The 57,671-nt window shown below is 34.8% G+C and carries 53 protein-coding genes (2 of these 53 running past the window's edge); 31 read left to right on the forward strand and 22 right to left on the reverse strand.

Going from position 1 to position 57,671, the window contains the following annotated elements; genetic code table 11:
• Positions 1-971, reverse strand: partial view of a papain-like cysteine protease family protein gene (locus J7604_RS16555; RefSeq protein ID WP_293897753.1) — the 5' portion only. Its footprint begins 5,686 nt before the window's first position; 971 of the gene's 6,657 nt are visible here — the first part of the coding sequence; it begins with the start codon at positions 969-971; its stop codon lies off the left edge, out of view.
• A gap of 372 nt (positions 972-1,343) precedes the next feature.
• On the opposite strand from J7604_RS16555, the gene rlmF reads away from it, so the two are divergent.
• Positions 1,344-2,300: a 23S rRNA (adenine(1618)-N(6))-methyltransferase RlmF gene (rlmF, locus tag J7604_RS16560; protein WP_293897756.1), complete on the forward strand. Its 957-nt coding sequence runs from the start codon at positions 1,344-1,346 to the stop codon at positions 2,298-2,300.
• Positions 2,301-2,384: 84 nt separating this feature from the next.
• On the opposite strand, the gene J7604_RS16565 is transcribed toward rlmF, so the two are convergent.
• Positions 2,385-2,834: an SRPBCC family protein gene (locus J7604_RS16565; protein WP_293897759.1), complete on the reverse strand. Its 450-nt coding sequence runs from the start codon at positions 2,832-2,834 to the stop codon at positions 2,385-2,387.
• A 339-nt stretch (positions 2,835-3,173) separates the two neighbouring features.
• Positions 3,174-4,529 carry an ATP-binding protein gene (locus J7604_RS16570; RefSeq protein ID WP_293897762.1) on the reverse strand — a complete coding sequence of 452 codons (1,356 nt, stop codon included), beginning with the start codon at positions 4,527-4,529 and terminating at the stop codon, positions 3,174-3,176.
• Positions 4,530-4,618: 89 nt separating this feature from the next.
• Here J7604_RS16570 and J7604_RS16575 point away from each other — a divergent pair, with 89 nt between their 5' ends.
• The 3 genes from J7604_RS16575 to J7604_RS16585 all read left to right on the forward strand — a co-directional run bounded on the left by J7604_RS16575 (position 4,619) and on the right by J7604_RS16585 (position 7,614).
• Positions 4,619-6,169 (forward strand): DUF4157 domain-containing protein, encoded by a 1,551-nt coding sequence (locus J7604_RS16575; RefSeq protein WP_293897765.1) that lies wholly within the window; start codon positions 4,619-4,621, stop codon positions 6,167-6,169.
• A gap of 62 nt (positions 6,170-6,231) precedes the next feature.
• Positions 6,232-6,579 carry a hypothetical protein gene (locus J7604_RS16580; protein WP_293897768.1) on the forward strand — a complete coding sequence of 116 codons (348 nt, stop codon included), beginning with the start codon at positions 6,232-6,234 and terminating at the stop codon, positions 6,577-6,579.
• Between the two features lie 78 nt (positions 6,580-6,657).
• On the forward strand, positions 6,658-7,614 hold the full coding sequence (locus J7604_RS16585; protein ID WP_293897771.1) for a CorA family divalent cation transporter: 957 nt from the start codon (positions 6,658-6,660) through the stop codon (positions 7,612-7,614).
• Between the two features lie 480 nt (positions 7,615-8,094).
• Here J7604_RS16585 and J7604_RS16590 read toward each other — a convergent pair whose 3' ends face one another.
• Together J7604_RS16590 and J7604_RS16595 are read right to left on the reverse strand one after the other, a co-directional pair.
• Entirely contained in the window at positions 8,095-12,177 is a 4,083-nt protein-coding gene (locus J7604_RS16590) for a T9SS type A sorting domain-containing protein (protein WP_293897774.1), read from the reverse strand.
• A 31-nt stretch (positions 12,178-12,208) separates the two neighbouring features.
• Entirely contained in the window at positions 12,209-12,595 is a 387-nt protein-coding gene (locus tag J7604_RS16595; RefSeq protein WP_293897777.1) for a hypothetical protein, read from the reverse strand.
• A 641-nt stretch (positions 12,596-13,236) separates the two neighbouring features.
• Here J7604_RS16595 and J7604_RS16600 point away from each other — a divergent pair.
• The 3 genes from J7604_RS16600 (at position 13,237) to J7604_RS16610 (ending at position 17,733) form a co-directional block, all read left to right on the forward strand.
• On the forward strand, positions 13,237-13,872 hold the full coding sequence (locus tag J7604_RS16600) for a Crp/Fnr family transcriptional regulator (protein ID WP_293897780.1): 636 nt from the start codon (positions 13,237-13,239) through the stop codon (positions 13,870-13,872).
• Positions 13,873-13,947: 75 nt separating this feature from the next.
• Entirely contained in the window at positions 13,948-14,370 is a 423-nt protein-coding gene (locus J7604_RS16605) for an ester cyclase (protein ID WP_293897783.1), read from the forward strand.
• Between the two features lie 360 nt (positions 14,371-14,730).
• Complete coding sequence (locus tag J7604_RS16610) at positions 14,731-17,733, forward strand: PAS domain-containing protein (RefSeq protein WP_293897786.1); 3,003 nt, start codon at positions 14,731-14,733, stop codon at positions 17,731-17,733.
• A 182-nt stretch (positions 17,734-17,915) separates the two neighbouring features.
• Here the strand turns inward: J7604_RS16610 and J7604_RS16615 are convergent, their stop codons facing one another.
• The 5 genes from J7604_RS16615 to J7604_RS16635 form a co-directional block, all read right to left on the reverse strand.
• Complete coding sequence (locus J7604_RS16615; protein ID WP_293897789.1) at positions 17,916-18,494, reverse strand: porin family protein; 579 nt, start codon at positions 18,492-18,494, stop codon at positions 17,916-17,918.
• Positions 18,495-19,033: 539 nt separating this feature from the next.
• Positions 19,034-19,603 (reverse strand): hypothetical protein, encoded by a 570-nt coding sequence (locus tag J7604_RS16620; RefSeq protein WP_293897792.1) that lies wholly within the window; start codon positions 19,601-19,603, stop codon positions 19,034-19,036.
• 170 nt (positions 19,604-19,773) lie between these two features.
• On the reverse strand, positions 19,774-20,892 hold the full coding sequence (locus J7604_RS16625) for a serine hydrolase (RefSeq protein WP_293897795.1): 1,119 nt from the start codon (positions 20,890-20,892) through the stop codon (positions 19,774-19,776).
• A 1-nt stretch (position 20,893) separates the two neighbouring features.
• On the reverse strand, positions 20,894-21,601 hold the full coding sequence (locus J7604_RS16630) for a hypothetical protein (protein WP_293897798.1): 708 nt from the start codon (positions 21,599-21,601) through the stop codon (positions 20,894-20,896).
• Entirely contained in the window at positions 21,591-22,136 is a 546-nt protein-coding gene (locus J7604_RS16635; protein WP_293897801.1) for an RNA polymerase sigma factor, read from the reverse strand. Before J7604_RS16635 ends, J7604_RS16630 begins: the two co-directional genes overlap by 11 nt.
• 885 nt (positions 22,137-23,021) lie before the next feature.
• Here J7604_RS16635 and J7604_RS16640 point away from each other — a divergent pair.
• Positions 23,022-23,642: an AraC family transcriptional regulator gene (locus tag J7604_RS16640; protein ID WP_293897804.1), complete on the forward strand. Its 621-nt coding sequence runs from the start codon at positions 23,022-23,024 to the stop codon at positions 23,640-23,642.
• 65 nt (positions 23,643-23,707) lie between these two features.
• A complete protein-coding gene (locus tag J7604_RS16645; RefSeq protein ID WP_293897807.1) occupies positions 23,708-24,310 on the forward strand; it encodes a short chain dehydrogenase in 603 nt (200 codons plus the stop codon).
• A gap of 152 nt (positions 24,311-24,462) precedes the next feature.
• On the opposite strand, the gene J7604_RS16650 is transcribed toward J7604_RS16645, so the two are convergent.
• Positions 24,463-24,813, reverse strand: a complete 351-nt coding sequence (locus J7604_RS16650; RefSeq protein WP_293897810.1) for a helix-turn-helix domain-containing protein — start codon at positions 24,811-24,813, stop codon at positions 24,463-24,465.
• Between the two features lie 80 nt (positions 24,814-24,893).
• Between J7604_RS16650 and J7604_RS16655 the strand changes: the two genes are divergently transcribed.
• Positions 24,894-25,397 carry a dihydrofolate reductase family protein gene (locus J7604_RS16655; protein ID WP_293897813.1) on the forward strand — a complete coding sequence of 168 codons (504 nt, stop codon included), beginning with the start codon at positions 24,894-24,896 and terminating at the stop codon, positions 25,395-25,397.
• Between the two features lie 178 nt (positions 25,398-25,575).
• Here J7604_RS16655 and J7604_RS16660 read toward each other — a convergent pair whose 3' ends face one another.
• The 4 genes from J7604_RS16660 to J7604_RS16675 form a co-directional block, all read right to left on the reverse strand.
• Positions 25,576-25,986, reverse strand: coding sequence for a VOC family protein (locus J7604_RS16660; RefSeq protein ID WP_293897816.1), 411 nt, complete (start codon positions 25,984-25,986; stop codon positions 25,576-25,578).
• 371 nt (positions 25,987-26,357) lie between these two features.
• Positions 26,358-26,855 (reverse strand): SUMF1/EgtB/PvdO family nonheme iron enzyme, encoded by a 498-nt coding sequence (locus J7604_RS16665; RefSeq protein WP_293897819.1) that lies wholly within the window; start codon positions 26,853-26,855, stop codon positions 26,358-26,360.
• A 17-nt stretch (positions 26,856-26,872) separates the two neighbouring features.
• Positions 26,873-27,262, reverse strand: a complete 390-nt coding sequence (locus tag J7604_RS16670; RefSeq protein ID WP_293897822.1) for a hypothetical protein — start codon at positions 27,260-27,262, stop codon at positions 26,873-26,875.
• Positions 27,263-27,437: 175 nt separating this feature from the next.
• Positions 27,438-28,709: a HAMP domain-containing sensor histidine kinase gene (locus J7604_RS16675; RefSeq protein ID WP_293897825.1), complete on the reverse strand. Its 1,272-nt coding sequence runs from the start codon at positions 28,707-28,709 to the stop codon at positions 27,438-27,440.
• 557 nt (positions 28,710-29,266) lie between these two features.
• Between J7604_RS16675 and J7604_RS16680 the strand changes: the two genes are divergently transcribed.
• From J7604_RS16680 to J7604_RS16715, 8 genes are all read left to right on the forward strand, one after another.
• Positions 29,267-30,127, forward strand: coding sequence for an STAS domain-containing protein (locus J7604_RS16680; protein WP_293897828.1), 861 nt, complete (start codon positions 29,267-29,269; stop codon positions 30,125-30,127).
• A gap of 9 nt (positions 30,128-30,136) precedes the next feature.
• Complete coding sequence (locus J7604_RS16685; protein ID WP_293897831.1) at positions 30,137-30,544, forward strand: STAS domain-containing protein; 408 nt, start codon at positions 30,137-30,139, stop codon at positions 30,542-30,544.
• Positions 30,528-30,941 (forward strand): anti-sigma regulatory factor, encoded by a 414-nt coding sequence (locus J7604_RS16690; protein ID WP_293897834.1) that lies wholly within the window; start codon positions 30,528-30,530, stop codon positions 30,939-30,941. The genes J7604_RS16685 and J7604_RS16690 overlap by 17 nt, the downstream gene beginning before the upstream one ends.
• Complete coding sequence (locus J7604_RS16695) at positions 30,931-31,962, forward strand: ATP-binding protein (protein WP_293897837.1); 1,032 nt, start codon at positions 30,931-30,933, stop codon at positions 31,960-31,962. Before J7604_RS16690 ends, J7604_RS16695 begins: the two co-directional genes overlap by 11 nt.
• Before the next feature lie 3 nt (positions 31,963-31,965).
• Positions 31,966-33,318: a sensor histidine kinase gene (locus J7604_RS16700; protein ID WP_293897840.1), complete on the forward strand. Its 1,353-nt coding sequence runs from the start codon at positions 31,966-31,968 to the stop codon at positions 33,316-33,318.
• Positions 33,319-33,872: 554 nt separating this feature from the next.
• Entirely contained in the window at positions 33,873-35,084 is a 1,212-nt protein-coding gene (locus tag J7604_RS16705; RefSeq protein WP_293897843.1) for a hybrid sensor histidine kinase/response regulator, read from the forward strand.
• A gap of 254 nt (positions 35,085-35,338) precedes the next feature.
• Entirely contained in the window at positions 35,339-36,463 is a 1,125-nt protein-coding gene (locus J7604_RS16710; protein ID WP_293897846.1) for an AraC family transcriptional regulator, read from the forward strand.
• A gap of 174 nt (positions 36,464-36,637) precedes the next feature.
• Positions 36,638-38,590 (forward strand): T9SS type A sorting domain-containing protein, encoded by a 1,953-nt coding sequence (locus tag J7604_RS16715; protein WP_293897849.1) that lies wholly within the window; start codon positions 36,638-36,640, stop codon positions 38,588-38,590.
• A gap of 357 nt (positions 38,591-38,947) precedes the next feature.
• On the opposite strand, the gene J7604_RS16720 is transcribed toward J7604_RS16715, so the two are convergent.
• The 3 genes from J7604_RS16720 to J7604_RS16730 form a co-directional block, all read right to left on the reverse strand.
• Positions 38,948-39,784, reverse strand: coding sequence for an SDR family NAD(P)-dependent oxidoreductase (locus J7604_RS16720; protein ID WP_293897852.1), 837 nt, complete (start codon positions 39,782-39,784; stop codon positions 38,948-38,950).
• A gap of 65 nt (positions 39,785-39,849) precedes the next feature.
• Complete coding sequence (locus J7604_RS16725) at positions 39,850-40,266, reverse strand: AraC family transcriptional regulator (protein ID WP_293897854.1); 417 nt, start codon at positions 40,264-40,266, stop codon at positions 39,850-39,852.
• A 595-nt stretch (positions 40,267-40,861) separates the two neighbouring features.
• Positions 40,862-41,497, reverse strand: a complete 636-nt coding sequence (locus J7604_RS16730) for a fibronectin type III domain-containing protein (protein ID WP_293897857.1) — start codon at positions 41,495-41,497, stop codon at positions 40,862-40,864.
• 755 nt (positions 41,498-42,252) lie between these two features.
• On the opposite strand from J7604_RS16730, the gene J7604_RS16735 reads away from it, so the two are divergent.
• Entirely contained in the window at positions 42,253-42,681 is a 429-nt protein-coding gene (locus tag J7604_RS16735) for an NUDIX domain-containing protein (protein WP_293897859.1), read from the forward strand.
• A gap of 106 nt (positions 42,682-42,787) precedes the next feature.
• Here J7604_RS16735 and J7604_RS16740 read toward each other — a convergent pair whose 3' ends face one another.
• Entirely contained in the window at positions 42,788-43,243 is a 456-nt protein-coding gene (locus tag J7604_RS16740; RefSeq protein WP_293897861.1) for a hypothetical protein, read from the reverse strand.
• 572 nt (positions 43,244-43,815) lie between these two features.
• Between J7604_RS16740 and J7604_RS16745 the strand changes: the two genes are divergently transcribed.
• On the forward strand, positions 43,816-44,622 hold the full coding sequence (locus J7604_RS16745) for a hypothetical protein (RefSeq protein ID WP_293897864.1): 807 nt from the start codon (positions 43,816-43,818) through the stop codon (positions 44,620-44,622).
• A 449-nt stretch (positions 44,623-45,071) separates the two neighbouring features.
• Positions 45,072-45,617 carry a DUF5565 family protein gene (locus tag J7604_RS16750; protein ID WP_293897867.1) on the forward strand — a complete coding sequence of 182 codons (546 nt, stop codon included), beginning with the start codon at positions 45,072-45,074 and terminating at the stop codon, positions 45,615-45,617.
• A 188-nt stretch (positions 45,618-45,805) separates the two neighbouring features.
• Here J7604_RS16750 and J7604_RS16755 read toward each other — a convergent pair whose 3' ends face one another.
• From J7604_RS16755 to J7604_RS16765, 3 genes are all read right to left on the reverse strand, one after another.
• Positions 45,806-47,011 carry a T9SS type A sorting domain-containing protein gene (locus J7604_RS16755; RefSeq protein ID WP_293897870.1) on the reverse strand — a complete coding sequence of 402 codons (1,206 nt, stop codon included), beginning with the start codon at positions 47,009-47,011 and terminating at the stop codon, positions 45,806-45,808.
• A gap of 233 nt (positions 47,012-47,244) precedes the next feature.
• Positions 47,245-47,853 carry a hypothetical protein gene (locus J7604_RS16760; RefSeq protein WP_293897873.1) on the reverse strand — a complete coding sequence of 203 codons (609 nt, stop codon included), beginning with the start codon at positions 47,851-47,853 and terminating at the stop codon, positions 47,245-47,247.
• Positions 47,841-48,602, reverse strand: a complete 762-nt coding sequence (locus J7604_RS16765) for a leucine-rich repeat domain-containing protein (RefSeq protein WP_293897876.1) — start codon at positions 48,600-48,602, stop codon at positions 47,841-47,843. The genes J7604_RS16760 and J7604_RS16765 overlap by 13 nt, the downstream gene beginning before the upstream one ends.
• 68 nt (positions 48,603-48,670) lie before the next feature.
• Between J7604_RS16765 and J7604_RS16770 the strand changes: the two genes are divergently transcribed.
• The 10 genes from J7604_RS16770 to J7604_RS16815 all read left to right on the forward strand — a co-directional run.
• On the forward strand, positions 48,671-48,853 hold the full coding sequence (locus tag J7604_RS16770; protein ID WP_293897879.1) for a hypothetical protein: 183 nt from the start codon (positions 48,671-48,673) through the stop codon (positions 48,851-48,853).
• Positions 48,854-49,185: 332 nt separating this feature from the next.
• The gene (locus J7604_RS16775) at positions 49,186-49,971 is read left to right on the forward strand and encodes a phytanoyl-CoA dioxygenase family protein (RefSeq protein ID WP_293897882.1); all 786 of its coding nucleotides are present in this window, start codon (positions 49,186-49,188) and stop codon (positions 49,969-49,971) included.
• 688 nt (positions 49,972-50,659) lie between these two features.
• Positions 50,660-51,028, forward strand: a complete 369-nt coding sequence (locus J7604_RS16780) for a hypothetical protein (protein ID WP_293897885.1) — start codon at positions 50,660-50,662, stop codon at positions 51,026-51,028.
• 351 nt (positions 51,029-51,379) lie between these two features.
• On the forward strand, positions 51,380-52,156 hold the full coding sequence (locus J7604_RS16785) for an MbnP family protein (protein ID WP_293897888.1): 777 nt from the start codon (positions 51,380-51,382) through the stop codon (positions 52,154-52,156).
• A complete protein-coding gene (locus tag J7604_RS16790; RefSeq protein ID WP_293897891.1) occupies positions 52,153-53,193 on the forward strand; it encodes a cytochrome c peroxidase in 1,041 nt (346 codons plus the stop codon). Before J7604_RS16785 ends, J7604_RS16790 begins: the two co-directional genes overlap by 4 nt.
• Before the next feature lie 237 nt (positions 53,194-53,430).
• Positions 53,431-53,886: a hypothetical protein gene (locus J7604_RS16795; protein ID WP_293897894.1), complete on the forward strand. Its 456-nt coding sequence runs from the start codon at positions 53,431-53,433 to the stop codon at positions 53,884-53,886.
• 1 nt (position 53,887) lies between these two features.
• Positions 53,888-54,526, forward strand: coding sequence for an SCO family protein (locus J7604_RS16800; protein ID WP_293897897.1), 639 nt, complete (start codon positions 53,888-53,890; stop codon positions 54,524-54,526).
• Positions 54,513-54,902 (forward strand): cytochrome c, encoded by a 390-nt coding sequence (locus J7604_RS16805; RefSeq protein ID WP_293897900.1) that lies wholly within the window; start codon positions 54,513-54,515, stop codon positions 54,900-54,902. The genes J7604_RS16800 and J7604_RS16805 overlap by 14 nt, the downstream gene beginning before the upstream one ends.
• 129 nt (positions 54,903-55,031) lie before the next feature.
• Positions 55,032-55,418, forward strand: a complete 387-nt coding sequence (locus tag J7604_RS16810) for a hypothetical protein (RefSeq protein ID WP_293897903.1) — start codon at positions 55,032-55,034, stop codon at positions 55,416-55,418.
• A gap of 272 nt (positions 55,419-55,690) precedes the next feature.
• On the forward strand, positions 55,691-57,671 hold the 5' end (the start) of the coding sequence (locus tag J7604_RS16815) for a gliding motility-associated C-terminal domain-containing protein (RefSeq protein WP_293897906.1). 3,401 nt of this gene lie beyond the right edge of the window; the window shows 1,981 of its 5,382 coding nt (coding positions 1-1,981); it begins with the start codon at positions 55,691-55,693; the stop codon falls past the right edge of the window.

Below are 57,671 nucleotides of genomic sequence, written 5' to 3' on the forward strand. Positions count from 1 at the left end.
TCATTGTTCGTGTTCGGTTGAGCGCTTGTCCAATCAAAACTGATTGAATGAGGATAAGCATTGAGAGCTGTGTCCTGTATAACATACTCAAGGGATAAATTAAAAAAGTTAAAATCCTTGGCTGAGACAAGTGAACCGTCAGAAGTATTAATCTTGAATGTTCCTTTGATTTCTGCAGTGGTTATTTCGGGAACAGTAACAGGAAAATCAAATAGGTCATCTGTAATAATATCTTTAAGGGTATTGATGGATTCATTTCTGCCTATCCCAAAATTCGTTTTTAGAAAGGGGATAAGTTCATCTAGGTTAATTTTGATTTTTGGTTTGCCTGATGATACATCTGTTACGTGTGAAATGATAAAAAGTAAAGCGTATTCATTAAATCTAGGTTCTGCTGATCTAAACTGAATTGCTGCTTTTGAAAAAGAATCTTTATTTATAACAAAGACATTCTTTCGTATATAGTCGATCAAGTCCAATTCTAATCTTTCTGCGGCACCTTCATTGACAACAACTCCTGAATTAAGTGCCGCTTTTCGATCCATGATTTCCCTATATTTCTCTGAAGCGGTGGATAGACTATAAAGAGAACGCATCTGAGTTTGCCCAAATAGATTTCCTTTATTGTCTTTAATTTCAACTTCGATCTCTGCCGATAAAGCATCCAGAAGATGGAGATCATTGTTTGTGAAACCAATCGTACCAAGGTATTCATAGAAGAGTTTCACTGAATTTGAGTTAGAGCCAACGAACAATTCGTTAGGGAAGGAAATTTCATAACTCTCATCCTTTAGTTTTTTATTTATAATCTTTACTTCCTTACCAATAGCATTTCTTTGAGGAAAAGGCCTCCCATCTCTTAAAAATGTATCGAATTCAAAAGTGGGAATTTTGAAGTTGAGATTAACTTCGCTTAAAACTGTAGCTGATGAATCACCAGCATACTTGAATGTTCTTTGTAGAGTTGCCATGATTTATATATTATGAGAATACACATGCATGATCGTCGCAGCCCTAAATATTCATCTGGGAAATTAGGCCACAAGCTGTATTGAAAACTTTAATAGCTATTTGCTATAACTGACTGTAAGAATCACAATATCAGAATATTTCATATATATTAATAAATATTTTAAAATATTTATTAATCAATTTATTTTTTATAAGGTGTTCGTCTTGTGTGAAACTTATTGAGGAGTATATCAGCAACAGTTTGAGCAATAGTAAGGGTGTTTCTGAATTCTTTGGTTGCACTTGTTCAAATGGTTACTCCTTTCTGGCTCGGAGGCAGTATTATCTCCATTTCATTTTTTACACCTATCTTTGTAATCTGAATACAAGAAATGAAATCTAGACCGATTGTTGAAAAAAACAATTTACATCCCAGAAATCAACATCGATTGGGGTATAATTTTGAAGAGTTAATAGCTGTTTATCCTGAGCTTCAAAACTTTGTAATGATCAATGAACATGCTATTGAAACCATTGATTTTAGTAATCCCCAAGCTGTAAAAGCACTCAATAAAGCCTTGTTATTCGCCTATTACGGCATCAAATATTGGGATATACCAGAAAATTATCTTTGTCCTCCCATTCCTGGCAGAGTAGATTACATTCATTACCTTGCTGATCTATTGGCTTCCAATAACAACGGAATTATTCCTCAAGGCAAAAATGTTCAAGTATTGGATATTGGCACGGGAGCCAATTGTATTTACCCAATATTAGGAAATGCTGTTTATGATTGGTCTTTTGTTGGAACTGATATAGATGAAAAAGCTCTCATGAATTGCGAAAAAATCATCAAGAATAACCCGCAATTAATGGATGCGATTAGTTTGCAACAACAAATTAAATCTCGTTTCATTTTCAAAAATATTATTACAGCTGAGGATAAATTTGCACTCACAATTTGTAATCCACCTTTTCATAATTCAGCGGAAGAAGCTCGAAAAAATGCGCTTCGAAAAATCTCTAATTTAAAGCTGAATGCCAAAAATTCAGATAAAGCTGTTTTAAACTTTGGGGGGCAAAATGCCGAATTATGGTGTGAAGGCGGCGAATTGGGTTTTATAGCACAAATGATTAACGAAAGTGTCAATTATCCTATGCAATGTCTTTGGTTTACTACCTTGGTTTCCAAGAAAGAAAATCTTTCTAGCCTTTATAAAATCCTCAACAAAGTAAATAGCGCGGAGGTCAAAACCATTGATATGTCACAAGGACAAAAAATCAGTCGAATCTTAGCTTGGACATTCCACTCAAAAAACCAGCAGAAAAATTGGAAGTTTGGAAGATAAGAGTTTAAATCAATAAAAGGTAAGAAAAAAGCCACCTAATCAGTGGCTGTTATTCAATAAATATAATCAGAATTCCTGAAATGATCAGGCATCCGGTATGTTAGGCTCAACCAGTTTAATTAGTTTTTCCAGAGATTCCTGCCATCCCAGGTAACACATTTCTACAGGAATGACATCGGGAATACCTTCCTGTAACACTTTCAGTTCGGTACCAACAGATGTCTTTTGAAACCAAGCGGAGGTAGTCATAATACCTGGCATGTTGGGGTCATCAAATTTGTCTGTATACTTAAGAAACTCATTAGGTTTAACTTCCACATATTCCCCTCCAAAAGAGTGTCCGTTACCGGTAGTAAAATTGTGAAATGACATTTTAAATGTACCGCCTACCTTCACGTTCATGTCATGTACTGTGCAAAGAAAGCCATAAGGAGGCAACCATGCAGCAATTGCAAGTGCTTCGGTAAATGCTCGGTATACCTTTTCCGGAGAAGCTTTAATGACTCTGTGTAATGATACTTTGTTTCCTGACATTTTAATAAAATCTTTTTGCGTTGATCCTACTCATTTGGCTTTTCGGGCTCGCCCGTTTTTTTATGTGGCTGCTGCTCCACTTTAAGATTGTATTACAATAACTTTTCTTTAGCAAAGATGATATTAAAAATAGACCCTAATGAGGGCTTGATACGACAAATTCAAGGATTTTTACGACAGTAAAAACAATAAAATAAAATAGCAGCGCAGGCGGAGATACTTAGGTGTTTATTCAGAACAATATACATGGAAGTAGGGATGCAATCGCTTTTCTCGGTAATCCTTGATACAATCAAGGACTGTTGGGTTTGCCAGAGAACAGGTTCTGGCTTAAGAAAACTAGGGGAGTGTTTTTCCATCTTTATTGTATTCTTTGGCTATGCCTTTGATAAAATCTTCTTTTCTTAAAATAAAGTCTTCTCTATTCACTGCCATTAAAGAAACATAGCGAATAACATTTGTAATGGATCCTCCAGACAGTTCATAATTTTCTGCGATTGTTTTAAGGTTAACATCCTCATCTAATTTCATTTCAATTGGTAAAGAATTTTTCCATAAATCTAATCGCATTGTGTGATCCGGCATTTGGAAATGTATGAATGATTGGAACCTTCTGGTGAATGCATCATCCATGTTATTTTTAAGATTGGTGGCAAGTATGATCAATCCTGGATAATCTTCAATTCTTTGTAATAAGTACGAAATTTCCTGATTGGCATATCTGTCATGCGCATCTTTGGCTTGGGTCCGTTTGCCAAATAATGCGTCTGCTTCATCAAAGAATAGTATCCAATTTTGCCTTTCAGCCCTGTTGAAAATATTTGCCAGATTTTTCTCAGTTTCTCCAATGTATTTAGATACCACCATGGATAAATCAATCCTATAAACATCAAGATTGTTCGCTTTGCCAAGTAAGGCAGCGGTTAAAGTCTTACCAGTACCTGGTGGGCCGTAAAATAAAGCTCGGTATCCTAATTTTATTTTTTTGGATAATCCATAGTTGTAGAGAACTTTCTTTCCATGCTTAATCCATGCATTGATTTCTTCAATCTCTTCTATAGTTTTCTCATTTAATATCAGATCACTCCATTCTTGTCTTGACTCAAGTATACTGGCAGGAAAAGAAGTAGTGTATTCAGGTTTAAATGACTTTGCTGTTGCTATAAAATGTATTGTCTCCTGAGTCGGCAATACAGCTTTAGAAGTAAATGGATCTATAGGTGAAGGATTAAAAAACTCAATTAAATTATGCTGCACCAACTTACAATTGGTATGGAAATACTTCAATAAACCTATTCTTTGTATGGCATCATCTCCTGCCAGTATAAAAAGTACAGTTTCAATTGTAGGGATTAACCCGTGATAATTTTTAGTATTGCCAGTTATGCCTCCAACATAAGATAGGATATGATTTTTACTTTCACACTGAATTACTAAATCGTCAAGTAAACCAGGGTATAAAGTTGGTGCCAGTGAGGTTGCAAGCGTGATTCTCTCTAAGGCGGTCAATGTATGGGTTTGAATAATTCTTCCATAAGGGGAATCGTCCGGAACTGTAAAATTTATATTCTCAGGAATTAATTCTTTTTGATCTTTTTGGATAAGATTATTTATACGGAAGTTGATCAGATTTTGAAGGATTTCGAAATCTTGAAAAAGACAGGTGTCTTTAATTTCCAAGTGGTTAGTTAACATAATACTCAAATATATAGAATTAATTTTGACGTGAATTTAATTATAATAAATTTGTCATAGTGCTGTCCATTTTTTAATTACTAATAATTATGATTGTCAATTCCAGAAATAAGAAAACCCAATTTTCAAAGCAGAATGAAACTTTGTCTTCACAAGGGAAATCCATTAATGAACTAAATGCTCAAAATTATTCAGTAAACAATCAGTTATTGGGTATCTCGAACAACTCCGACTCTGAGATACAAAAAAAAGAAACTAACACTAATGATAATTCTTTTTCTGCAATGCCAAATGAATTGCAGGCAAAAATGGAAAACTCTTTTTCTTCGGATTTTTCTAATGTGAAAATTCATAAAGAGTCTAACAAGGCCTCACAAATGGGAGCTCATGCATTTACGCAAGGAAATGATATACATTTTGCTCCTGGTAAGTTTGATCCTTCCGGAAACTCCGGACAGCAATTACTTGCACATGAATTAACACATGTTGTTCAACAACGGAATGGGAAAGTAAACCCTACTGCACAATTAAGTGGGATTTCAATAAATAATGATCCCACTCTGGAAAAGGAGGCAGATATTATGGGGGCTAAAGCAATCAAAGGAGAAAAAAATTTCTCAGCTAAAGCTTCATCTGAAAATAACAATGTAGCAAATGTAGTTCAAGGATTTTTTACCCAGACACATAAAACCAAACCATATAAAGTTGCAGACGATTTAAGTTTGGCGGTTGAAGTCGGCTATCCGAATCATATCTTGTTTGCAAAGGCTGGTATGGCTGCTACTGCCAATACAAAACTAAATGCTGTTGGATCAGGCATAGAATTACAAGAAACTTCTACTTCAGATACATTTTCTAATGGCTCAAAAAGCGAAACGCTAAAACAAGTATTACCTAAAAATAAGAAAAACAGTACTCAAGGGACTAATATGAATCTTTGGGCTGATTGTGGAAAGAGTAATGCAGAAGTGGTTGGTGGTTCCAGCAGAAAGGCAGCTTATAAAGATGGTGGTGCATTAAAATGGACTGCAGCCGGATCTCCCGCGGAAATGAAGTCTGAGATAATGAAGAATTGGTTAACGAAAAAGTATAACAATGTCAGTACTCCTTCGACAACTAAAATGCAAATTAAGTCTGTATTGGATGCTGCCAAGGTTATTGATAGTAATATGGCTAAGCAACTTGATGCATATGGTAAAGCAAAGACAGATAAAGAGCGTGAAACTATTGCAGATAAATATTTTTCCCTTCAAGATGAGAAAGCAGAAAAGCTCTGGGAATATTACAATGGCCTTCCGACAACTTCTAAAGAATCAATCGATAAAGAGTTGGCTATAAACAGATATGCGAAACCAACAATAGGTGAAGGTTATACTACATCATCCGGGGGAACTCCTGTAGCAGGTTATGAAAATAATACATGGAATTTCCATTGGGGAGGTGTAGTATTAGAAAGTACTGATACCTCGGATAAAGTAGTATTAGAGAATTATGCAGTAGGAGATGCCTCTGTTGAAAATGATCTATGGGAATTCGCCATGTATGGTACATCCAAAAAAGGTCAGACTTTTCACGATGTGCATTCTGATACCAATCAACACGGGACAAGTCCAACGACCATGAGAATAAACAAAGCATGAAAAATATAATTTTAGTAGTAGCAGTTGGATTTTTTCTTTTCAATTGCCAAAAGAAAAGTAATATGAGCGAAGTACAATCAATTAAAGAAATAAAGGAAAACCAAGGCAAAGACTTAACAGTAGTAGGAACTTACAAACCTGTTAGTTTAAATCAAAAGCCCGGCACAGTAGAATATTCAGGTCATTATAAGATCGAGGTAAATGATACACTATCGATTGTTTTACTGCCACCTTACAATTCAGAATCCAAAAGACCTACAGATGAGATTCAGAAATTTGAAGGCAAAAGAGTAAAGGTAAGTGGGATTATTTCTGATAAAACCTATATGGAACCACCTTCCATTCAAAATGCGCCATTAACTTTATCTCTTCCATGTTTTACTGAAATTAAGTCAATAGAGCTTGAGTAATCAATTAATTCTGGAAGAGTTAAAGTGGCTGCTAAATAATAAGAAAAAAGTGGTTTATGCATTTGTAATAGAAAGAAGATGATTGAGTTGATTTTAAAATCCAGAGATTTTCACAAAATCAATAATACAAATGAAATTAAAGATGAAATGATGGATTTTATATCTATTCAGTTTCTTGATTTCAAGCAAGAGGAAATTGATTGGGTAAAGGAGAAATTCGGACTTGATTTTTCAATTATGAATCATACTGAAGACATTGAAGTAAGTTCTCATTATTTTGAAAATGAAAATCAGGCTTCTTTTCACTTTTCCATTCCTTATTTTAATAAAACAAAACATATGGTTGAAGAGCCATTGTTTATTATAATATCTTCTAATAGGGTATTCGTTTTTCTTACTTCCAGTCTCGATGACTTTTTTAATAAAACATATTCGTTTAAGTTTAATGCTAGTATAAAGCATTTGTCTGACCCAAAGGGCATGTTTAAAATGCAGGTTGAATATATCTCTGATTACTATGCAGATGTTACCGAAAGCCTAGCAAAAAGAATCAAGACTTTAGCAAGCAGAGTGTTGATTGAAAAAGAGTTTACAGATAAAGACCTTGATATTATTACTCAATATAATTTCAATAATTTACTTGTAAAGGAATCAATTAATGAAACGAAGCGAATTTTTTCAATGTACAAAAAAGGCGAATGGGAAAAGAGAATGAATGTGAAAGAAACCATTGACATTGAACTTAATGATCTTGCTGTGGTATCAGATTATATCCAATTTAACTTTGATCGTCTGGATGATTTGAAAGAAAACATCAGTAATAAAATTGAGTTGGAACAAAATCATATTTTTAAAATACTTACAATGGTCACTGTATGTATAGCATTTCCAACATTAATTGCTGGTGTGTACGGTATGAATTTCGAAATGATGCCGGAATTAAAATGGAAATTTGGTTACCCAACTGCAATATCTATCATGTTTTTAAGTGTAGTTTTTCCAATTATCTATTTTAAAAGAAAGAGATGGTTGTGATTGATTGCTATGATTGTCTACGTTTGTAAAGCAAATACATATCGATTCAAGCACCATTCTATGATTGAATATTTTCTTTGAATTGACAAGTTCATTGTTACTGAAAAAAAATTCCGAAAGTTAAATTCCTTCTCTTCGTGGTTTCTGCAGCAACTATTTTCTGAATCTTATGAAACCACATCTGAAAAATTTATAAATGTTTGTCAGTTAGTTTTGACGATAATGTAGTTTTATGATTTTGGAATACTTAATCATTATACAGAAAGTTTAAGGATAATTGCATAATGAAGAGGAACATCATACGGTTTAGATTTTATCTCAAATAAGTAACCACTAGAAATAAATTAGTTCAATAACAGAATCTAAGAATTTACCTAATTACTAGAAATTATAAATGGGGAAGTTTGACGAAGGAATGCAAAAAAAACGCCCGGTACTTTTGGTACCAGGCGTAAAACCATTATTGGAAAAAGTTTATGGCTATTCAGTTTTGATCACTTTAATAGTTTTAGTTTCCTGCTCAGAACTTAAACGAATAAAATAAATTCCTTGAGGTAAATTCTTTCCTAATCTATAAATCTGATTTTGCTGAATGGATTCTCCAATGCTAACAGATATTCCTTGACTGTTAAAGATATCAATCTTGTAAGTCTTAGACTGTCCGGCACGAATTTCCAGACTTGCTTCCTGACTAAATGGATTTGGATACACAATGAAATTAGATGCAGATTCTACATTGTTTTCAGATCCTGACCTATCAACTCTGCAGCCAGGACAAGAATACGAAGAACCGCATGCCAGCTTTATTATCGCCCCATCTGTAAAACCAGAACCGTAAGTTCCCTGAAGTGGAGAAATTGTTTCAAAGTCTAAACTTTTTGTTTCACCTACCACAATAATGTTTCCGGTATTATCCATTTCAAGATTATAACTTACATCATTATTTTGGTCAACGTTATTGGTACTGCCGCTACCATAATATGTCAACCAATCAGGTGTGAAATTATTTCCCTTGAAACGTGCAATAAACATATCCTGGCTTCTTGTAGGATCAGGGGAAAAAGGTCGATAACTGGTATGGGTATCGTGGTAGAATAAATAGGATGGATTAGCAGAACTGAAAACAGCATCAAGGTCATTACTAGCAGTATATCCAGAAACATATACATTACCTGCATTGTCAGAAATAATTACGTACGGCACATCGGAATCAGCGCCTGCTATAACTTTTGTTGCCAATGTAGCTCCTGTTGCAGAATTAACTCTTTCAAGATATATGTCTGCATTTATTACCCCGTTAGGTCCAGAACCACTACCATTCTGCACTCCGGATAAAGCCAATGTATTACCATCTACACAAAGACCAGTATACCCATCATTAGCAGTGGAGCCAGTATATCTATGTGCCCACTTGATTGTTCCGGAAGGGGTAACTCCATATACAACACCTAGGCCGACAAAGCTTCCTCCTGAACAAGAGTTGTAAGACTCATTACCTGCAATATAAATATCTCCGGATCCGTCTACGACTATGTTAACAGCTGTTTCACTGCTATTTGAACAAGGGTTTGTAGTTCCCGTGATGGTTGAATAATCCAGTAGAACACTCCAAATATCTGCCGCATTGGATTTCGCAACTTTCATAACAAACATATCTCCACTTATTATTGATTGTTGGGACAATAATCCTCCACCTGTTACCATTGGCAAATCAGCTCTGTTAGGGCTACTGCCGGTCACGCCAAAAGCACTGCCTCCGATATAAACATGCCCATCATTGGCAGAAACAATAAAATGAGCCGAAGCACTCATATTGTACTTTTTACTCCAGTTCACAGTTCCATTTGAATTTAACCGGAATAAACTGTTTTGTTGCAGCCCTGTACCAATATAACTGTATGTATAACCTGTAAATGCATTGTTAAAATGCTGTATGATCAGATAAATGTTATCATCACTTTTATCTATGGTCATATCCATTACATGGTATGGAGCTTCAGCATGAATATAGTCTATCCAAAGTACTTCCTGACCATCTTCGCTGATCTCAGCCATAAACATTTCACCGCTTCCAGTGCCAGTAGACGTACCAATATCTCTAACTACAGTTGAAGTTGTAATAGGAAGCGATTTCGAAACACCGTCTGTATTTCCAAGGACAACAATGTTGTTATTACTTTTTACAACAACCTTAGAAACCTGATCCTGTTCAGTTCCTCCAAAAAATGTTGCCCAATACGGTCCCATATTAGGAGCAGTAAGCTCATAAGAAACTGTAGTTTGGCAACCATGTATATCGGAGTAGGTAACACTATATGTTCCAATGGCAGTTACACTAATACATTGAGTTGTCTCACCATTGCTCCACACATATGTCGGAACAACAGCATCAGTTACATTGAATGTCCAGGCTGAATTAGTCCCTGATGCATTTCCTGATGGTAATGTAGGAGAGTTATCTCTTACCCATGAAGTCGCGGTTCCAATAGCGCTTAATATACTATTTCTTGTGCCGGTTACACTAAGGGTAGAAAATTTTCCATTATCAACTTCAGTGGCAAAATCTCTTGCAGAAACACCGTTTACTAGTCCAGGAGGAAGATATGAGTTGGTCGCTGTTACTGTTCCTGAAGTGATCCAGCTATTGCTTGTGAGAGCATAAATGAAACGCGGTGCACTTGAAGTACCTTGGTATGCAATGATCTGATCTCCTGTGTCAGTAAGATTGAATCCTGAAATAGTTATAACTTGTCCTGCCGGAATTGTCGTAGCAGCAGTATAAGTATAGGTCATTTCTGAAGTCGTTAGGCTATTTGTAGCATTATTCCAACCATTGTCCGTAAAGTATATTGTTGTACCTGGAGAAAGGTTTACCAATGGTACAAAGGCAAAGTCATCAATAGGGTCTGTACGATACCTTATGATCGCTATATCTCCTGGAATTAATTGTTCATTTACAATTGCACAAAGATTTGTTGGTTGTCCAGCGCAGATAGAATTATCTTCTACTTCAATAATCACCTCTGCAGAAGTAACGGCGCTGACAGTTACACTTTTAGTAAGGGTAACCAGACATCCCGTCGGTGATGTAAAGGTTAGGGTATATGTATATGTACCGGCTGTTGTAGCAATTGCAACCACAGAACTTCCTGTAGTTGTCTGAAGCCCTGGCCCAGACCAGTTATAAGTTAAGGAAGAAGGAGCTCCTAAAGCTTTCAGTACTATTGTACTTCCAATACATGCTGAAGAAACACTGATGTCAATCCATGGAGTATAAGTCTGATTGGGTCTGCTTACTACACCACCTGCTCCTCCGGCGGTAGCTCCGTAAGTTGCGTTGAAGAATGGACTGGAAGGATTCAGAACGAGTCCTGCTGCACCTCCTGCAAGAAGACCTGTCGTTACCACATTTGAAGGCAATGCAGGAAGGGGAGTAACTACTGTTCCTCCGCTACCTCCGCCACCGGTTCCGTGAGCACTGGTAGTAAATAAATTATTAAATGTACTTCCTCCATTTCCACCTCTTGCTTCTATATACAAGGTTCCTGTAAATGTTGGTACCCGTAGGTCTATATTACCTCCTGCACCTCCACCTCCGGCACCTTCATCATTTGAAACTATAGTCTGGTCAGCGCCATTAGAAATGATTCGATTGCCATTTCCAATAATGCCTGAAGCTGTAATGATAACTATACCACCGCCATTTGTACCGGCCGTAACAGTGCTGGTATTATCAGCATAGCCGCCTCCGCCGCCACCGCCCATGAACAAAAGGTCCTGGTTATTAACTAACGAAACTCCACCTACAGCATTTTGAGCTATACCACAATATGTATAAGCTACATTGCCACCTGTTCCTCCATTTGAAAAATGACTTCCGCCTGCTCCACCGGAATTTGCAGGGGAGGCACCGCCACCGCCATTGGCTATTCTTCCAAGGCCAGCCGTTGAGCCTGCTGCAGCTATGGAAATACCTTCTCCTTTCACTCCACCTGCCGCAGCGGGTGTGCCAGCAAATACAGCTGCGCTACAATTATATGTTCCAGTTGTTACATTGCCCCCTCTGAAGCCAGTACCTGTCACATCAATATTCGAATTAAATGTTACGTTATTAGGCGTTTCAAAAGCGAGAACCCCTCCAGTAAGACCATTCCATGTCTGACAGGTGAGGGTTCCGACAATTGTCGGGTTATTGTATACCGGAACGCGTACCAATTGTACGCCTTGACCAGAAGTATAAGAACGACAAAGTGAAGTAAGTGTAATATTATTTCCGGAAATAGATTCAACGTTGGAAAATTCATAATTACCTGCATTCCCATATCCTGAGATATCCCCGTAGGCAGTAGAAGCAGGAGTTGTAATGGAAGCTCCCTGCATCTGTATAATGAGTACTCGGTCTCCAACTGTAAAGCCTGCACTGCTTCCAACGGTTACAGTTTTACTTGCTACAGCTGTTACATCGGTATATGTATTTATTATACCAGAAATATTCTGGGCTTTTACTTCTATATTAAATAGGAAGTAAACTGCTATTAAAAAAAATATACGTATGGTTTTCATCGGTTAATACTGCTTAAAATTTTACATAGATTTAAAGTGTACTCGCAAACTGAATCTTCATTGTCTTAAATCGAACAGAACTGCCAGGAGTATAATTTAAAGAAGAACTGTGAAAATTATACACCCGGTCTGCTGTCGTTCCTGAAGCAGCTGTTGAAACAAAAGTAACTCTATGGACTGGTTGACCCGTCTCTTGATACTCAAAATACACGTATTTCATACTAGATCGATAATTCACACTTGAAGGAATTTTGATCGTTTGTACCTGAGCGACTGTTACAGTACTGTTTACACCATTAGCAAAACTTCCTGTGCCTGATTGGGCGGAAGAAATAAATGGCAGCAATAATAAACAGCCAATAAAGATTCGGCTTCTGTTCCAGGGTTTCCTGAAACTCTTTAAAATGGTTTTTTTCATGATGAAAAATTAAGGTTAAATAAATAATAAAAATTTTTTTAGCTTGTGAAAATCATTGAAATGGAGAGATTACGATAATTGTTAAAATGCTTGAGGTTAATGATTCTTTATGGTATAATCCTTATAAAAAATGAATCAGACGTTGCATAAATCACCACGGTCAATGGTAGCTTACAAAATACTGAATCTATTTCATGAGATTTTTACTATTCCGGATCCAAAAATGCTGTTTATGGTGCTCCCCGTCACACTTACAGCTTTACCTCAACACTTCTTTCCTTACTTATTACTGAAATCCAGTTTAAGGTACTTAAATGAAAGATTATATACATAGCATGAAGCAATGCATATTAATTCTTTTAAAAGTTTGTTCATACTCTTTTTAAATAGTTTTTCTTTGCTGGTAAACAATTGTGGGGTGAAAATTAATTATTCAGGAAAATAATATCAATAGCTAAAAATAGGTATTTTTTGAAAATGTCTTTTTGAATAATACTTAATCTTGATTAATAAATTTTTTGTATCCCTTTTTCACTTTTCTAAGAGACTAACTTAGCTACTATAGAAAATTGTCAATTCTATTGATGACTATAAATGTGGTTAATGTCCATTGCAACTTTACTTTTTAAATTATCTAACATTTGAAAATAGATGGAATAAAACCATATTGCGTAAATGCATGCGTTGGCTACAAATTTAAGGTCCTCTCTGAAATGGATAATCTGAAAAAATATATCGCAACAATAACTGACTTTTCAGAACATTGTTGGATTACATTAAGCAACTGTCTTACAGAAATAGAATTTAAGAGAAATGAAATGGTATTGAAAGAAGGGCAGGTCTGCAATTCAATATACTATATCAGTTCAGGACTTTGTAAATCCTGTTATAATTTGGATGGAAAAGAAATTAATACAGCTTTTTATTTCGAAAATGATTTTGCTACCAACATCAAAAGCCTTACTACATCGTCTAAATCACTTTACACAATAAAGGCTTGTGAGAAAACTAAAATTGTACAGCTTGATAAAACAAAGTTATTAGAAGCATATAGCAAATCCCATCAAATAGAGACTTTTGGAAGAAAGGTATTAGAAATAATTATGGCTAAACAGGAAGAGCATTCTGACAGTTTCAAAATATTAACTCCAAAGGAAAGATTTGATAATTTAGTATCAAAACACCCTGACTTTTTAAAAAGAGTTTCCCTAACTCAAACGGCATCCTATTTAGGGATCAGCAGAGAAACGTTAAGCAGATTCCGTGCAGTAAAATGAATTTTGTGATTTTTGACATAGGTCTGGTTTAAGCACAATTTCCAACTTTGTAAAAGAAACAAAAATCATTTACAAATGGGAAATTCGATTTTAGTACAAGACTTTATTAACCAAATTTGGAACAATAGAGCGTTTGATCAATTAGGCAATTTTTTACACAACGACTTCAAAGATTATTCTTTACCGCCTTTGTTTAGCACTGATATAGAAGGAACAAAAAAATGGATTATCAACACTGGTGTTTCATTTGAACATTTCACTGTTATTGAAGACCAAGTAACAGAAGGTGACAAAAGCATTGTAAAAATAAGAATGAATTTGAAACATATTGGAGCCTGGAGGAACATTGAACCGACAGGAATGGATTTATTCACTATTGGTTACAGATTCTTTAAAATTAAAGACGGAAAAATTATTGAACATTGGGCATTAATTGATGGACAAGCAATAGAAAACCAGCTTAAAGATGCCTCTCATGGTTGTAAAATTGCAGAATAAGCTGGGTGAAGAGTGTCCTAGGAGTTATGTCAATGAAGTGAAGAACCATTAAAGTTTATAAACTTATTCCTCAACCATGGTCTCTTCGAGAGGCCATGGTTTAATACTATCAATATTTATATTTCAGCGAATACATTTAATAAAATTTAAAATTTGTTAGAGTAAGAGGAGGAATTTGAAATACTAACTCAATATTTGGAATGTTTGAGCGGAAGTAAAATAATAGCCTTTCAGGGACATGCCACAGTGCAGTAAACAACTCTAACATTGAATTGTTATCATTAAATTAGAATTAGGGATAGAGATAGATGATGACAATTGAATAAAAGGGGAAAAAGGCCTTACATTAATCCTGCACTAATGAAGTTAAAGTATCAGTTGATTCTGTTGTTTCTATTAATAATCTTATTAATTACTTCTACCATCAGTATCCTTTTTTATAAAAGTCAAATACATGTCTTACGTTCCTACATTGAAAATCAATTAAGGTCAATTTCCAAAACAAAAGAGATTAGGATTGCATCCATTATTAAATCTCGGAAAGAGCTTATTGGGTTGGCTGCTTTTAATCCTCTTATAGTAGATGGCCTAAATATCTATCTTATTGATCCAAGCAAAAAGCATCAGTCTGAGATTAATTATGTTTTGAATAAATATAAGCAGTCCATTGAAAGTTTTAAAGAGGGATACGTATTGTCAAAAAAGGGGGAAATCATTGCTTCTACTGATTCGTCTGTAATTGGAAAGAACTGGTCTTCTTATGAAAGTTTTAGAGTTTCTGTTTCAGGAAGGAAATTTTTGGATGATTTATATTTTGACAAGGGAAACCAACTACGCATACTTTTATCTTCGCCCATTTACTTTGAGAATAGAATTATTGGTGTATTTATAATGTCGCGAAGAGCTGATGAAATTCTCTCTTTAAGCAATGATTATACAGGCTTGGGAAATACAGGTGAAACTTATCTAGGAAAGAAATTTGGAGATTCAATTGTATTTCTCAATCCACTCCGATTTGATAATAATGCAGCGTTGAAGAGATCCATACCAGCAAAAGATTCTTCCACTTCCATTGGGGAAATTATAAATCTAAAGAGGGATACATTGGTTCGAAGTAAAGACTATGAAGGAAATGATGTACTCGCTGCATTAAGCTATTTTCCGGAGACAAGATGGGGGATGGTAACAGAAGTCGATTTTCAGGAAGCGATGGTTCCGATTATTTTATTGAGAAATCGATTACTTCTATTTAATGCAATTGCGATTTTAATGGCCGCACTCGTTGCCTATCTCCTGGGAAGTTCAATCGTGAAACCTATTGAAAAGCTAACCTCTACTGCAAATAAATTTTCTGAAGGTGATTTTTCTCAATTATCTGAAATCAAATTAAAAAATGAGATTGGGGATTTGGCACATTCGTTCAACTTAATGGCTAAAAGTCTACAGGAGAAAATCACAAGGTCAAATACGATGTTTTCTACAGTATTTGAATCTGTGGAGGAAGGAATTATATTATTAAAAATAATAAGAGATTCTTCTGGTAAAATTAAAGATTTTGAATTTGTCCTTGTAAACCGGTGGGCTGAAATTTTGCTTGATAGAAAAAGGACAGATCTTATAGGAAAAAGATGGGCGGAAGAATATCCTTATGTGAAAGATATCGGGCTTTACAATTTACAAGTAAAGGTTGCTGAAACAGGAAAACCGCTTAACACAGACTTCTTTTATGGATTCCAGGGCCTTAATGTATGGTATAGGAATAAAGTTGTAAAAATAGGCGATGATGAACTGCTTGCTACTTTTGATGACATCACTCAACTAAAGGAGTCCAATATTCAATTGGAGAATCTACAGTCAATATTCCTTCAATCTCAGACATTAGGGAAAATCGGTAGCTTCGAATGGAATTTTCAGAACAAGACATTGACCGTAACTCCGGAAATGTCTGAAGTACTTTGCTCCAACCCGATCAAAAATACAGAGTCTTTATCAATAGAAGGACATCCCTTTGAAGAGTTCATACATCCTGATGATAGGGAAAAAGCTAACCAGGCTATCAGGAAAGCAATTTTTGATCGAAAGCCTTACAATGTTGAATTTACGATTTTATGCCCTGAGAATATCATTAAGTATGTTTGGTCGAGGGGAAAGGTATTTTATGATAACCTGGGAGAACCAATTAAAATGATAGGTACTGTCTTGGATATTTCTGAATGGAAAAAAAGCAAACTTGAAATTGAGAAAAGAAAAATTCTTTTGAGTTTAGCCGAGGAAATGGCAAATCTTGGAAGTTATGAATTCGATATCGAGAATAAAAAAAACGTATGGTCAGATCAATTATACAGGATCTATGGTTATGAACCCAATGAATTCGAACTCACTGAAGAGAATCAGTTGAAGATCATTCATCCTGATGATAAAGAATATGCTAAAAGATTATTTGACAAATGGATCTTTCAAGAGGACGCATTTGAATATCAGTTTAAGTTCGTTAGGAAAGATTCTACCATTGGAGTTGGTTATGGAAAAGTCAAAGTAATTAAAAATGAAAATAATCGGGTAATAAAGGTCACAGGATTTGTTCAGGACATCACAGAAAGAGTAAAGATGCTCGAGCAATTAAAGAGCCTTAATACCGAGCTTGAAACTCGCGTGAATGAAAGAACAAAAGAATTATCAATAAGCATTGATAATTTGAAAAAGTTGAATGATTCATTGGATAAATACGCTTATATCATTTCTCATGATCTTAAAGCCCCTCTCTCTGTAATTGAAGGGTTGGTACCATTTATTAAAGAAGATTGTCAGTCCAGACCATTGGATGATGAAGGAATAAAAATGCTGGACATGGTTATCGGAAAGGTTGAAGACATGAAAAGCATTATTGAAAATGTATTGAAATCAGCAAAAAAGGAAAAGCAGATCAAGGAACCGATCAATCTTTTGCATCTTTGCCAGGATGTTTTAACTACATTAAATCCGCCTTCTCATTTTCATATTCATATTTCATATTCTTTGCCTATTGTAAATTATAATAGGACATCTCTTAAGCAAATCCTCCAGAATCTTATAGGAAATGCAATCAAATACATGGACAAAGAGAACCCTGATATTAAGATTGGGTCGGTTGAAATGGAAAGCTACTATCAGATAAGTGTTCGAGATAATGGCTCCGGTATTACCGAAGGTAAGTTGTTAAAAATATTTGAACCGTTTGAGATTGCGCATAAAAAAGAAAAAATAGATAGTCATGGTATCGGACTTTCTATTGTAAAAGAAATTGTAGAGTCTAACGGAGGAAGAGTATGGGTGGAAAGCGAATTAGGTAAGGGAAGTAGTTTTTATTTTACTATACTCAAATAGGCGATAAGCCATTTGAATAATTCGATTAATTTTTTATTTCATCGTTTCCTGAATCTTCTGTTTTGTAAAAATCTCTGTGAAGATTGAATAATAAATACAGCCTCGTTATAGAAACATCGATCAATGGAAACTAAAAGCCCTGTGTTGCGTCAACACAGGGCTTTTTTAGTTAATATATTAGATTACTTGCCTCCGAATGAGTAACCGAAAGTAAGTTGAGTATTGAAGTTATGCTGAGAATCTCCTGGATTATCTTTGATGATATCTGAAATACCATAAGAAAATCTAAATCCAAAGTTAAACCCATTATTGAAGTGGAAGCCAAAGCCTATTATTGGTGCTATATCGAAGCCATTTATGCCGTCTTTTACATCTACTTTATCTCCACCGCTGCCAATTTTACTTTTAGCAGATAAAAGTAAAGAAGGCTGAGCTCCTGCCTGGAAGTGGAATTTTTTACCGAAGTTAAAAAGCAAAGGAATGTCAAGATAATTTAATGACAGACCACCGCCACCATTGACATACTTACATCCTTTGGTTGAGTATAACAATTCAGGCTGGAATGAGATGGCTTCGCTAAAACTTATTCTTGCGTATGCACCCACATGGAATCCTGTTTTAAAACCCGCATTGTTGTTTATACCAGCAACAGTCGGAAAGTTCAGACCTATTCTTGGACCATATTGAATCTGCGCCGAAGCAAAATTAGATAAAGCCAGGAAAAAAATCACAAACATTAGATCGCGTAAATTTTTCATCATAATAAATTGGTTAGTGGTTAGTAATTCATTTTGTGATTTTTATTTCAATTTTCACAAGGGAAACAAACGGTAAAAATTTTCCTAGGTTATACCAAAAAATGTTGAGTCACAAATACATTGAAAAATCTTTTGGAGGTATTCATTATGCCATCCTCCCTTTGCTATTAAGCCTTATAGGGATATTCGAGTGTTATAAAATGTATAATTTAATATTTCGTTTTGTACGATATTAAAATCTATTTGTAATATTTATCTGAAAGTAAAAACTATAAATTTTATTGATTATCATTCTATAAGCCTTTTGTGACGCTAGTGATCAAGATATAAATACTATTTAAAAATAATTTGTACATTCTTGTTTACTGTAAAAATTAAGAGATAATTTATAAAATTACAGAAGATAATACACCTCTCGAAAACCAAAAATTATAGCAGAGCTCTTCATAAAACGATTCACTACGAATGAATCTTGGAATTCTAAAATCCTTTAATTCATGGTTTGGAAACGAGTTCTATTGGAAAGCGATGACTACTGAGATTTAAAATTTCAGCTTAATTCCTATAAATAAATTATTATTTAGCATACGTATCGTTTTAGGCTGAGCATATTGCAGGTATTCATAGTTGTAGTTGATAAAAAGAGAAATTCGATTTGATACGTCGTATTCATAAGCCAGATGTATTCTCGGATTCCAATAATTGAAAAGTCCGAATTGAGAGTTGTCTGAACTGCCATCTAAAAAATGCGGTCTGTTCACAAGCGCACATACTGGTGCTGAAACCGCCAATTTTAAACGACTTCTGGAATTAATCTTATACTCAAAATGGGCCGCTGCATCTAAAGAAAATGCCCATAAATAAGAACGCACTTGTCCATATTTAGGCGCCTGCATTTCCGGAAAGTAATTGACCGTCCAGCTTTGTCCATTTAACTGAAAACCCGCATAAAAACTATATCGGTCATTGTTCACTACCTTTCTGAGATAAAAATAATTCATTCGAAATAAATGAATAGGAGCTAGAGGAGAGAAGGAGGTTCGGATACTTCCAAAAGTATATTCGCAATGAATTTGCTGAATGGATTTTTTTCTGTTTATTCCAAAACTCATTGCTATCGAGGGATTGAATCCATGATAAACATAAGGTGACCGATATAAATCTTTTGTCACGAGATATGTTAAACCCTGATGAATAGATAAACTTTTTTGACTGTGAATAGAATCCTGCGCATGCAAAATATTTATTGTTAGCAGAAATACGGCAACTAAAACGAACACTCTCATGGCTTATAAATATTAGCAGGAATAATGTAATTGAATAAAATAGAAAGTCCCTGATTGGTATACGATGAATCAAGATTGCCACCTGTCATGGCAACTACCATATTGAGTTCAGGAATAACGAATATAAACTGACCTCCATTACCGCTTGCGTTATATACATAAGTCTGCTTTCCATTAATTGTACCTGGGTGCATCCACCACAAAAAACCATAGTCTAATCCTCCCAATTTTACCTTTGGCTGCAAAGAAGCATCCACCCATAGTTTAGGGATAATTTGCCGATTTTTCCATTTGCCGCCATTGAGATAAACCATTCCGAATTTAGCCATATCCCTTGGACGAAGGTAAATCTGATCGGGTCTGTCATGTCTGTTCTTCTCTCTGTAATTCCAATCATATTTAGTGATTCCCAAAGGGTCTAAAATAGTTGCCTTAGCAAAGTCTGTATAATTTTGACCGGTTGATTTAGAGATTATATTAGAAAGTGTAATGGCACCTCCCGAACAATAGGAAGGATTACTTCCCGGCGAAGTGATCAGAGGAAGATTCCACAAATACTTTAGAATATCTTTCTGTTTGTATAAATTGTTTTCTCTGCCGGGAGAACTTTCATTCCAATCATCACAAGCCAGCCCTGAAGACATGGTAAGCAAATGTCGGATTGTTATGCCCTGCTTTTCGGAATTGTTATTTTCTACCGGTGTGTATTCTGGGAAATAAGGAAGGACTTTGGCATTGGTATCAGGTATAAATCCATTGTCAATTGCTATTCCTACCAAAGCAGATGTAAAGCTTTTGGAAGCAGAATACAGATTATGTAGTATTTCCCGGTCGTAACCATTGAAATAATTTTCATAGACCAGTTTGTTGTTTTTAACAACCACCACACTGTGTATGTTCTTATACTCATCTGTAATAATCTGATTGGTCATCTGAACAATGTACTCTTTCTTCAAACCTTCCTTTTCTATACTTGATACTTCCAAACCATCGTTGAGCGAATCAGGTATAGAATACTGATAATTGACACCCGGCTTATCAAAGAGCTGATGGCAGCTAATGCATAATGCTGACATAAGCACTAGCAGTATAAATAGCTTACATTGGTTCCACATATTACTTAATAAAATTGGTTATGATCTGGGGTTTACCCAGGTTATTCTTTTTATAAGTGTTTTCGAAAGGAGGGGGAATGAAATTTTTATCGTATTCATAATAGTAATAAAAATTGTCTTCGGCATTTTTACCTGCTTCAATAGATTTGATCAGGTTGGAAATGTTGAACTGATTATTCACCTTCATTCTGAGAACAGATTGCTCAGGTATTTCGAAATTAAAGTCTGATTTTACAGAAGGTAATTTAATTCCTTTATCTTTTCTCAGTATGGTAGTGATTATTTTATTTGATTCTTTCAGTTCCTCTTGCGGTAAAGGAATAACTGTGGTATCTGTAGCACTTATGGCTATTGTATCTATCTCTTTTACAGGAAGTCTATTAACCTTTGAGAACTTCTTAGTTGAATGTACTGCTTTCTTTTCTTCTTTCTTGTTGATTGAATCAACTTTAGCTGGAAGCGATTGCTTAGCAGTATGGTGGTTTTGTGGGATAGGAGCGTCCTTATGATTTGAAACTATATAAACCAGCCACATGACTGCAGTAATCACAATAATAGACACAGTCAAGATCATACTACTGCTCCAGCCGCCTTTCAGCTGTATTTTCAGTTTCTCCCATGCGCCAGTCTCATTCCATTCTACTCCAGGAACTTGATCAAGCTTCTCCAGTTCATTTCTGAACAAACGATCGATTTCTTCAGGCTTCATGGGAGTGATTGTTTTTAGTTAACTGATATTGCAAGGCTCTTCTTGCTTTCACAAGCTGTGAGCGGGAAGTGCTTTCGCCAATGTCCAGCATAGTGGCGATTTCCTGATGGCTGTAGCCTTCTATGGCGTATAAATTGAATATGGTTCTTAATCCGGTAGGGAGTGCGGCAATCATTGCATAAATGTCTTCTGCACAGAGCCTGGAAAAATCATCGTTCATTGAGTGTATCTCCTCCGCCTCCGAATGATCATAAAATTTAATGCTGTCTTTTTTCCTGAGAAACATCAAGGCTTCATTAACTATGATTTTACGAATCCAGGCTTCGAACTCTTTTTCACCCTGATATTCCAGTTTATGAATATTCTGGTATACCTTTAAAAAACCTTGTATGATGGCATCCTCCGCATCCTCTCTGTTTCTGAGGTATCGGTAGCAATGTGTAAACATCTTTTGGGAAAATGCCTTAAACAAAGCTCTTTGAGCTTTGGCATTTCCTTTCAGACATTCGGCATATAGCGTTTTTATGGAAGACATTTTCCTAATAGGTTACATTACTGTAAATGCAATTTAGAGCAAAAACGCTGCTTTTTTGAAAAAAATATTTCAGTAAAAGGCTAATTGGATGTGAGTAATAGTTTTAAGATTTTGTAATCAAAAGGATAGTATGTTGTTCTAAAGTTTTTCCAGATTCTTTACCATAGTCTGTCGGGGCTGGTCATGGTGAAGATTTAATCAGAAGTCCTGAGCTGATCAGGCGTCCGGTATTCCAATAGTTCTTGTTTCTGAACGAGGATTTTCGAAAAATAGCGATTGTATCGCTTTAGATGTATAGAAGTCAAATAGGCTTCACTCTAATTATCACATCTCACTAATCTTCGCATACGGACAAAGATTCGATGCAGACACTTTATCAGTGATTTTATCAAATCTTTTCTAGTATACATTTGGCTTTCATAGACAAGGCTTTTCTTCTTTATTATCAGTTACGAACTAATAGTTATTCTCGGAAATCCTTGATACAATCGAAGGCTATTGGATTGTTAGAAATTAAAATGCTAGATTAGTATTTAATATAGCATATGCGGATGATTTCACCTGATATGTCGAAAGATAGTGATGCCTCTATAACCCATGAAATCGACATCTTATAATTACGTATAATCCTTTAAAAACTTTATCTGAATGATTTACCATTTCCCCCCCGCTGAGGTTGATATAAATGATAAGTCTTTTCTTGTTATTGAAAATACCATTTTCGCTAAATTTAAAAGAGAGAATAAAACAACACTAAAAAATATTTTTCTGACAGAAAATGTCCTGGTATTGGTTTTAAAAGGGTATAAGCATTTACATATAGAGGATAAGACTGTTGTAGTTACGCCACAGGACATAATCTTTCTTAAAAAGGGGATCTATGCAATGGCTGAATATTTTGAAGAAAAAAAAGAGTTTGAAGCGATCTTATTATTTCTGAATCCAAAATTGCTGCAAGAAGTAGTAGCTGAATATGGAATAAAAAATTCAAATAATTTTTCAACAATTCCTTTTCTAAAAATTCAAACAAATCCCATAATAGAAACTTATAAAAGCCAATTAACTCAATATTTTACACAAGAATCGCTGAAAGACAAAGGGATACTATTACTTAAGCAAAAAGAAATATTGTTATATATACTTAAAACCGTTCCATATTCTCAAACTATTCCTTTTTGGGATTCAGTGATATGTACTTCATCGGAAAGTTTGATGTATGTCATGGACAAATATCTTTTTCAAAATTTTTCTCTTAATGATTATGCTAATCTTACGAATAGAAGCTTGTCTTTCTTTAAGCGAGATTTTGCAGACATTTACGGGGCATCTCCTAAAAAATGGATAAACCAAAAAAGACTGGAATATTCATGCCTTCTCTTAAAAAACTCTCAAGAACGAATCTCTGATATTTCAGAAAAGTGTGGTTTTGAAAGCCTTTCCTATTTTACACAGATTTTTAAAAAGACATATCATAAAACGCCCTCTGAATTTAGAGCCAATATTTAAAAATATTGAGCTTTTTCTACTAACACCAACCTTGCAGTTAAATATAATTTTGCATAAAAAAAGTTATGAAAATTGTAATTATTGGTGGTTCCGGAACAATAGGACGAAAAGTGGCGGAAGCACTTAAATCGAAACATGAAGTTATTACTGCAGGTAGAAATAGCGGTGACATTTTTGTTGATATAACTGATCAACATTCTATTCAAAAAATGTTTGATGAACTTAAAGTAGTTGATGCTTGTGTATGCGCAGCAGGTACAGGCTTTTATGGAGATTACTATTCAATGACTCAAGAGGATCTTATGATTGGGATTAAAGGAAAAATGCTTGGACAAATGAATGTAGTTTTAGTTGGTAAAAAATATTTATCAAACGGGGGATCTTTTACGCTTACATCAGGAATTGCAGCAGAGCATCCTGCAAAGAATGGAACAGCAGTAGCAACAATTAATGGGGCGATAAATAGTTTTGTACTTGGCTCTGCACAAGAATTGAAAAATGATCTTAGAATTAATGCAGTAAGTCCGGGCCTTGTAAAAGATAGTTTTGAAAGATATGGAGATTTATTTCCTGGCTATAATCTTGCACCAATGAAAAAAGTTGTGAATGCTTATATATTAAGTATTGAAGGTGCTGTTAATGGAAAAATTTTAAAAGTATATTCATAAGGGATTACTCATCTCATTCGTGGCTTATTACTCAACTTAAGTATACACTTCACTTATAAATTTTAATGCCCAATTAAATTGCTTAAATGGTTTGAATCGGGATTAATGGAATTGATCTAATCCCATTAATCCTGATTCCCAATTGAGGGATATTATTTCTCTTTGATCTTTTTTCTATGAATTAAACCAAAATCCATTAAGGCAGCGATCACAACCTTTGTTTCCATAGCATAAGAGGTAAGGGTATAAGATACTGTTATAGGTTTGGTGTCATTAACAGTTCTTGTGATAAGTAAATTCTCTTCCAGTTCACGCAACTCTTTTGATAATACTTTTGGCGTAATTCCACATACACGTTCCTGCAGGTCTTTAAATCTCATTGTTCCAAATGAAAGGTTCTGTAATATGTAGATCTTCCACTTGCCACCCAAAACGTCAATAGCATCTCTTAATGCCATAAACTTTTCCTTGCAGTTGTCTTTGTTTGATTCTACTAAAGCCATATTGTAACTATCCTTGAGGTAAGTGATAGTAAATTTATAATAAATAAAGCGAAACTTTACATTCTAAATCTTGAAATAAAATGAAAGTAAAATTATTCGTATCAGTTTCTGTTAACGGGAAAGTCTTGCTGGCGGAAAATCCTAATCATCAGGTACCTCAGGAAATTCTCGGTGAATTTATGCAAATGGCTAGTAAAGCTGGAAATCTTATTCTTGGGCGTAAAACATTTGATATGATGGCAGGATATCCTGCTGCTTTGGAGGCCCTTTCCGAAATTGATATGGTGATTCTCTCTGAAAATAAACCAGATAGTGAAGGCTATAAAGTGGTCAGTTCACCTGAAAAGGCGATCGAGTATTTTAAGCTAAAAGGATGTTCTGAAATAGTTGTAGGTGGAGGGACGCAGATCTATAATGCTTTTCTCAAAGCAGACTTTGTATCTGAGCTATATTTAAACGTGATTCCAATTTTATCCGGAAGTGGAGGGATTTTGGGCTTAGATGAAGATCTGTTAATCAGACTGAAATTAGAGCATCAGAAGAGTGTTGGGAATATAGTACAGTTACATTATACCAAGATATAGTAGGCGAGGAGTTATAGGGCCATCACTTTATTTTTTCCAAAAGGCTTTCTTAATCCTGATATTCTATACTGTGGCTTATCTCCTGGAAGGCCGTTGTATAGAGTATTAATACATTATATGAAGGTTATAAAGTTGGAAAACTATGGCCTTTCAGCAGACAGGCCATAGTATAATTGTATTATCCGTTAGTTGGAAATTTTGTAACGTCCATAAAGAAAACTTCCCAGGTATGTCCGTCAAAATCTTCTATAGTTCGCTGTTGCATAAAACCATAATCTCTCATTGCGCTAGGTTCAATTCCACCTGCTTTTAGTCCTTTAGTCACAATACTATTCATTTCGTCAATACTGTCGACAGATAAAGAATAAAGTCCTGCTAATTTTGATTTTGTATCTGCTATTGGTTTGGTCGCAAAACTTGCAAACTTTTCGTGAGTCATAATCATTACAAAAATGTTCTCACTCCAAACCATACATTTGCCTGTGTCATCAGAAAACTGCGGATTGTTTGTAAATCCCATTGCAGTATAAAAGTCCATAGATTTTTGCAGGTCTTTAACTGCTAAATTGATAAATATTTGTTTTGCCATTTTATTATACTATTAAATTATCGGGTTAAAATTTTTCTATACTTTTTTGTGATTCAATACTAGGTTAGTATAAGCGAACCAAGGGCTTATATTTTAAATTATCTATACTAAAATATTTATTTAAGGAATAATAATCAAAGAAATCAGAATGAAACCTTTGAAATGATCGCTATTCTCTGAAATCCCAGATATAATTAAGAACATAGGAAATTAACTTATTATATGAAAAGGTTTTATAAATTTAAATTATGACTTGTCGGGAAACAGTTCATGGTGTTGATCCCAATCGTGATGCAATCACTATTCCTGATAAACTTCGTTCGGAAACGACACTATTGAGGCTGGTTACGACTTTTATTTGTTTCCTTTTATTAAAACTCATATCCTGTAGATATTCCTAAATATATTTGTACTATTCTAAATCCTGTGTCGGAATAAAATCCATTTTTTATTCTTGCCTCTCTTCCACAATTATTCTTTCGAGTTGTATCGTATATGAATCCATGTTTTCTGACCACAGCTTCAAGAGTTTCTTCTATATAAAAGTCGCCAAACATTGGAATATTCATTAAAGAAATCATTTTGGGGTAATAATCATCTTCCATCCACTCAAAAACATTGTCATTCAATCCGTATGCCTTATCATCGTTTTTCTTGCTGCATCTTACATCTTTTATTTCTTTCAATTGTGCTTTATGGGCTAAGCCTACGCTATCACACATAGTTAAAGATATAGATGGCATATTTTTGTCTGTGGCTGCATAGGTCCATTCAAACTCAGAGGGCAATCTAAAATTAGGTAGTCGGAAGAGGTTTTTTTTAGTAAGACAATCATTGACATATTCTGAAAGCCATTGACAGTAACTCATTGCTCCATGCCAGCTTACTAAAGTGACAGGATAGTTCTCAAAACCTTCTTGGGTATATAATGGTTATCATCTTTTATGATTTTACACTCCTCGTTATTCAATTGTATTAACTGTTTTACCCGCTCGCTATTTTGGCCAATGGAATCAACGTTTAAAAACTTACAAAACTCCAAATTTGTAATTTCATATTTGCTCATATAAAAAGAAGGAGTTGAGCATACAGCCATAGAGGAGAATCTAGCAGTGTCGTCCAACGATTTTCCGGAAGCTCGTATTGTTATCATCTCAGGAATATCTTTGGGGATTGCCTTTCTGAATTTTTTACCATATTGCCGCCATGGACGCTGAGAGTAGGCAACTGAGTTAAGGAGAAGCAATATTAAGAGGAAGAGATAAGATTTGGTCATACTTATAGCTATGATAAATTATAGTCTTTCAGGGCGCAATATGCATATATGATTCTTGCGTTACAAGCCTGTACCACCTGAGGTAGCAAGAATTAGGATTTCTGAGAATAGCGATGTAATTGCTATTCTCAGAAGTTCTTGATCGAAAATGAGGTCTATTGAATATGCATACAACTTATTTCCGAAAAAATATTTTGAAATCAGATCCGGTTCCTACTTCGCTTTCTACCTCAATATATCCTTCTTCATTTTCAAGAATCCGTTTGACTATATACAAGCCCATGCCTCTGCCAGAGCTTTGATGAGCTTGCTTAAACATTGAAAAAATTTTATTCTGATAACTTTTTTTAATTCCTATTCCATTATCGGATATACTTAAAATATTATATTTCTCGGTTTCCTCAGATTTAATAAGGATTTTTAATGGCCTATCTGAAGACCTAAAGCTAATAGCATTACTGATTATATTTTTTAGAATTCTGGTGAAACTTCTTAGGGGAAATTTAATCTCAGGACATCTTGAAAAATCAGTGATGATTTCACAATCTACCATTTGAATTTCATCTTCTAAAGTTTTAATCGCATCATCAACCACATCTTGGATGTTGTTCAATTGGATATCGTCTTCATGTAGTTGTTGAACTTTATAAATTTCTGTCAGATTTTCTACTGTTTCCTTAAACTTCGAAACAGAGCTTAACATTATAGTAAAGAACTCCAGTTCTTCCTCTTTGGATAGATTATCAGTAAGAAGCAATTTCAAACTTCCTTCAATATTGGAGATGGGAACCATCAATTCATGAGATGCTGTGTATATGAAATTATCAAGATCTCTATTGGTTTTAATTAAGTTCTCATTTAGCTTTTCAAGCTGAATTTGATAAAACTCCTGTAACTCCCTTATTTTATACTGAACCAAATAAATGCCTGTAACTAAAGCAGTAGATATAATTTCAAATTTAGCTGAAGTAGTAACATTAAGATAATCGGCGGGAAAAGAGTATCCGCTATCAATTCCAAAGAGTCTGTATGCAATGATTAATAGAGGAATTATTATAAACAGATAGTATAATAAGATTACAGCTCCCCATAACAATCCTAAGATCCAGTTTTTAAATGTTGTCTTTAATAGCCACTGATAGATCATCCATATTACAGCAAGTGATATAACATGGCTGATAAACATAGGCCAAAAAGTTATTGAATGATCAGGTAAAACGGACGTTATTGCTATGAAACACAAGAATATAATTGACAAAGGATTTCTGAGATAAAATATACTGATCAATAAGGGTATTTCTCTGAAGTCAGTAAGTATGTTTTCATAATTTTTTACTTTCAGGTGAACAAATGAAAAAAGAAAAGATAAAAGACCAAAAATCAGGCAATAGGTAAATTCTGTTGGCCTCTTGTCGGAAGTATTATATAAAAGTCGACTTAATCTCATTGCGAATTAAACTCAATAAGGTTAAGTAAGGTTTATCTTGGGAAATAATTAACAGTTAAGTTATCGGTTGGTAAGAAAGAGTTAACTTTGTTTTTTTCAAGTTTAAAACTCATTAAACAGACATCACTCTTCTCCAATTAATTCTATCCTTATTCTCATCCATGACCTTTCCAGATAGGCTTTCCATATCATCATTAAGATTAAGAAGAGTTTTGCTTAACAATTAAAAACTCGCTATTCTTAAATCTTTTCTTATACATGGTATATGCGTATACACTTTACCAATAAGTATCTTTATTTTCTAAATCCTATTTTTATAACAATTGCAATCGATGCAATCGAAGCACCAGCATTCCGAATATAGTAGCACTCCCCAGGTGGTTTTTAACCAGATCTATTGTAGTAATAGGATTTATATGCCTAAAAATGGGTATTACACATGGTGAAAATTTAACATTTTACATTTGGAAAAAATCCAATTTCTAAAAACATTTGTCGAAGAAAATAGTTGATTGATGTTTAAATATTAATATTCTCACTAAAATTACCTACTCCCAATGAATAATGCATTAGCAGATTTACTTCTGAAAAACCAAAAAGAAATCTTAGAGCAGTGGATGAAAAATCAGCTCTCTAACAATACTTTACGTGAGGATCTGATGAGCAACGAAAATTTGCGTCGGCAATCTCAGGAATTGCTGGATTTGTTTTTGAAGGCGGTGAAAAAAGGAAATTACGATGACCTTAACACACGTGAATACGAGGGTATTATAGAAATGCTTCAGGGGATATCCATTTCCAGAGCCCAGCAAGGCTATTCTCCAAAAGAAACCGCAATTTTCGTTTTTTCATTGAAAGAAGCTTTGATCAATACAATTGTTAAAGCTGACGGAGATTCAAAAGAAGCTGTGAATTCTATTTTAATTATTAATAACCTGCTGGATCAACTTGGTATAATAACTTTTGAAACCTTTATAAGAGGAAGAGAATCGGTAATTCTACGTCAAACGCAAGAAATTAATGAGATATCTACACCAGTAATAAGAGTTTGGGAAGGCATTCTTGCTTTACCGATTATAGGTACTTTAGATAGTGCAAGAACTCAGATTGTGATGGAGAATCTGTTACAGGAGATTGTTAATACGGGGAGTAGTATAGCTATTCTGGATATCTCAGGTGTTCCGGCAGTAGATTCTCTTGTAGCACAACATCTGATAAAAACAGTAAGTGCAACCAGGCTTATGGGAGCAGAGTGTATCATAAGCGGTATAAGAGCAGAGATAGCTCAGACTATTGTTCATTTGGGTATAGATTTATCAAATATACAAACCAAGGCAAGTTTAGCATCAGCTTTAAAGCTTGCATTTGCCATGCTTCAGCTAGAGGTAAAAAAAGGGGAAAGGAAAATAATAAAGTAATAAGGTAACATGGATAGAATTCCGATTTTAAAAATGGGTAATTTTCTGCTTGTCACTATACAAGTGGATATGTATGATCGTCTTGCATTGAATCTTGAAAACGATCTTGTGACAATGATCCGGAGAGTAGAAGCAAAAGGCGTACTTATAGATATATCAGCAGTTTCAATAGTGGATTCTTTTATGGGAAGAATTTTGGGCAATATAGCATCGATGTCAAAGATTCTTGATGCCGAAACTGTGGTTGTAGGAATGCAGCCTGCAGTTGCCATTACATTAGTTGAACTCGGACTTCCGCTTACAGGGGTACACACCGCATTGGACGTAGAAAAAGGCATGATCCTTCTTAAGAATAAATTGAACCTCATTGAAGAGGATGACGACGAAGATAAGGATCCTGATGATAGCACTGAATAGAGAAATAATCGAAATTGCAAAGGAACTGGATGTCGTCTTTTTCAGGCAAAGGTTAAAAGAACATGCAGTGAAAATCGGAATGTCTGTGCTCAATCAAACCAAATTAATTACAGCATCTAGTGAGCTTGTCAGGAACATGCTAAAGTATGCTGGAGGAGGGCAAATATGTATAGAAGTGATCAATGAAAAGATGCAGATTGGTATAAAGGTTACTTTTGAAGATAAAGGACCGGGTATACCTGACATTCACAAAGCTATGCAAGATGGCTTTTCTACGGGCAAGAGCCTTGGGCTTGGATTGCCTGGAGCCAAAAGACTTGTAAATGAATTTGATATTAAAAGCGAAATAGGGAAAGGAACTATTGTTACAATTGTCAGATGGAAAAATGGATTATAATTTACATACAGACTTCCAAATAGAAGACAAAAGTTATTTGGCTCTTATAAAAAATAAAATCAGGGAGATTGGGCAAGAACTTGAGCTTAGTGAAGAGGAAATTGGTAAATTAAATATAATAGCGACTGAGCTGATTACCAATCTTGTGAAGTATGGACAGCGCGATAGAGAAATGCTTGTCAAGCCTATTCTGGAACATGGGGTTGCAGGTATAGAAATCATAAGTATAGATAAGGGGGATGGAGCAAAAGACCCATTAAGGATGATGCAGGATGGGTATTCTACATCAGGTACAAAAGGGGAAGGATTGGGAGCTGTTCAGAGACTTTCGGATGAGTTCGATATTTATACCCATACCACCGGAACAATTGTTCTGTCAAGAGTGTATCAGAAAAATATTGATCTTTATCCTAAGCCTAAATGTCGTATAGAGTATGCCGGAATTATGGTTGCCAGAAAGGGCGAAATTGTTTGCGGTGATCAATGGCTTGTAGACCAGAGAGAAGATAGCTTTACTCTTGCCATGATCGATGGTCTTGGCCATGGGCCAAACGCGAATCAAGCAGCTGTAGCCGCAATAAATATCATCAAAGATGCACAAAAGTACGATTCGCCTGATGAAATACTTTCCCAAATACATGAAAACATAAAAAGGACCAGAGGCGCAGTAGGCTTAATAGCTAAGGTTAATTTTGAAAAAAGAAATCTGATACATTGTGGTGTAGGTAATATTGGATGTAAAATAATTAGCCCCGTAAATGTTGAAAACAATAAATCTCTTATACTTTTCAACGGTATACTCGGACTTAATGTTAAAAGGATGAACAGTACAGAGAATAACTGGGATGCTAATAAAATTATAATTATGCATTCAGATGGTCTTAACACTCGCTGGGATCTGAATCAATATCCTGGAATATACAGTCGTCATCCTAGTATTATTGCAGCAATTCTGTATAGAGATTTTAATCGAAGAAATGATGATATTACAATTGTTGTAGCAAGAACAAAAAGAAACTAAAGTATGGAAAAGACTATCGTTAAGGTTAAATTAGACAACGAACTTGACATAGTCGTTGCGCACAAAAGAGCAAGACAATTGGCCAACCTTACCGGTCTGAATTTTGCTACTCAGGCCAAGTTTTCAGCAGCAGTATCCGAAATTTCAAGAAATGCAATTGAACATGCATCCGGAGGCGAAGTTTCTTTTTTTATTAAAGAAAACTCAGGTACACTTTCTCTTATAGCATTAATTGAAGATGACGGAGATGGTATTCCTGATATAAACCGTGTTCTCCAATCATTCCCTAACCGACAAGGAAGAGGTGTCGGGATAAAAAACTCTCAAAGACTAGTAGATCATTTTAATATCCATTCTGAGCCTGATAATGGTACTAAAGTGGAATTGTGCATGAAACTTCCTTTGAATCATCCTCCCATAAATAGAATAATTATCAATGGTTGGAGCCAGTATTTTGATAATGAAAAGCCTGTAAGTCCTTATGAAGAGATTAAGAAGCAAAATGATGATCTAATAGATGCTCTCGATCAGCTTAAGTATAAAAACCTTATGGTGGAGAATCAACTGGAGGAGATAAAGAGACTGAATTCAGAACTGCAAAAGCAATATTCAGAAATTACAATACTGTCCAAAGAAAAGGAAAAGCAAAACAAACAGCTTGAAGAGAAAAATAAACAGCTGGATGAATTTTCTTATATTATCACACACGATCTTAAAGCACCATTAAATAATATGTTGGGTCTTATAGAAGTATTTAAAGAGGACATTAAAGATACTTCTGTAACTGGAGAATTTGATATGTTTATGGATCAGGTGACTAAGATGCAGAAAATGGTTGAGAGTATTGTTTCTTATACACGATCAGGAAAGGAAAGTATTCCTAAAAGCAAGGTTGATATTTCGGCTATGCTATCTGATATCCTTAAGTTTCTACCATCAAAAGATGGCTTAGCTGTTCATGTGCAAGAGCATATCCCTATACTTTACACTGAAGAAATATATCTGGATCAGATTTTCAGTAATCTGATTGGAAATGCAATTAAATATCATGATAAAGAAGAGGGATACGTAAGTGTAAACTGCAGAGACTGTAAGAATGGTTTCATTGAATTTTCAGTGTCTGATAATGGCCCTGGAGTACCGGATGAACAAAAAAGCAAGATATTTGACCTCTTTCATACAATTCATCAAAATAAAAGCATAGAAAGTTCAGGCATAGGTTTGGCTATAGTTAAAAAAATTATTGAATCAAAAGGCGGAAGAATCTGGGTTGAAAACAATATTCCTCAAGGTGCGAGATTTATATTCACGTGGCCCGTAAGAGTTAATGAGGAGGCATTCAATTCAATTAACTAAAGATGTCTTCGGTCACTCATTATCTAAAGGAAATTTCAAATAGCACTGTAATCAAACCACTGTATTTTTAATTATTATTTTTATACATATTATGTAGGTTCCAGAATTCAATTTAGCTTTGAAGTCATTTTAAGCTTAAATATTTTTTTCTGTTATAAAAGATAAGATAAAATAAAATAAGAAAGTAAAGGCTTTACAAAAGAACTTTTTTAACGTGAAGGCCTAACTGCTTCGCAGAGAGTAGCTGCAACTCTTTAAAGGTCATTCGCCTTATATAGAAGATGATATGTGAAAAATCAATCTGTTTTTCAAAAAAGCATAACTATTTTCTAAAAACTATCGTCAGAGAAAATTATGTTTTGTGAAGTTTGCCCTGATGACTTTGAAGATTTTGAAAATAGCTTGACTGATTATTTTGTTAAAAACGGTTGCTTGTTGCCCAGAGTATCATTATAAGGTACATGCTAGGTTTAACACTTACTGTCCGGAGTAATATTGAATGACGAAATGAAAACTTTTGAAAATAAGAATTAAGAAATTTAACATAAGGCAAGGTGGAAATTAATACCGAAATAAAGATTTTGCTGATTGATGATCGTGCGGACAATTTGATGTCTATAAGCACTGTTCTTCAAGTTGACGGATATACTATCCGCACAGCAAGATCAGGAACTGAGGCATTAAAAATCCTTTTGAAAGAGCAAGACTTTGCCTTAATTCTGCTTGATGTACAAATGCCGGATATATCGGGCATTGAAACGGCATCTTTAATTTATAAAAGGGATAAACTTAAAAACATACCTATAATTTTTCTGACAGCTCACAGTTATGGAGATGAGTATATTTATAGAGGATATCTGGCAGGAGCAGTTGATTACATTTATAAACCTATCAATCCTTCTATTTTAAAAGCTAAGGTCTATGTATTTGCAGAAATATACAGAAAAACTCATCTTTTGATTGCCCGTGAAAAACAGTTAGAGGAAATGAACGATAGGTTGGAAGATAGTGTCTGTCTACGAACAAGAGAGCTTTTATTAAAACATATAGAGTTAGAGAAAACTCATTTAGAGTTAAAAAAGGTCCATAATGATCTTGATAATTTTGTCTATGCCGCCTCGCATGATCTTAGAGCTCCAGTCTCTAATATAGAGGGTTTGCTTAAATCTCTAAAAGATTTGTTCCCTCATGACTTACTTAAAGATGAAGAACTAAATATCATTATTGATCTGATTATTGTATCAATTACAAAGTTTAAAGTAACTTTAAATGATCTCACTGAGATTGTAAAAACACAAAAAAGTATTAATGATGATCTTAACAGGTTTGATATTCGGGATATCATAGAAGATGTCAAAGTTGATATACGGGATATGATAGAAAATTCAGGAGCAATTTTCAAAATCATTGATGATGGAGATACAATGGTAAGCTTTTCCAGAAAAAATCTAAAGAGTTTATTTTTTAATCTTATAAGTAATGCAATAAAATACCGATCTTCCGAAAGGACTCCTGAAATCGGGATAAAAATAGGAAGAGACAGTGAATATATTGTAATCTCTGTTTCTGATAATGGAATAGGCTTTAATCCAAATGACAAAGAGAGAATTTTTGAAATGTTTAGAAGACTTCACGATCATGTGGAAGGTTCGGGGGTAGGGTTATATATAGTAAAAAAGATAATTGATAACAGTGGTGGAAAAATAGAGGTAGAAACGGAAGAGGAAAAAGGCTCTACTTTTTCAGTTTTTATTCGGGTAGCCTGAAAGGGTATTAGAATTGTAATATTATTTTGATAATCGCTCTGAAATAATCCTGCCTTTCTAATAAATGTTTATTAAGACCGTTTGATGAACATAGAATATTGAATTCAAAAAAAAATATAAGGTTTAAATTAGATTTTGAAAAAGCTCTGATATGAAGGAAAGATTTAGTTTTACTTTTACTTCATGTGCAAGATCTTTTGAATAGTATTCTTCTTAAAAATGATCTCTTATAATAAAGTCATATCTGATCCATTATGTATATTTTAATTACAGGATGTTATTCATTCTGTATCTTGAATTTATTGATTTTCACACTTATTCTTTGGGGACGTAAGAAGAATAGCTGGAGTAATATTGTATTCGGATTATATTTGGTTCTGTTCGGAATCACAATGACCTTTAACCTGGCTGTTTATACAGGTGCTCTGAAACTACACTATTATTATCTTTGTTTTTTTCCTGCTTTTATGGTGGGACCTTCAGTTTATCTTTTCAGTCGGTTACAGGTAGGATGGACTTCCTTTGTAAAACGAACAATTATTCTTCATTTTTTACTTGCCTTTGTATTCTCCATAATACTGAGTGTATGTACTTTTATGATATCAAGTCTTTCTTTAGATTCAAGTTGCTGGTTTTCAGGTTCTGGAATGCCAGATCTGTTCCGCAACATTGTAGTGTGGCATGCCTGCTTTTACCACTATTATAGTTGGTCTTATATCAGGAAGCTTTTCAAAAATAACCATCAGTTCATTGAATCTGAAAAAAACAAAATAACATGGATTTATGACTTTCTAACTACTATGTTGATTTTCTGTGCATTATTTATGGTTTTGCATACAATCAGATATTTATTGGTAGGCTCATCTCCGGTGGGCAGTTCTGTTATTTCTCCTATAACCCTTTTAATCAGTTATCTTTTTATCCTGAAAAAATGTGTTGGATTTACTCCTATATTTTCCAATAAAGTGGTTATGGAAACATATCACCAGGTAACTACTGTCAGCACAAAGAAAAGACAAAGTTTTACTTCTGAAGAGATCCGTACTATCGGAGGAAAACTGATTCAAGTTATTGATAAAGAAAAAGTTTACAGGGATCAGGAACTTAGTCTAAGTCTTCTATCCGAACATGTGGGAATTAATCCAAAGGAGTTATCTCAATTCATCAATCAGCAATACGACGTCAACTTCAGTGATTTTATCAATAAATATCGTGTAGAGGAATCGATGAGAATTATGCAAGATCCTTCTTCACAAAACTTGAAACTGGAAGCCATTGCTGAAATTGCCGGATTTAGTTCTCGAGCTTCTTTCTTTTCTATTTTTAAAAAAGTAACAGGGCATACTCCAGCCTCTTTCCGAAAAAATTTAGACGTGTAAAAATACGGTAAATAAACCGGCAATTATAACTATAGCATCTGTCTGAGTTTCATGTAATGTTGTCCAAAAAAACTTTTTTCGGACGAATAACAGACTGAAAACAAAAGAATTCAGCATACCGAGAAATATTTTTACAGTATAACTGATCTGAAAAATCATTTAACTGTTCTTCATATGAAATATCTGTTTACCATTTGCTTTATTCTGCTTACAACTTTCACCAGGGCTCAATATGCTTCTATTCCGGATTCTAACCTTCGTAATGTATTAAAAGAATATTTTCCCGAGTGCTTTAATGGCAATTTGCTTGATACACTCTGTGCCTCCACCAAAACAGGAATAGGGGTTGAAGGTCAGGATATAAAATCTCTGGAGGGAATGCAATATTTCACTGGAATGGAATCTCTGTATTGTGGATTTAACCTTCTTAAAAACCTGAATTTCCTGCCTCCTAATCTCAAATATCTTCATAGTTCATTTAATGAGATTACAGTGCTTCCCGTTTTGCCACCCGGATTATTGGAGTTGAATCTAAGGGGGAATCTGATTGAATCAATAGACGCGTTGCCTGAAAATCTGCAATACCTTGATCTAGGAATGAATTCAATCCGGTCGCTCCCGTCTTTGCCCTCTTCACTGGATATTTTGGCTGTAAATGATAATCCTTTAATCTGTCTGCCTTATTTACCGGCCAATTTAACCTATCTCAATACCAACCAAACCAATCTGAATTGCATTCCTAATAAACCTGCAGGTATTACCTCTTTTCTGCCAATTTGTAGTCCAACAGTAAATAAATATAACTGTCAGGCATTTCCTTTAATAACCGGAAAAGTATTTGTCGATATAAACAACAATGGCATAAAAGATACGAATGAACCTTATCGCAAAGGGGTGAAAGTTTTTATCCCGTCTGCAGGATTATATACGTTCAGCAATGACTCAGGATATTATGAATTGAGTGTGAATAAACCGGATACTTATATTCTCTCCACCAGTACACTTTATTATTCCAGTACGCCGAAAACTATTACTACCAAAGGGTTTGGAGAAATGGTTACCAGTGATATTGGAATACAATTATCAGAATCAGCAAAAGACCTTGTTGTTTCAGTTTCTAACTTTGGGTTTCCTCGTCCAGGATTTGATATCGCTTTTAAGATTGATGTAAAAAATATAGGTACTCTGGATACCCCTGCGGACCTGAGTTTTGATTTTCCTGGTGTGATATCCATTGATTCTGTTTCTGAAAAAGCTACCATTCAATCTAACAGACTTGCCTGGTATTATCCAAATCTTCAGGCTGGAGAAGATTTTTCTATGATCGTTTACTGTAACCTTTCTTCTGCTGCTGTTCTTGGAAATACTCTGGAATTGATTGTAAAGGTAAATCCTGATGATATAGATGAACATACCCCTGAGAATAATATTAAAGTTCTGAACCTAGTCATTCGAGGAGCTTATGATCCTAATGATAAACAGGGTCCGGCATTGATTACTCCAGACCAATTAATAAATGAAGAGTATATTGATTATACCATTCGCTTCCAGAATACAGGAACAGATACTGCCTTTACTGTAGTTATTGCAGATCTGTTAGATATGAAACTTCAAAACAACTCTTTTGAAATGATCAGTTCTTCTCATGCTTGTGAGCCTGTAATAAAAAATCAGCAGATCTATTTTATGTTTTCAAATATCCAATTGCCGGACAGTAACACTAATAAGATTAAAAGTTGTGGGTATGTTAGCTTTCGTGTAAAAGCTCTTCCTTCATTAACAGAAGGAGAAAGTTTTTCTAATACTGCAGGAATTTATTTTGATTATAATGCGCCTATAATTACCAATACTGTAGAAACAATTGTAAAAACTATAGTACCTACCAGCAATAAAGATAATACATCGCAAAAGAATTTACTGAATGCTTATCCGAATCCTGTTGTAGATGATGTTCTGTATATTATAGAAGGTGTTTCATTTAGATTACATAATAGTCATGGAGTGCAAGTGCTGGAAGGCATTTCATCCGGCACAGGTACTTTTGTGAAAGAACTTCCTAAAGGATTATACCTGCTGGAAATGAATATGGATGATAATTATACGACCAGAAAAATTCTTATAAAGTAAACTTGAATTACTTTTAATTTTTTTAATAGCCGGTTTGACAGAGTGATGTACCAGCTGGCTATTTTTATTTTTCAACCCAGAAGGGATTGAATATTTATAGAATAGGAGTATGACATTGATACCAATCAAGGTCGTATGTTATTTGCAAATTTATATCTATTAACCATCAGACCTCTTAGAGGTCTAAAATATGTATATTCTTTAGGTTTCTTTATAGGACGGAATCTCCCTTTATGAATGATACTGCTGCAACACCAAAGCCATTTTGGAGAATGAGAATTAATTATTTTGATCATTCTTTTCTAGAATAAAAGTTACAGAGGATATTATAGCTGAGAGATTATTGAAGACTTCCGGTCAGGCGCACTGATATTCTTGTTTATATATATAGTCAACTTTATTCAATATAGTACTGCTCATTTCAGAAAATTTAGTTGGAGTGATTTTCCCTTTTTCTATAAAATCACCTATTACACCTTTGAAGTTGGCAAAAGCATCATATACCTTTTTTGCACCATTTCTTGGATGAGGAAAGGCAAATTTAGCCACCCACTTTAATAAGAATGGCATTCCATCACTACCTGTCATTTGTGTTTTATTACCACCTGGACAAACACTTCTAATTTCAATTCCTTCTGTTTTCATTGCTTTCGAAACTTCCTTTGTCCACAAGGTTAACGCCAGTTTTGAAAAAGCATAAGAACCGAACAACTTCTTAAAATTCGCAGGTTTTTCAAGTATTTTCGGATCAAACTTCTTTACTGTCAACAGGATATTTGATGACGTATTGACAATTGTTTTATCAATGCCCTTATTAAGCAAAGCTTTCATTTCCATTGCGATTATATAAGGTGCTACTGTGTTTACTTCATAGTGCAATTCTCTGCCCTGTGGCGAATATTTAAGTTCTCCAATTCCAACTCCGGCATTGTTAAACAAAACATCGATGCTGTATTCCGATTTCTTTATCTCGATTAAAGCTGATTTTAAACTTTTAAAATCACTAATATCTGCTTTATAGACTCTCAGTTTTTTGCTGGTTATAGCCTCATGGATAGTCCTTTCATTTTCAGGAAAATCTGAACGGATTAAGGCAATAATGTCCCAATTTTCTAAAAGTAACTTTTTAGTAAGTTCAAGTCCCACGCCTGAATTTGCCCCCGTAATCATTGCTGTTTTTCTATTTTGCTCCATTTTAAATCAATTATTATTGCAAAGATAGATCAGGTCAATACGAAGAAAATAGTGTGCTTTTCTGTTTAAATAGTGTTTTTTTCTGTTCCTGAATTCATCGCGTTTAAAAAGTAATGATTGCGAAATTGCAATGGGGTAGTCCCAGTGTAGCGTTTAAAAAGCTTTATAAAATTAGAAGGTTCATAATCGAATTTGTTGGCTATTTCACCAATTGTCTCGTCTGAATTGATGATTAAATTTTTACATATATCAACGAGTTTTTCCTCAAAAATGCTACAGGGTGATTTGCCTAAGACTTTTCTTATAGTATCGCTTAAATGGTTAGGATCTATAAACATTAATTCTGCAATTTGCCTTATGCCATAAGCAGTTTCAACATTGCCATTTTTTAAGTCAGCCAAATGTTTATCAAGTTCTGCTAAAAACTTGTCGGCAATTTGTTTTTTCCTATAAGAAATATGTAGTCCGTTTTTATCTTCCATGGTTGTGTCTAATGTCCGTTAACATTAACTGTTCGAGCTTTTTGTTGTGAGAGAAGCTAAACATAAATGTTCTGCATTAAAACTAACCTAAATTAACGAAAAAAGCTGAAGTTTATTTAAGCTCTGCAGCGAGCCACCGGTCAGGGAGGAAAATTCAGTTACTTCAAATTTATCTGAATCAGAATTAGCAATATGAAAAGATAAACAGGATTTTTAAAATGGAATCGTCCTGTAAGAGGTTTAGAGTATCCTGTTAATTCTAAAATCCTTTAATTCTGATTCAGACATTTTTATAGGAGTATGCGCTAAAATAAACTATATATATTTTGGAGGAGACCAGAGGAAGCGAGGCATGGCACTATATCGGCAGAGGAGTAGAATAAGCAAGAGTATGACTTCCTTATTAAAAATTTATCTATAATTTCGTAACCTGAGTGATAAGTCCGATTACAAATTAGTGCACACAATTGCAATGGACTTATCATGGCCCGACAAAACTCCTCAGGTTATTTTAACTCTAAATGCTTAAGATACTTTGGGCTGGAATATGAAGCTTACTAAAAATTTTTATAAATAGAGCTCCAGCCATTGCTAATCAAATAGCATATTTAGTTGCAGGATGACTCCAGGCACTTTGACCCGCCGACGCTATAGCGGCGACTTTAAACCAATATTTTTTCCCGCTTTCCAGATTCTTTATAGTAGCTCTGGCCTTGGTAGAAATAATGGCAACGCTCCAGCTATCATCTTTGCTCAAGTCTGATGTAAGCTGTACTACATAACTTTTAGCACCTTTTACAGATTCCCAGGAAAGTTCTATTTCTTTTTCATTGGCAGCTACAGCCTGCAGGTTCACAGGTGCTGACGGAATTGCCGAAGGAGTCTTTGGGGCTTTTACGTTCATTCCCGCTAGCTTGATTTTGACTTCATCTCCTTTTGCTGTGCTTTCTACGTAAGCAGCTAATTGATTCATGACAGAATCAAATTCCGAAGATTTGTCTTCTAAAATACTAAGTCTGGTTGAAACAGTTTGTCGGGCTTGTTTTACTTCTGCAAATGCTTTATCCAATTCCCCAATAGTGGAACCTACTATTTCCAGAGATGGAAAGGGGGTAGGAAAATGTTCGTTTGCTGTAAGTGCCTGTACAATTTGTCTGGCGAGAATAAGTTTTTCTTCAATGGAAGATCCTTTAAGGTTAAGCTTAACCTTGGCCTTTTTTGAGGTTGTCATAGCTGATTTTTCTTTTTGTGTTTTAAAAAAATGTTGAGACAAAAATTTAAATATTGGAAATCAAATGCAAGGATATTTTAAAAAATATTTTTTTGCATCTGTTTAAAGATCAGGTGTTTTTATGGTTTTTCCGAGATAAAAACAACCTTTACTAGTATATAAGAAAAAATAGAAAATAAATAAGAAGAAAAAATATCTGTGACAAATCACTTTCATGCTAAATACTTCTTTCATCCTGTCTTGAATTCTAAAAAGAGTATCCATAATATTCCTTAGAGTTAATAAACCTCATTCAAATATTACTAGGAAAATGAGATTCCTATATAGGAAAAAGGAATTCCTACATAAAAAAATCAAATTCCTATATAGGAAATTGTAACTCCTACATAGGCAATCTAAATTCCTATATAAGAAATTGAAATTCCTACATAGGAAAATTAAACTCCTACGTAGGAAATCAAAATTCCTACATAGGAAAATGGTATTCCTATATAGGCAAATCACATTCCCATTATAGAGATGAGGCGTTTCTAATTTGATTAATCAGGAGAATGAATGTTTTTTCTGATAAATGATACATCCGCTGCACGAAACATATGGGAAATAGTTTGGGAAAGTGAATAGCTAATGCGTTTTAATTATGTATTTATTACTTAAAAAAGGAAATAATAGTCATATTGTTATTACAATAGATATGGGTTATTGATGAGATGAACATTATGTTAAAAGTAGACTATAAATTTTTTACATATAAAGTGGCCTCGTTTATTTGGAAGATAGTAAAACCAAAGTCATTTGGAGCAAGAGCTATGTTGATAAATGGTGATGAAATCCTTTTGGTTAAACATACCTATCAAACAAAGTGGTATTTGCCCGGTGGTGGATTAAAAACAGAAGAGACTTATGAAGAGGCAATCAGAAGAGAACTTAAAGAAGAGTTGAATGCGGAAGTTTATAAACTGGAATTATTTGGTGTATACAATAACATGTATGAAGGGAAGAATGATAGCATTACAATATTTCTCTGTAAGGACTTTGAGTTATCTCATAAAAAGCCCAATTCAGAAATAAGCGACTTTAAATTTTTTACACTAAACGATCTTCCTCATGATATTTCACCTGGGACTATGAAAAGGATAAATGAATACAAGAACAACGCTTATCCTGCCTTTGGAAGATGGTGAAAAACTTCCTCTCATTTGTGGGTTGAAGTCAAATAGACTTCAACCAGAGCGTGCAGTATAAGTTAAATAACATTGCACTCCTCACTTCAAAGATTAAGATCTATATTTAATCTTTAGTACTAATTGAGCCGGTTCCTTGCGCATGCTCTCCTCCAAGATTGGCAAAATCTATAGAATTAAAAGTACTGGTTGTAACTCCTTCCTTTACAGTTGTGTTAATAATACCTGACGAAGCATTCCAGATAGTTGTGCCTTCGAATACAGTTAATGTTACTTTTAGTCCTGATTCAGATAGATTGACAGTTGTATCCTTGGTTGGTTTATTGGCAAACGTAATATTGAACAATGTTCCGGTAGTACCTGATGTGCCAGTTTGAATATAATTATTAGAATTGTCTTTTTTTGAAGTGGCAACCATTTTGGTTTGTTCTACTCCTTTAAAGTTTAAAGATGCTGAATTCGTGAAAATTGCAGGAAGTGGGTTTTTACTATCAGTACATGAAAACAGTAAGATTGTAAGTGTTGTCAAAACAGCTGAAAATGAAAGGATTTTTTTATGCATTGTTACCAAGAATTATGTTTTTATACTTATTTAAAATAACGGAAATATCCTTGTGATATTGGTCTAATAGGCTAAGGCTTAAATGATATTGAATCCATTAACTATTTCGTGGCCTTTCCTCTGACTAGTCATGCTTTATACGGGGAAATGGTCAGTCAGGGTGATGATGTTGATAATAATGCTGTTAAAAACGGATATTAATCCTTTTTAGATGCAAAAAGAGCAAAAAGAATTGGAGGGTGTCTATCAAATGAAGGCTGAAGCTTGTGTAAAGCTCCGTAACCAAACCTTCAATTTCCATAAAACGAGATCCTGATTCTCTAATAATCCTTTTCTATTATAAGTGGACGGAAGATTCTGAATAGTCAAATAGACTTCAGCCAGGGTCGACTTAATAATCTCAACTGTAAACTTTTATATTGTTGATACAAAGTGGAGAAGGCATGGTGTTTTGTTTTTATTAAATCTTTGGTAGGAAAACGATTTTGTATATGCTACATTGTTAAGAATGGAAGATGCATTGCACAATGTCCATTTCTGTATGAAATTTAAAATGAATGATGGATAAAAAAATGAAAAAAGCATTTATTTTACTAATGGGGATTTTTTGTTTTTTATTTTTTTCTTGTGTAAGAGATGGAGAAAAGAAGAAAGATGACGAAGTAAAAGGCCAGGTTGAATTGGATGATTTAACCTATATGGCCGAGCAAATAGACAATAGTCATAATATATATTCTGACAGCAATGTACCTTCATCTTTAGATGATAGTACTTTTAAACATAATGGTGTACCTGTACTTTTTGATACGGCTACTTGTTATAATGATTCGATACCCTTTGGATGTAGTCTGTTAATAAATCATACTTTTCCTAAAGTATTTGATATGCATTCATTAGATTATAGCCAGCCTATAAAAGCTCATGTAAGAGAAAGTTATGATGTCCTATATTGCTTTAATTTTATAAATGAAGCATCAAGTCATCCATATAGTTTTTCAAATCAAAAATTCGAATTAGTTGATGTGTCAAAAAATAAAATTAATCATTTAAGAGATTCTGCCTTTCATTCAGTTAATTTTTATAATTATAGACTTCCAGACTTTAACTTATATCAGTGTTATTATTCATGCGAGCCGGATTCTGTAAGTCAAAGAAAGGGGTATTTGTTATTTTATCATCCTAAAGAAGAAATAACAAGAGTTTTAAAAGTATACGAGCGTTGGCATGGTGAAATTTCAAGTGGCTGCCTTTGTTTTTTTATTGATAACGACAAGAGAATTCATATTAAAAATTTTGATTTTGAGGAAACAGAAGCCACTTTTTCATCTGTTGCCACTGTCGAAATTTTAAATAGTGGAGAATTTAAAATAATACATTAAAAATTTAAAGAACCATTGAATGTGTAGGGGAAGGATAAGGTCCGGCTTCTTTATAGGATTCATGAGAGTAGCGATACAATCGCTCTTCTCGTGAATCCTCGTTAAATTTATTTTTAATTAGCCAAGTCTATGGTAAAGCAAACGAGTAATATTGGGTTTATCACAGGATAAGACGTTGCAGAATTAAAAAAAGAATTATTTGCATCATAGTTACCTTTTTATTTAACTTTGTATTAAATCTCATAAAAGAATAAGTAACCTATGCCAAATTTCTCAACATATTGTTTCCGCCAACATCTAGGGCCAGGGAATATCCTGTTCGGGAAATCTGTAATATAAATATAAGATTATCAATATGTAATATAACCCCGGACAAGAGACTGTTCGGGGTTATTTTTTTTATCCGCTTCTTCTCTTGTTCATATCATATAAATTAATTTTTAAACAACATGAAGAAGATTAAAACTCTTTATAAGAGAGATTTCGAAAATGGCAGACTGATCATAAACGAGGTGAATGAAGAGTCTGCATGGGTACTCAATGGTGAAGGTATTGCTACAAGAAAGTTTGATGGTACTTGCTGTATGATAAAGGAAGGTAAGCTATTTAAGAGATACGATTGTAAGAAAGGGAAAAATCCACCTATAGGCTTTATAGCTGCACAGGATCCTGATCCTATTACCGGTCACTGGCCAGGCTGGCTTCTGACAAATGATGTTCCTGAAGATAAATTTCACAGAGAAGCGTTCCTTAAACATCCATTCTGGGAAGACGGTACCTATGAGCTGGTGGGTCCGAAAATCAATGGTAACAAAGACAACTTCAATACTCACATATTGATTGCGCATGGAAGTCAGATCATTGAAAATATACCTTTAGAGTTTGAAGCCCTTAAAGAATGGTTGGAGCAAAACCTGATAGAAGGTATTGTATGGCATCACCCGGATGGAAGAATGGTAAAATTAAGAAGAAAGGATTTTGGTTTCGATTGGTAAAAGTCTATTTAATATTAAATTTTGCTAAGAAGCACTAAAAAAGATAACTTTTAACTTCTATTATTCACGTTCTAATTAATGTAAAAAGCAGCTCTGATCGGAGCTGCTTTTCCTTTTATAGAAAGAGAAGTCAATTATTCTTTGACTATATGTGAATGATCAAAGTAATGACGAATCCAACCTTAACTTTAAATACTGATTTTAGTCCGAAAAATGATTTGATTCTCATTCGATAAAACAATCAGAAAATAGATTCCCGAAGGAAAAGAAGCCATATTGACTATACTTTTCAAGGAATCATTATTGATTGATTTAGTCAGCAACAATTGTCCATCCAAGTTTAAAATATGAGCAGAATAGGAGGAAGCTTGCGCCTGATTTGTCCATTGAATCGATAACTCTTTGTGCTCGACAGAGGCTTTAAAGTCGATCTTCTGTGTAGAGGATATAGAAGTCACCTCTTTTCCAGAAAAAGGGGTATAGCAGGCTCCCAATTCGTGCAGAGAGGTATTTATGCCGAATGAATTCATGTCATAAATTTCACCCGTTATTAAATTTCCTAAAGCCAAATCATAATTTCCGGATTGATTCATGGAGAATGCAACCCACTTTTCATCTACCGGATATGGATCAGAACAATCGGCATCTTCTCTATTAAACAAAGCCTTTTGAGGAGTATTGCCATTAAAATATCCCGTATATATCTGGTCATGGTGATTGGAAGCAGACAACCATCTGGCATACAAAAAAGTATTTTCATCTTTTGTGATGGAATAATATTCTTGTACACCGGCTTCCGCAGCCAGCGGGGTCTTCATTCCGGTTGAAAAGTTTATTTTATAGATGTCTGACCCCGCACCTGCTCCTTGACTATAAACAATCTCTTTTCCGTCAGGCACGAAATAAGGCATAGATTCTTCGGGATTATCCCAATCATCAGTTACGCTTTTCAGAATATTTCCCTCCAGATCCATTATTCTGATATCACCGTTTTGTTTAAAGACAATGGATTTACCATCCGGAGAGAATTTGGGATCTTCATCGCGCTCGCCGTTTTGAGTGAGGTTTAGCGGCTCGTCCGAAGAAAAATCCCATAGAAAAATTTCCCAGGCCCAATAATTATGCTTGCCTTTGGGCACACCCATGAAAACAATCTTAGTTCCATCATTAGAAAAATGAGGGTTCATAGCATGGTCAATGTTCCACGAACCACTTATCATCGAAGAAACGCCGGTTTCAAGATTCAAGAGGTATAATTGACTGTCCCATGCTTCATAATTAGAATAGCTGTGATAAACAATTTGTCCGGAGGTAATTGGAGATGGTGTTCCGGCTTGTAAAATTGAAGTGATGCAACTTATTACAATAAAAATGTATATGCATTTATATCTCATAATGAATTTTTTAGGAGCTGTCTGAATCTGCAATGTTTATTTTATACTGCAAGTTAATAAACTTATGCTCATTGTGTAAGCTTGAGTCAATAGACATCAAGCAGCGGGGGAGAAAGCATTTTGTCTGAACTGGGATTTATGGGATAGAGAGATAAACAGGATTATCTTTGATGACTTTTTCAAGGTCTTCAAAGATAATGATTTAGACAAGTCTGTGGGAAAACAAAGGAAGACTATTTGGTAAACCTTTTGATGATACCCTTTTTCTTTAATGCTGTTAATATAGAATCCAGATTTTTGCCACTGTTCAATGCTACAGTTGTCGGATCTTCTATATCAACCAATTTGATTTTAGATTCACATTTGTTAATTGCAAATTGCATCTTATATGGCGTTATTATACTATCATTTAAAATGTACTCAATAGCTGTTGTATCATTTTCATAATCCCAATTATAGAGCTCTTCAACTCTAATACTATCTGAGTTAAGATAAATGAAGTTATTTTTTAACTGGTATATGCCTCTGGTAACAGTTATGTCTCCTTCGCAATGATCAACATAGTAAAAGGTATAATCTGATTTAAAAAGAAATTCTCCCAAACAGCAATCACAACCAAACTCAAAAGTACACCCATCCAGGTAGGTTGTGGATGCAAATTCAAATACCCGGTCCCTTAAGTCAACTGTTGTATCAGATGTTATTTTATTGATTTGTTGATCGACTTTATTAATTGTCTCACTTTGCCTTTGTTGCTTAGCCTTTTTGCTTTCAGTTTCGGTTTTACAGGCGATAATTGAAATGGTTATTATCAAGAAACAAATACTATTTATTTTTCCCATATTTTCTTTATCAATTTTAAAAATGTTGGTTTTTCATCTTTAGTTTTCTCAACTGATTTTCCGAGATCTTCAAGTGTAAATTTAACTACATTAGCTGCTTCCCATTCTTCATATGATGGTTGCTTTAAGCCTGCTCCACCTTTATGTGGATATTCAACATATCCTTTCGGCGAGGTTGGTAGTTTTGATTTACAATCCTCTGAACATACATTAGCAAGCAATGGAACTACATCAGTTGCTATTCTTAAAGTAATCCAGAATTGATTGGTTTCCTCATAGGAAATTTCCTTTTCACATACACTACAGCTTAGAGTATCACCTTGATATCTTACTGGGTTATGATCCAATTTTGGAAATCCCATTCTATTTTTAAAATTACCATACAATGCTCGCGTACTTATTCTGCTATCTTTTAATTTTTTACATTTAGTGATTTCGTAAGGAAACCAATGTAAATCGTAAGAGGTATATAGATCAAAATACTCAAGGGATTCCATTTGCCCGATTTCAGGTGGTATTCTTTTAAGCCTACTACCATAAAGCCAGACTTTCTTAACATTTTTCAATTTCTTGATTGTCTCCGGAAGGGTTAATATTTGAGAAAATAAATCAGCACTTAGATATTCCCGTGGCGCAAATTCATCCAGTCCATTTTTTGCTACATACTCCACATATTCACAAAGCTTCTTCCATGCTTCACTGTTTCTATCTTGAACGTCATTCGGTATTTTGGATATTCTGTTACTCATTCTGTTTTAGCTTGTTCTGTAATTTGGAGCTAAATGGATACTTATATTTTATATTCTAATTTACTCATTTGAGATGGCAAAACCAAGGTTGTGCAAAGCATGGTATCTTATGCTTTCACGCTTTGGGGCAAGATGTTAATGTTGGATGGATGGAGATGGGATATACGGTGGACCTTTATTCTCTGTGGCGCCACATTTATGACCTGCCACTTTTGAAAGTTTCAATGACCTTATATTTCAGAATCAATTGAACGAAGTGTCGGATCGAAAGATCCGACCTCGGAAATATTATGGTTAAGAAGTTATGGAATGGTCCTTTCCGGTATGCCATCGGTCACGGAGGAGATTTATGTGTAGCACCTTTTCGTTTTGTTCTTTTAAAGATATTTTTTTAATTTTGTCGTTATGAGAATGACCGTAATGCTATAATATTCCTTTCGAGCTTAGTTCCATAAGCAATGCGCTTTATTTATACAAAGCGTACTTTTCTATAATTCATTTATTTTATTGATAATTTAATAACCATGTCAATTGGTCGACAGACTCTGTTGCTGTCTGCGGATGGTTTTAAAAGAAAATATTTATGTCTGATATACTAAGTAAAAAGGAAATAGAGCATTTTATTCATAACGGTTTTATTCGCCTTGATAATTCATTTACAAAGGAAATTGCAGATGCTGCATTGGAAATTCTATGGAATGATCTTCCTTGTGACAGGACAGATCCTTCAACCTGGATCGAGCCTGTAATTCGTTTGGGAATGTACACCAATGAGCCTTTTGTTAATTCTGTAAACGCTCCAAAATTGCATAATGCTTTTAATCAGTTAATTGGTAAAGACAAATGGATTCCTTGTCGGAGTGTAGGAACGTTCCCTGTCAGATTTCCATCTGATCAACAACCTAATGATACTGGTAAGCATGTAGATGCAAGTTTTCCAGGAGATGATCCGAATAATTTTTTTGAATGGCGCGTCAATGTCAAATCAAAAGGACGAGCTTTATTGATGTTGATTTTGTATTCCGATGTCAACGAAAACGATGCCCCAACAATCATTTATGAAGGTTCACATATTGATGTTGCAAAGTTATTGTCTAAAGAGGGGGATTCAGGTCTTTCTTTTATGGAGCTTGCAAACAAGTTGGACGACTTGCCTAAAAGAAAAGAAGTGTATGCTACAGGTAAAGCTGGTACGGTTTACCTATGTCATCCGTTTTTGATTCACGCTGCTCAAGCACATCGGGGTAATAATCCTAAATTTATGGCACAACCACCTTTGCTGTTAAAGGGTGAATTGTCTATTTCAGACTCTGATACAGGTTATTCTCCTGTTGAACGGGCCATTCGATTAGGAATTGATCAATCATAAAGGGTTTTACATTGAAAGAGGTTGCTTATAGCGGCCTCTTTCTCTTTTAGGGTAAACGAAAACTATAACAAAGACACACCGAGTACATTTTGTATGAGTGATCATTGATTTGTTTTAATCATTCTTCTGCAAGATAAAAGTTACGGAGAGTTAGGGTGTGAAATTGATCAGAGAGGCTGACTTCGGTGAGATACACCAATACTCACTTCGCTAATCGGATCATAACTTAGCTGGTTTTAAAAATTTTTACTTCTTTAGTTCACCTGCCTTTGTAAAGAAATAATAAGCAAGTAAAAGGTCTCTGATGCTATCTTGAGATCGTAGCAGTAGACGTCGTTTTCTGCATAGTAGATGTACATGAAGAAGACATAGATCAGCACCTTGTTCATGTCTTGGAGTGTGATCAGTTTGAGCAGGATGTCCAGCTCGCCTATCATTTTCTGGTTAAGGATCGTGTCTTCGTTTAGGACAATAACTATTCACTTATAATCTATAGCGTTTTTGATATGGTTGAATTGCACGGATAAGGAAAAGACTGAAAGCCAAAAGTTTAAAGTTATAAAGAAAGATCGGTAATTGGTTTATTGTGAATCAGTAACACAATTAAAGAATATATCAGTTTCAAATTTCTGAAATTTAAATTGCACTTGTTTATTTCTGATTTATATTTGCACATCTTTCAGAGGGTTTGAAAAACGTATTACTTATAGCGGCCATATTGGGAATATTACTGCACAACTTCAGTAAGTTCATGATCGTTGCTTCGTTTGAAGCTAATAGGGCTATCATTGCTAAAACCCTTTGTGTCAAAAGAAATATAGCAGGTAATAGTTGTAATGGAAAATGTTATCTTAAAAAACAACTTGATACCGAGAGTAAAAAAACAAACAGCTTAAGTTCTGATAAGGCCTCTTCTGAGACACAATTCATTGAAAAGATTTCTTCGGTTCATTTCAATTTAATTCAGATTTCTTCATTTGATTTTGTTCCTTATCAAAAGGACAGCCATATACAGCTTTATTTTTCATTCTTCCATCCTCCGCGGCAGAATAGCTAAGGCGGGCGCCATTCCTTTATTCATTTATCATTACTGCTATTTATCCTATGATGTGAATTCTTCAGGGAATAAATAATGCAACTGCATTGCTTTCTGTCTTTGTTAAGTCAATGATGTGAAAAGCTTACAGTCATTGTGCATTGTTATGTATTAATGTAATGTAAACTTCTTTCAGAACAGAAGAACAGGATTGGTGTGTCTTATAAGGGCCACTCCGGCATAGAATAGAAAAGCAAAACTGAAGAGTTCAACTATTCAGATTGTTTAATATTCACTTTGATTTTAGGTTACTTCATTCATAAGTGCTACCTGCTACTTAACTTAAAAATTAACATTGTAAACATCACAATTATGCTCTTAAAACATCAATCATTTCTTGCTATACTATTGTTTCTATTTATAACACTTATAAGCTGCAAGAATACAGAAGATACTCCTCAGCCTGCTCATCAGACTCAAAACCTTTCGCTTAAGATGTCTACCGTAATAGGTAATAAGCCAATCGATTTTACTTCTGTCTTTACCACAGAAGCTGGAGCAAGATACACGCTATCCAGTTTCCGGTATTATGTTTCAGATATTCGTCTTGTGAAACAGGATGGAAGTGAATTTCCGATTACAGGAAAGTATCTGCTTATCAATCCGGCAACAGAAGATTACGATTTGGGTCAAATACCTGTGGGTGATTATAAAGGCTTGAAGTTTGCTGTCGGTATAGATTCTATTACAAATCATGCAGACCCTACTGTACATCCTGCCACTAATCCATTGGCTATTCAAAGTCCAGGGATGCACTGGAGCTGGAATGCCGGATATATCTTTTTAATGATGGAGGGAAGTTGTGACACAACCGATACCAACACGGATGTGCAAACCTTTGGTCAGTTCAGTCATCCTATGTTTTATCATATAGGCATGGATATGCTTTATCGTGAAGTAAATCTTGATAATATATCTTTTGCAGTAAATGCAAGCGATAAGAAAACACTTCATGTACAGGCTAACCTTAATAAATTTTTTACAGGTATAGATATTAAAACAGAGAATGCATCTCATACTATGGGATCAATGCCTTTGGCAACTAAACTGACAAATAATATTCAAACAATGTTTAGTGTTATCCAATGAGGTCTCTGGCTTTTTCTTACGGTTATCATTTTGTAGCCGTAAGAAATTATTTTATTTACTATATCCCGTGTGTTCTCTTATTGCTTACTTCCTGTAAGAAAGATAAGGAGGATGAAGCAATTGAGAAAGGTAATATGGTTATTACCTTACAGTTGCCCAAAGGATTTCTTTATCCCGATATTCCTCCGGACAATCTTCCGACTCAGAATAGAATTGAGCTGGGTAAACTTTTGTTTTTTGATCCCATATTATCAAGAGACAGCACCATATCCTGCGGCACTTGTCATCTGCCGGATAAGTTATTTGCAGATAAACTTCCTAAAAGCATCGGGATTGAAGGCAGGATAGGAGAAAGGAATGCACCTTCTCTTTTAAATGTAGCTTATCAACCTTCTCTGTTCTGGGATGGCGGCAACCCCACACTCGAGCAGCAAGTGCTTGCACCGATTGATAATCACAATGAAATGGATTTTGATGTCAATAAGGTGGTGGAGAGATTAAAGAAGCATGCTCAATATCCACTGTTATTTCAAAAAGCTTATAATCAGGAGCCAAGTGTTTATGCGCTCACCCGAGCAATAGCCTGCTTTGAAAGAACTTTGTATGGAGGTAGCTCTGCGTATGACGAATATTCAGATAAAAAACCCAATGCACTTACTCCATCTCAGATAAACGGAATGAATCTCTTTTTCGGAGAAGAAGGAGAATGCTTTCATTGTCACACAGGTTTTACATTTACAGATAACAGTTTTCGTAATAACGGGCTATATCAGGTATATGCAGATTCAGGCAGGGCAAGAATTACCCAAAATCCATCGGACATAGGAAAATTTAAAGTTCCCTCTCTTCGTAACGTCGAAAAAACTTCTCCTTATATGCATGATGGAAGTATGGCTACATTGGAGGAAGTCATTGATCATTACAGTAAAGGAGGTCATAAACATCCGAACAAAAGTCCGATTATACAACCTTTAAATCTCACCGATCAGCAAAAGGATGATCTGATAAGCTTTTTAAAGGCTTTAACAGATCGATAAAATAATAGATTAATTTGATTAATTTGATTAATACTTTAGTTCTCGCTGGCTTATAGAATGGGGCCTTGAGGAAATTTCTTAACGCAATTTCCTCACAGCCCTTGATTCTTTTGGTTACTTTTCTCATCAAGGAGAAAAATGACAAAACTAGAGTAAAGAGATTTATTATAAACTAATCCAGTAATTATCATAGTGACGGGAATTAAAACACTAATCCTAAATATTAATAAATTGAATATGAAGAATAAAAACGAATTCCTGAAGTACACATATTCTGGCCTCAAAAAATATATCTGCAAAACGCTCTTTATAGCCGGTGTTTTTCTTTATACTTTATCTTCCTGCTCAGAAAGAAGATCATTAAAAAGAGAGGAACTGATGGCCCTGCATGATAATGAAATGGCCAGGATGCATATGATTATTGATTTAAAAAATGAGCTGAAGCAATTAAAAGATTCTACAATCAATGAGGATCATAAAAAAGAAATATCTTTTCAGATCAAACGTCTTGAGGAAGCTGATGAAGCCATGATGAACTGGATGAGGAATTATGATGAACCATCAGAATCAACAGATGAGGATGTCAAGGGAAAATATTATGACGATCAGAAAAATATCATGATAAAAGTAAAAGAGAAGATAGAAAACGGTCTTGATTCCGGTCAGATAATTCTTAATAAATATAAGCACTAAAATGGTTAAAGGTAAAATTCTATTATTAATAATTGGTCTCTGTGTGATGGTTGCCTGTAAAGATGCACAGAAACAACTTCCTATTCTTGGACCTAAAGAGTTAGTTGAAAAAGATGTGAATGGGAAAATAGCAGAAGATACTATTTTTCACACTATTCCTGATTTCAGATTCCGGGATCAGGATAGTAACTGGGTAAGTCTTGCTACATTCAACGATAAAATTTACATCGCAGATTTCTTCTTCACGACATGTCCTACCATTTGTCCTGTGATGAAAAGTAACCTATTGAAGGTATATGATCAATATAAGGATAGTAATTCAGTTTCTTTTCTATCGCATACTATAGATCCTTTACATGATTCTATTCCTGTTCTAAAAGATTATGCAAACAGGTTAGATATAAATTCTTTTAAATGGCATCTGGTGAATGGTTCAAAAGATTCTGTTTATGCAATGGCAAAGAGTTATCTGGTAAGTGCGCAAGAGGACAAAGAGGCTCCGGGTGGATTTATTCATAGCGGAGCACTTATTCTTATTGACAAGAAAAGAAGGATAAGAGGTTACTATGACGGAACGGATGATAAAGCAACAGCAAAACTTATTGAGGATATAAAACTTCTTCTCAATGAAGGCAGGTGAGCATTTAATATATCTGGTTCTTCTTATGGTATTTCTGGTATCCTGTGCAGACGGGCCTACTGGTGAAAAAACATATCAAAAGAGTTGTGCCAATTGTCATGGTAAGGAAGGAGAGGGATTAAAAAAGTTAATTCCACCTCTTGCCGGTTCAGACTTTTTGAAAGATAAAAAGTCTGAACTTCCTTGTATTATAAGAAAAGGAATGTATGATACCATTCTTGTTAATGGACATAAGTACATTGGAAATATGCCTGGAAACAATGAATTATCAGTGATAGAGATCACCAATCTGGTTAATTATATTAACAGGGAATGGGGAGATCATTCATATCAATCTGAACAGGAAATACAGGTTGAATTGGATAAGTGTGATTGAAAGTTAAAGCCTTTAAGGAGCTATCGCATTTGTAAGTATTAAGTCTTAACTAGTTAAAATAAGAGTTAGCATTTTTGAAGATCGAGGGAACAGAAATGATGGAGAAATTTTATATTTTAGTAATGATATATGTGGTCAGACAAATACTATTACTTGAACATCTATTATGACGAGACCTTAAGCAGGGACTTTGATACGCAGACTTTAGTGGCTTTTATGAAGTCTTTACCGGAATTGAAGGAAAAGGAGGCTTTAATGTTCGGGAATGCACCAGATTTTCCATTTACGAATATTCTGCTTTTAAAAGCTAAGGGCTTAAATCAATGGTCAGACAGAGATCGCAATATTGAAAAGACAAATTTAATAGCTATTGTATGCACCAAAGACACAGTTCCAAATTTTGAGAAACATCAATCATTGTTTATAAAGATAGCTACGTTTATGGATTGGCAACTCGTGGATGAGCATACCGATGATGATATTGAAAACTATGTTTTATGGGCTCCTGAAAAATAAAACTGCTGGCCCGGCACATTTGAAAGTTATCAGTAATATCAAATTACTTTTTAATTGAACACCACTAGGAAAATTTCTTTATGCTTTGTGTTTTAAAGCTTTCAGCTTTTTGCTTTCAACTCTCGTCAGAGGGGGAAATCTGGTTTATAAGCTAGATTTGTGTAAAAATTCTGTTAATTTTTCTATATCTCTGATTTATAAGCTTTCAAAGTATAAATATTACAATTTAACTTTGTATATTTATCATTGTAAGTTTTTAAATCATTCAGGACTTGAAAAAATATCTTCTACTAACTGCTATTTTTTTAGTTTATTTCCTTCAGCGAGCATCTGCAGTCACCTATACTGTTAATAGTACTTCTGATGCCAATACCGGAAATCCAGGGACCAATACAGGTACATTGAGGTGGTGCATGACTCAGTCGAACTTAACTGCTGGAAGTCACACTATTAATTTTAATATCCCGGGTGCAGCACCCTATGTTATTAATATTGCAAGTACTCTGCCTCAAGTAAATAATGGTAATAATAACATTACCATTGATGCAACATCTCAGCCGGGATATACCGTAGGCGTTCCTGTTGTAATTATCCGTGGAAAAACAGGATTGGTAGCTATGCAAATTCAGAATAGCAATGCTACCGGCCACATCATCAAAGGATTTATTTTCCAGTCTCTATCAACAGGTATCTCCATTACAGGCGGTTCTAACCATGGTATTTATGGTTGCTGGTTCGGTATCAATGATGCGGGAAATTCAAAAGCAGGTGTAACGATCGAGAAAAATGGCATCGAAGTAAGCAACAGCCCTGGCGTTAATATAGGAGGGACAAATCCTGGCGAAGGCAATGTAATATCAGGCTGTGCCAATGTTACAGGAGCTAATCAGGGTAGCTTTGCCGGTATCTTTATAAGCGGAGGAAATACCAATAACACAAGGATAACAGGTAACTTTGTAGGTACAGATGCTACAGGTACACTAGGAGGACCGAATCTTGGAAACGGAGCTGTAGAATATTTTCATCAGAATGGTATAACGATCAGCGGTACGAACAACAGCGCAGTATTCATTAGAAATAATGTTATTTCCAATAATTTCAGCTCAGGTATAAGAGTGGTTCAGGATGGAAGCTGGATCGGAAGCAATAATGTAACTATTACCGGAAACTTTATCGGTACAGATAAGACAGGTATGCAGCCATTAGGGAATGGCACCGCAGGTATCTGGGCTTCGGAAAGTCAAAACCTGACCATAGGAGGAAACACGGCAGTCCTTTCAAACGTAATTTCTGCCAACGGTAAAACCAATGTACCTAATGTTACCAATACTCAGAATGCAACAGAATGGGACTGGTACAACAGTGCCGGTATATATTGCGACAATATAAGTAATTCAAACATCAAAGGAAATTATGTAGGGACGGATATTACAGGTAATAGCATCGGAGTTGTTGCTCAGGCTATGGGTAACCTGTATGCCGGTATTAAAATAAAAGGATATGGAGGTTCTGTTCCTAAAAACCTTACCATTGGAGGCACTACTGCTGCTGATGGTAATATAGTGGGTGGAAACGGATATAGAAGTTTTGCTGCAAATGCATCTTATCCGGGCCATGGCATCCTTTTACAAGGAACCACTGTAAACGGTGTGAATGTGTATAAAAACTATGTAGGTATCTCTCCATCAGGTGTAAACATAGGCAACAAGCAGGACGGTATCAGTTTACAGGATGGGGTTAAGAACTGTAACATAGGGGGAGCTAACCTAGGGAACATTACTTCCAACAATACATTTGGCGTTTTTCTTCAGAAGAACTGTAATAATAACACGATCAGCGGTAACCTTGTAGGTACTGGAGTCACCGGAACGGGAGCTGCAGGAAATAGCCAGGGCGGTATTTGCCTTCAGCAGCTTTCAAATTCCAATACCATCAGCTCCAATATTATCGGAGGAAATTCCGCAGCTGCCGGTATAATAATCAGAAATGGTGGATCTCCCGCTGCTCCGGCAAATAATAATATCATACAGAGTAATACAATTGGCACTACTACCGGTGGTGCAGCTTTGCCAAACCTTATAGGAATTTACATAGGAGGCGGTTCAACCGGAACCATTGTTTCAGGGAATACCATAAAATTAAATACCTCACACGGTATTTCTCTTGATAACGGACAAGCTTCAAGAATAACTTCGAATTTAATTAATGATAACGGTGGAAATGGCATAGACCTGGCCAATGGAAGCAGTAACA

The sequence above is a fragment of the Sporocytophaga sp. genome (assembly GCF_017745095.1).
Taxonomy (GTDB): domain Bacteria; phylum Bacteroidota; class Bacteroidia; order Cytophagales; family Cytophagaceae; genus Sporocytophaga.

Excerpts from the sequence above, each read along its gene's own strand:
- J7604_RS16590 (WP_293897774.1), bottom strand. The coding sequence starts at position 12,177 with ATGAAAACCATACGTATATTTTTTTTAATAGCAGTTTACTTCCTATTT.
- J7604_RS16595 (WP_293897777.1), bottom strand. The coding sequence starts at position 12,595 with ATGAAAAAAACCATTTTAAAGAGTTTCAGGAAACCCTGGAACAGAAGC.
- J7604_RS16715 (WP_293897849.1), top strand. The coding sequence starts at position 36,638 with ATGAAATATCTGTTTACCATTTGCTTTATTCTGCTTACAACTTTCACC.
- J7604_RS16805 (WP_293897900.1), top strand. The coding sequence starts at position 54,513 with ATGAAGGCAGGTGAGCATTTAATATATCTGGTTCTTCTTATGGTATTT.
- J7604_RS16745 (WP_293897864.1), top strand. The coding sequence starts at position 43,816 with ATGAAAAAAGCATTTATTTTACTAATGGGGATTTTTTGTTTTTTATTT.
- J7604_RS16655 (WP_293897813.1), top strand. The coding sequence starts at position 24,894 with ATGAAAGTAAAATTATTCGTATCAGTTTCTGTTAACGGGAAAGTCTTG.
- J7604_RS16640 (WP_293897804.1), top strand. The coding sequence starts at position 23,022 with ATGGCTGAATATTTTGAAGAAAAAAAAGAGTTTGAAGCGATCTTATTA.
- J7604_RS16760 (WP_293897873.1), bottom strand. The coding sequence starts at position 47,853 with ATGGGAAAAATAAATAGTATTTGTTTCTTGATAATAACCATTTCAATT.
- J7604_RS16670 (WP_293897822.1), bottom strand. The coding sequence starts at position 27,262 with ATGACCAAATCTTATCTCTTCCTCTTAATATTGCTTCTCCTTAACTCA.
- J7604_RS16570 (WP_293897762.1), bottom strand. The coding sequence starts at position 4,529 with ATGTTAACTAACCACTTGGAAATTAAAGACACCTGTCTTTTTCAAGAT.
- J7604_RS16645 (WP_293897807.1), top strand. The coding sequence starts at position 23,708 with ATGAAAATTGTAATTATTGGTGGTTCCGGAACAATAGGACGAAAAGTG.
- J7604_RS16630 (WP_293897798.1), bottom strand. The coding sequence starts at position 21,601 with ATGAAGCCTGAAGAAATCGATCGTTTGTTCAGAAATGAACTGGAGAAG.
- J7604_RS16775 (WP_293897882.1), top strand. The coding sequence starts at position 49,186 with ATGTCTGATATACTAAGTAAAAAGGAAATAGAGCATTTTATTCATAAC.
- J7604_RS16680 (WP_293897828.1), top strand. The coding sequence starts at position 29,267 with ATGAATAATGCATTAGCAGATTTACTTCTGAAAAACCAAAAAGAAATC.
- J7604_RS16685 (WP_293897831.1), top strand. The coding sequence starts at position 30,137 with ATGGATAGAATTCCGATTTTAAAAATGGGTAATTTTCTGCTTGTCACT.
- J7604_RS16700 (WP_293897840.1), top strand. The coding sequence starts at position 31,966 with ATGGAAAAGACTATCGTTAAGGTTAAATTAGACAACGAACTTGACATA.
- J7604_RS16725 (WP_293897854.1), bottom strand. The coding sequence starts at position 40,266 with ATGGAAGATAAAAACGGACTACATATTTCTTATAGGAAAAAACAAATT.
- J7604_RS16790 (WP_293897891.1), top strand. The coding sequence starts at position 52,153 with ATGAGGTCTCTGGCTTTTTCTTACGGTTATCATTTTGTAGCCGTAAGA.
- J7604_RS16625 (WP_293897795.1), bottom strand. The coding sequence starts at position 20,892 with ATGTGGAACCAATGTAAGCTATTTATACTGCTAGTGCTTATGTCAGCA.
- J7604_RS16690 (WP_293897834.1), top strand. The coding sequence starts at position 30,528 with ATGATAGCACTGAATAGAGAAATAATCGAAATTGCAAAGGAACTGGAT.
- rlmF (WP_293897756.1), top strand. The coding sequence starts at position 1,344 with ATGAAATCTAGACCGATTGTTGAAAAAAACAATTTACATCCCAGAAAT.
- J7604_RS16650 (WP_293897810.1), bottom strand. The coding sequence starts at position 24,813 with ATGGCTTTAGTAGAATCAAACAAAGACAACTGCAAGGAAAAGTTTATG.
- J7604_RS16665 (WP_293897819.1), bottom strand. The coding sequence starts at position 26,855 with ATGAGTTACTGTCAATGGCTTTCAGAATATGTCAATGATTGTCTTACT.
- J7604_RS16740 (WP_293897861.1), bottom strand. The coding sequence starts at position 43,243 with ATGCATAAAAAAATCCTTTCATTTTCAGCTGTTTTGACAACACTTACA.
- J7604_RS16800 (WP_293897897.1), top strand. The coding sequence starts at position 53,888 with ATGGTTAAAGGTAAAATTCTATTATTAATAATTGGTCTCTGTGTGATG.
- J7604_RS16810 (WP_293897903.1), top strand. The coding sequence starts at position 55,032 with ATGTGGTCAGACAAATACTATTACTTGAACATCTATTATGACGAGACC.
- J7604_RS16615 (WP_293897789.1), bottom strand. The coding sequence starts at position 18,494 with ATGATGAAAAATTTACGCGATCTAATGTTTGTGATTTTTTTCCTGGCT.
- J7604_RS16785 (WP_293897888.1), top strand. The coding sequence starts at position 51,380 with ATGCTCTTAAAACATCAATCATTTCTTGCTATACTATTGTTTCTATTT.
- J7604_RS16750 (WP_293897867.1), top strand. The coding sequence starts at position 45,072 with ATGAAGAAGATTAAAACTCTTTATAAGAGAGATTTCGAAAATGGCAGA.
- J7604_RS16710 (WP_293897846.1), top strand. The coding sequence starts at position 35,339 with ATGTATATTTTAATTACAGGATGTTATTCATTCTGTATCTTGAATTTA.
- J7604_RS16755 (WP_293897870.1), bottom strand. The coding sequence starts at position 47,011 with ATGAGATATAAATGCATATACATTTTTATTGTAATAAGTTGCATCACT.
- J7604_RS16565 (WP_293897759.1), bottom strand. The coding sequence starts at position 2,834 with ATGTCAGGAAACAAAGTATCATTACACAGAGTCATTAAAGCTTCTCCG.
- J7604_RS16580 (WP_293897768.1), top strand. The coding sequence starts at position 6,232 with ATGAGCGAAGTACAATCAATTAAAGAAATAAAGGAAAACCAAGGCAAA.
- J7604_RS16620 (WP_293897792.1), bottom strand. The coding sequence starts at position 19,603 with ATGAGTTTTGGAATAAACAGAAAAAAATCCATTCAGCAAATTCATTGC.
- J7604_RS16795 (WP_293897894.1), top strand. The coding sequence starts at position 53,431 with ATGAAGAATAAAAACGAATTCCTGAAGTACACATATTCTGGCCTCAAA.
- J7604_RS16720 (WP_293897852.1), bottom strand. The coding sequence starts at position 39,784 with ATGGAGCAAAATAGAAAAACAGCAATGATTACGGGGGCAAATTCAGGC.
- J7604_RS16610 (WP_293897786.1), top strand. The coding sequence starts at position 14,731 with ATGAAGTTAAAGTATCAGTTGATTCTGTTGTTTCTATTAATAATCTTA.
- J7604_RS16675 (WP_293897825.1), bottom strand. The coding sequence starts at position 28,709 with ATGAGATTAAGTCGACTTTTATATAATACTTCCGACAAGAGGCCAACA.
- J7604_RS16575 (WP_293897765.1), top strand. The coding sequence starts at position 4,619 with ATGATTGTCAATTCCAGAAATAAGAAAACCCAATTTTCAAAGCAGAAT.
- J7604_RS16635 (WP_293897801.1), bottom strand. The coding sequence starts at position 22,136 with ATGTCTTCCATAAAAACGCTATATGCCGAATGTCTGAAAGGAAATGCC.
- J7604_RS16605 (WP_293897783.1), top strand. The coding sequence starts at position 13,948 with ATGGGAAATTCGATTTTAGTACAAGACTTTATTAACCAAATTTGGAAC.
- J7604_RS16695 (WP_293897837.1), top strand. The coding sequence starts at position 30,931 with ATGGATTATAATTTACATACAGACTTCCAAATAGAAGACAAAAGTTAT.
- J7604_RS16765 (WP_293897876.1), bottom strand. The coding sequence starts at position 48,602 with ATGAGTAACAGAATATCCAAAATACCGAATGACGTTCAAGATAGAAAC.
- J7604_RS16585 (WP_293897771.1), top strand. The coding sequence starts at position 6,658 with ATGATTGAGTTGATTTTAAAATCCAGAGATTTTCACAAAATCAATAAT.
- J7604_RS16660 (WP_293897816.1), bottom strand. The coding sequence starts at position 25,986 with ATGGCAAAACAAATATTTATCAATTTAGCAGTTAAAGACCTGCAAAAA.
- J7604_RS16730 (WP_293897857.1), bottom strand. The coding sequence starts at position 41,497 with ATGACAACCTCAAAAAAGGCCAAGGTTAAGCTTAACCTTAAAGGATCT.